General features: G+C 75.7%; 53 protein-coding genes (2 of these 53 running past the window's edge). 22 read left to right on the plus strand and 31 right to left on the minus strand.

Annotated features, from left to right (window positions below):
* The 6 genes in view from OOT42_RS18930 to OOT42_RS18955 are tightly spaced (at most 9 nt apart) and all read right to left on the minus strand, a layout consistent with a single transcriptional unit that may run on beyond the window.
* On the minus strand, positions 1-343 hold the 5' portion of the coding sequence (locus tag OOT42_RS18930; RefSeq protein WP_273652703.1) for a phage tail protein. 194 nt of this gene lie to the left of the window's left edge; 343 of the gene's 537 nt are visible here — the first part of the coding sequence; the start codon lies at positions 341-343; its stop codon lies beyond the left edge, outside the window.
* A 3-nt stretch (positions 344-346) separates the two neighbouring features.
* Positions 347-841, minus strand: a complete 495-nt coding sequence (locus OOT42_RS18935) for a phage tail protein (RefSeq protein WP_273652704.1) — start codon at positions 839-841, stop codon at positions 347-349.
* 9 nt (positions 842-850) lie between these two features.
* On the minus strand, positions 851-1369 hold the full coding sequence (locus tag OOT42_RS18940) for a phage tail protein (protein ID WP_273652705.1): 519 nt from the start codon (positions 1367-1369) through the stop codon (positions 851-853).
* 3 nt (positions 1370-1372) lie between these two features.
* Positions 1373-1765: a DUF6916 family protein gene (locus tag OOT42_RS18945; RefSeq protein ID WP_273652706.1), complete on the minus strand. Its 393-nt coding sequence runs from the start codon at positions 1763-1765 to the stop codon at positions 1373-1375.
* Positions 1762-2259: a GNAT family N-acetyltransferase gene (locus tag OOT42_RS18950; RefSeq protein ID WP_273652707.1), complete on the minus strand. Its 498-nt coding sequence runs from the start codon at positions 2257-2259 to the stop codon at positions 1762-1764. Before OOT42_RS18950 ends, OOT42_RS18945 begins: the two co-directional genes overlap by 4 nt.
* Positions 2259-2654: a DUF6916 family protein gene (locus tag OOT42_RS18955; protein ID WP_273652708.1), complete on the minus strand. Its 396-nt coding sequence runs from the start codon at positions 2652-2654 to the stop codon at positions 2259-2261. Before OOT42_RS18955 ends, OOT42_RS18950 begins: the two co-directional genes overlap by 1 nt.
* A 245-nt stretch (positions 2655-2899) precedes the next feature.
* On the opposite strand from OOT42_RS18955, the gene OOT42_RS18960 reads away from it, so the two are divergent.
* A complete protein-coding gene (locus tag OOT42_RS18960) occupies positions 2900-6484 on the plus strand; it encodes a hypothetical protein (RefSeq protein ID WP_273652709.1) in 3585 nt (1194 codons plus the stop codon).
* 142 nt (positions 6485-6626) lie between these two features.
* Here OOT42_RS18960 and OOT42_RS18965 read toward each other — a convergent pair whose 3' ends face one another.
* The gene (locus tag OOT42_RS18965; protein WP_273652710.1) at positions 6627-7487 is read right to left on the minus strand and encodes a helix-turn-helix transcriptional regulator; all 861 of its coding nucleotides are present in this window, start codon (positions 7485-7487) and stop codon (positions 6627-6629) included.
* An 89-nt stretch (positions 7488-7576) separates the two neighbouring features.
* Here OOT42_RS18965 and OOT42_RS18970 point away from each other — a divergent pair, with 89 nt between their 5' ends.
* Positions 7577-8293, plus strand: coding sequence for an alpha/beta fold hydrolase (locus OOT42_RS18970; RefSeq protein WP_273652711.1), 717 nt, complete (start codon positions 7577-7579; stop codon positions 8291-8293).
* 313 nt (positions 8294-8606) lie between these two features.
* Here OOT42_RS18970 and OOT42_RS18975 read toward each other — a convergent pair whose 3' ends face one another.
* From OOT42_RS18975 to OOT42_RS19010, 8 genes are all read right to left on the minus strand, one after another.
* Complete coding sequence (locus OOT42_RS18975) at positions 8607-8939, minus strand: DUF6458 family protein (RefSeq protein ID WP_273652712.1); 333 nt, start codon at positions 8937-8939, stop codon at positions 8607-8609.
* 135 nt (positions 8940-9074) lie between these two features.
* The gene (locus tag OOT42_RS18980; RefSeq protein ID WP_273654884.1) at positions 9075-11114 is read right to left on the minus strand and encodes a S9 family peptidase; all 2040 of its coding nucleotides are present in this window, start codon (positions 11112-11114) and stop codon (positions 9075-9077) included.
* A gap of 248 nt (positions 11115-11362) precedes the next feature.
* Entirely contained in the window at positions 11363-12406 is a 1044-nt protein-coding gene (locus OOT42_RS18985) for a type IV toxin-antitoxin system AbiEi family antitoxin domain-containing protein (RefSeq protein WP_273652713.1), read from the minus strand.
* Positions 12407-12698: 292 nt separating this feature from the next.
* Positions 12699-14789 carry a PhoX family protein gene (locus tag OOT42_RS18990; protein WP_273652714.1) on the minus strand — a complete coding sequence of 697 codons (2091 nt, stop codon included), beginning with the start codon at positions 14787-14789 and terminating at the stop codon, positions 12699-12701.
* Between the two features lie 238 nt (positions 14790-15027).
* Positions 15028-17295: a cytochrome c oxidase assembly protein gene (locus OOT42_RS18995; protein ID WP_273652715.1), complete on the minus strand. Its 2268-nt coding sequence runs from the start codon at positions 17293-17295 to the stop codon at positions 15028-15030.
* A gap of 23 nt (positions 17296-17318) precedes the next feature.
* On the minus strand, positions 17319-18065 hold the full coding sequence (locus OOT42_RS19000) for a copper resistance CopC family protein (RefSeq protein WP_273652716.1): 747 nt from the start codon (positions 18063-18065) through the stop codon (positions 17319-17321).
* Positions 18066-18085: 20 nt separating this feature from the next.
* The gene (locus tag OOT42_RS19005) at positions 18086-19021 is read right to left on the minus strand and encodes a YcnI family protein (RefSeq protein ID WP_273652717.1); all 936 of its coding nucleotides are present in this window, start codon (positions 19019-19021) and stop codon (positions 18086-18088) included.
* A 162-nt stretch (positions 19022-19183) separates the two neighbouring features.
* A complete protein-coding gene (locus OOT42_RS19010; protein WP_273652718.1) occupies positions 19184-19906 on the minus strand; it encodes a hypothetical protein in 723 nt (240 codons plus the stop codon).
* 224 nt (positions 19907-20130) lie between these two features.
* On the opposite strand from OOT42_RS19010, the gene OOT42_RS19015 reads away from it, so the two are divergent.
* From OOT42_RS19015 to OOT42_RS19025, 3 genes are all read left to right on the plus strand, one after another.
* On the plus strand, positions 20131-21960 hold the full coding sequence (locus tag OOT42_RS19015) for an MDR family MFS transporter (protein WP_273652719.1): 1830 nt from the start codon (positions 20131-20133) through the stop codon (positions 21958-21960).
* A 63-nt stretch (positions 21961-22023) separates the two neighbouring features.
* Positions 22024-22548: a ubiquinol-cytochrome c reductase iron-sulfur subunit gene (locus tag OOT42_RS19020; RefSeq protein WP_273652720.1), complete on the plus strand. Its 525-nt coding sequence runs from the start codon at positions 22024-22026 to the stop codon at positions 22546-22548.
* A 3-nt stretch (positions 22549-22551) separates the two neighbouring features.
* Positions 22552-22986 (plus strand): hypothetical protein, encoded by a 435-nt coding sequence (locus tag OOT42_RS19025; RefSeq protein ID WP_273652721.1) that lies wholly within the window; start codon positions 22552-22554, stop codon positions 22984-22986.
* Positions 22987-23073: 87 nt separating this feature from the next.
* On the opposite strand, the gene OOT42_RS19030 is transcribed toward OOT42_RS19025, so the two are convergent.
* From OOT42_RS19030 to pdhA, 3 genes are all read right to left on the minus strand, one after another.
* Positions 23074-24792, minus strand: a complete 1719-nt coding sequence (locus OOT42_RS19030; protein WP_273652722.1) for a dihydrolipoamide acetyltransferase family protein — start codon at positions 24790-24792, stop codon at positions 23074-23076.
* Positions 24793-24891: 99 nt separating this feature from the next.
* Positions 24892-25923 (minus strand): alpha-ketoacid dehydrogenase subunit beta, encoded by a 1032-nt coding sequence (locus OOT42_RS19035; protein WP_273652723.1) that lies wholly within the window; start codon positions 25921-25923, stop codon positions 24892-24894.
* Positions 25920-27080, minus strand: coding sequence for a pyruvate dehydrogenase (acetyl-transferring) E1 component subunit alpha (gene pdhA / locus OOT42_RS19040; protein ID WP_423775937.1), 1161 nt, complete (start codon positions 27078-27080; stop codon positions 25920-25922). The genes OOT42_RS19035 and pdhA overlap by 4 nt, the downstream gene beginning before the upstream one ends.
* A gap of 212 nt (positions 27081-27292) precedes the next feature.
* Between pdhA and OOT42_RS19045 the strand changes: the two genes are divergently transcribed.
* Both OOT42_RS19045 and hisC read left to right on the plus strand, forming a co-directional pair.
* A complete protein-coding gene (locus tag OOT42_RS19045) occupies positions 27293-28000 on the plus strand; it encodes a hypothetical protein (RefSeq protein ID WP_273652725.1) in 708 nt (235 codons plus the stop codon).
* 133 nt (positions 28001-28133) lie between these two features.
* On the plus strand, positions 28134-29201 hold the full coding sequence (gene hisC / locus OOT42_RS19050; protein ID WP_273652726.1) for a histidinol-phosphate transaminase: 1068 nt from the start codon (positions 28134-28136) through the stop codon (positions 29199-29201).
* Positions 29202-29218: 17 nt separating this feature from the next.
* Here the strand turns inward: hisC and OOT42_RS19055 are convergent, their stop codons facing one another.
* On the minus strand, positions 29219-29842 hold the full coding sequence (locus tag OOT42_RS19055) for a DUF6318 family protein (protein WP_273652727.1): 624 nt from the start codon (positions 29840-29842) through the stop codon (positions 29219-29221).
* On the opposite strand from OOT42_RS19055, the gene OOT42_RS19060 reads away from it, so the two are divergent.
* Positions 29841-30221 carry a phage holin family protein gene (locus tag OOT42_RS19060; RefSeq protein ID WP_273652728.1) on the plus strand — a complete coding sequence of 127 codons (381 nt, stop codon included), beginning with the start codon at positions 29841-29843 and terminating at the stop codon, positions 30219-30221. The two genes, OOT42_RS19055 and OOT42_RS19060, sit on opposite strands and share 2 nt — an antisense overlap.
* 7 nt (positions 30222-30228) lie before the next feature.
* Here OOT42_RS19060 and OOT42_RS19065 read toward each other — a convergent pair whose 3' ends face one another.
* Entirely contained in the window at positions 30229-31776 is a 1548-nt protein-coding gene (locus tag OOT42_RS19065) for a hypothetical protein (protein ID WP_273652729.1), read from the minus strand.
* A complete protein-coding gene (locus OOT42_RS19070) occupies positions 31773-32027 on the minus strand; it encodes a hypothetical protein (protein ID WP_273652730.1) in 255 nt (84 codons plus the stop codon). Before OOT42_RS19070 ends, OOT42_RS19065 begins: the two co-directional genes overlap by 4 nt.
* Before the next feature lie 193 nt (positions 32028-32220).
* On the opposite strand from OOT42_RS19070, the gene OOT42_RS19075 reads away from it, so the two are divergent.
* Complete coding sequence (locus OOT42_RS19075; protein ID WP_273652731.1) at positions 32221-33186, plus strand: EamA family transporter; 966 nt, start codon at positions 32221-32223, stop codon at positions 33184-33186.
* 69 nt (positions 33187-33255) lie between these two features.
* On the opposite strand, the gene OOT42_RS19080 is transcribed toward OOT42_RS19075, so the two are convergent.
* Positions 33256-34134 carry a phosphotransferase family protein gene (locus tag OOT42_RS19080; protein WP_273652732.1) on the minus strand — a complete coding sequence of 293 codons (879 nt, stop codon included), beginning with the start codon at positions 34132-34134 and terminating at the stop codon, positions 33256-33258.
* Positions 34135-34198: 64 nt separating this feature from the next.
* Between OOT42_RS19080 and purB the strand changes: the two genes are divergently transcribed.
* Together purB and OOT42_RS19090 are read left to right on the plus strand one after the other, a co-directional pair.
* Positions 34199-35656 (plus strand): adenylosuccinate lyase, encoded by a 1458-nt coding sequence (gene purB / locus OOT42_RS19085; RefSeq protein WP_273652733.1) that lies wholly within the window; start codon positions 34199-34201, stop codon positions 35654-35656.
* A gap of 452 nt (positions 35657-36108) precedes the next feature.
* Positions 36109-36960, plus strand: a complete 852-nt coding sequence (locus OOT42_RS19090; protein WP_273654885.1) for a hypothetical protein — start codon at positions 36109-36111, stop codon at positions 36958-36960.
* Between the two features lie 176 nt (positions 36961-37136).
* On the opposite strand, the gene OOT42_RS19095 is transcribed toward OOT42_RS19090, so the two are convergent.
* Positions 37137-38417, minus strand: coding sequence for a glutamyl-tRNA reductase (locus tag OOT42_RS19095; RefSeq protein ID WP_273652734.1), 1281 nt, complete (start codon positions 38415-38417; stop codon positions 37137-37139).
* 45 nt (positions 38418-38462) lie between these two features.
* On the opposite strand from OOT42_RS19095, the gene hemE reads away from it, so the two are divergent.
* From hemE to hemL, 6 genes are all read left to right on the plus strand, one after another.
* The gene (hemE, locus tag OOT42_RS19100) at positions 38463-39527 is read left to right on the plus strand and encodes a uroporphyrinogen decarboxylase (RefSeq protein WP_273652735.1); all 1065 of its coding nucleotides are present in this window, start codon (positions 38463-38465) and stop codon (positions 39525-39527) included.
* The gene (hemG, locus tag OOT42_RS19105) at positions 39524-40948 is read left to right on the plus strand and encodes a protoporphyrinogen oxidase (protein ID WP_273652736.1); all 1425 of its coding nucleotides are present in this window, start codon (positions 39524-39526) and stop codon (positions 40946-40948) included. The genes hemE and hemG overlap by 4 nt, the downstream gene beginning before the upstream one ends.
* 275 nt (positions 40949-41223) lie before the next feature.
* Positions 41224-42201 carry a hydroxymethylbilane synthase gene (hemC, locus tag OOT42_RS19110; RefSeq protein ID WP_273652737.1) on the plus strand — a complete coding sequence of 326 codons (978 nt, stop codon included), beginning with the start codon at positions 41224-41226 and terminating at the stop codon, positions 42199-42201.
* Positions 42198-43202: a uroporphyrinogen-III synthase gene (locus tag OOT42_RS19115; protein ID WP_273652738.1), complete on the plus strand. Its 1005-nt coding sequence runs from the start codon at positions 42198-42200 to the stop codon at positions 43200-43202. Before hemC ends, OOT42_RS19115 begins: the two co-directional genes overlap by 4 nt.
* On the plus strand, positions 43199-44200 hold the full coding sequence (gene hemB, locus OOT42_RS19120) for a porphobilinogen synthase (RefSeq protein ID WP_273652739.1): 1002 nt from the start codon (positions 43199-43201) through the stop codon (positions 44198-44200). The genes OOT42_RS19115 and hemB overlap by 4 nt, the downstream gene beginning before the upstream one ends.
* Positions 44197-45552: a glutamate-1-semialdehyde 2,1-aminomutase gene (gene hemL, locus OOT42_RS19125; RefSeq protein ID WP_273652740.1), complete on the plus strand. Its 1356-nt coding sequence runs from the start codon at positions 44197-44199 to the stop codon at positions 45550-45552. Before hemB ends, hemL begins: the two co-directional genes overlap by 4 nt.
* Before the next feature lie 137 nt (positions 45553-45689).
* Here hemL and OOT42_RS19130 read toward each other — a convergent pair whose 3' ends face one another.
* The gene (locus OOT42_RS19130; RefSeq protein ID WP_273652741.1) at positions 45690-47303 is read right to left on the minus strand and encodes a methyl-accepting chemotaxis protein; all 1614 of its coding nucleotides are present in this window, start codon (positions 47301-47303) and stop codon (positions 45690-45692) included.
* Between the two features lie 317 nt (positions 47304-47620).
* On the opposite strand from OOT42_RS19130, the gene OOT42_RS19135 reads away from it, so the two are divergent.
* Positions 47621-48415, plus strand: coding sequence for a hypothetical protein (locus OOT42_RS19135; protein WP_273652742.1), 795 nt, complete (start codon positions 47621-47623; stop codon positions 48413-48415).
* A gap of 121 nt (positions 48416-48536) precedes the next feature.
* On the opposite strand, the gene OOT42_RS19140 is transcribed toward OOT42_RS19135, so the two are convergent.
* The 3 genes from OOT42_RS19140 to OOT42_RS19150 form a co-directional block, all read right to left on the minus strand.
* Positions 48537-48935, minus strand: coding sequence for a hypothetical protein (locus OOT42_RS19140; protein ID WP_273652743.1), 399 nt, complete (start codon positions 48933-48935; stop codon positions 48537-48539).
* A 175-nt stretch (positions 48936-49110) separates the two neighbouring features.
* Entirely contained in the window at positions 49111-50046 is a 936-nt protein-coding gene (locus OOT42_RS19145; protein ID WP_273652744.1) for a sulfite exporter TauE/SafE family protein, read from the minus strand.
* Between the two features lie 159 nt (positions 50047-50205).
* The gene (locus tag OOT42_RS19150) at positions 50206-50664 is read right to left on the minus strand and encodes an RrF2 family transcriptional regulator (RefSeq protein WP_273652745.1); all 459 of its coding nucleotides are present in this window, start codon (positions 50662-50664) and stop codon (positions 50206-50208) included.
* 105 nt (positions 50665-50769) lie between these two features.
* Here OOT42_RS19150 and OOT42_RS19155 point away from each other — a divergent pair, with 105 nt between their 5' ends.
* Genes OOT42_RS19155 through OOT42_RS19165 form a run of 3 tightly spaced genes read left to right on the plus strand, consistent with a single transcriptional unit; the run spans position 50770 to position 53894 of the window.
* A complete protein-coding gene (locus OOT42_RS19155; protein ID WP_124341050.1) occupies positions 50770-51051 on the plus strand; it encodes a metal-sensitive transcriptional regulator in 282 nt (93 codons plus the stop codon).
* Positions 51052-51084: 33 nt separating this feature from the next.
* Complete coding sequence (locus tag OOT42_RS19160) at positions 51085-51318, plus strand: heavy-metal-associated domain-containing protein (RefSeq protein WP_162353705.1); 234 nt, start codon at positions 51085-51087, stop codon at positions 51316-51318.
* Positions 51315-53894 (plus strand): heavy metal translocating P-type ATPase, encoded by a 2580-nt coding sequence (locus OOT42_RS19165; RefSeq protein WP_273652746.1) that lies wholly within the window; start codon positions 51315-51317, stop codon positions 53892-53894. The genes OOT42_RS19160 and OOT42_RS19165 overlap by 4 nt, the downstream gene beginning before the upstream one ends.
* A 61-nt stretch (positions 53895-53955) precedes the next feature.
* Here OOT42_RS19165 and OOT42_RS19170 read toward each other — a convergent pair whose 3' ends face one another.
* Genes OOT42_RS19170 through OOT42_RS19185 form a run of 4 tightly spaced genes read right to left on the minus strand, consistent with a single transcriptional unit; the run spans position 53956 to position 56693 of the window.
* On the minus strand, positions 53956-54747 hold the full coding sequence (locus tag OOT42_RS19170) for an ABC transporter permease (protein ID WP_273652747.1): 792 nt from the start codon (positions 54745-54747) through the stop codon (positions 53956-53958).
* Complete coding sequence (locus OOT42_RS19175; RefSeq protein WP_273652748.1) at positions 54744-55715, minus strand: ABC transporter ATP-binding protein; 972 nt, start codon at positions 55713-55715, stop codon at positions 54744-54746. The genes OOT42_RS19170 and OOT42_RS19175 overlap by 4 nt, the downstream gene beginning before the upstream one ends.
* Positions 55712-56014: a transcriptional regulator gene (locus tag OOT42_RS19180; protein WP_162353701.1), complete on the minus strand. Its 303-nt coding sequence runs from the start codon at positions 56012-56014 to the stop codon at positions 55712-55714. Before OOT42_RS19180 ends, OOT42_RS19175 begins: the two co-directional genes overlap by 4 nt.
* Positions 56007-56693 (minus strand): hypothetical protein, encoded by a 687-nt coding sequence (locus tag OOT42_RS19185; RefSeq protein ID WP_273652749.1) that lies wholly within the window; start codon positions 56691-56693, stop codon positions 56007-56009. The genes OOT42_RS19180 and OOT42_RS19185 overlap by 8 nt, the downstream gene beginning before the upstream one ends.
* A 232-nt stretch (positions 56694-56925) precedes the next feature.
* On the opposite strand from OOT42_RS19185, the gene OOT42_RS19190 reads away from it, so the two are divergent.
* Positions 56926-57156, plus strand: the 5' portion of a protein-coding gene (locus OOT42_RS19190; protein ID WP_273652750.1) for a hypothetical protein. 123 nt of this gene lie beyond the right edge of the window; 231 of the gene's 354 nt are visible here — the first part of the coding sequence; its start codon is at positions 56926-56928; its stop codon lies beyond the right edge, outside the window.

The raw sequence follows: 57156 nt of genomic DNA on the forward strand, positions 1-57156 counted from the left end.
ACGGGTTGCCCGTCGTGCCGCGGGTGCCGTCAGGCACGCTCCCGACGGTGTGGCCGTGCACGGGGAGCTCGGACTCGAGGAGCGTCACCGTCTGCGAGCCCAGGACCTCGCCCGGCGCGACCGGCTGCAGCCCCGGCCCCTGACCGTGCTGCAACGGGCTGCGTCCCCGCAGGTCGGGCAGCGCGAACGTGCTCTTCCCGTCACCGCCGTAGGTGGTGCCGAGGAGGGAGAACAGCGCGGTGTTCTGCGAGATGGGCATGAGCTGCCCGTCGCACAGCGCCCACCCCGTCGGGGCGAAGTTGCCGGCGAACATGCGGATCTCGGCGACGAACTGGTCGGACATGGCTCAATTCCTGCTGGGGAAGATGCCCACCAGCGCGATCACGGCCTGGAGGGCGGCGTACGGGGGCATGTTGGCGTGCGGCTGCGAGCCGCCGGTGTTCCCGACGAGCCCGTCGGCCATGACGGCCTGCGGGGTCGCGCCGTAGTGCGGCGCGTCGGTCACGGCCCAGCGGCCCGCACCCGGCGCGGTGCGGTCGGCGGTCGCGGCGGCGCGGACCGGGTGCGTGTGCGCCGGCATCTCGGCGACGGTCAGGGTGTGGTGCTCCGCGCCCGCCGCCTGGCCGAGCGAGAAGCCGTCGCCGACGTGCACCGGGACCCGCCCGCGCAGGTCGGGCAGCGCGAAGGTGACGCGACCGTCGCCGCCGTACGTCGTGCCGAGGAGGGAGAACAGCGCCTGGTTCTGGTTGATGGGCAGGAGCTGCCCGTTGCACGCGGCCCAGCCCTTCGGAGGGAAGCCGAACGCCGTGAGGCGGATCTCGGCGAGGAACGGTTCCGACATGACGTGTCCTCAGTTCTGCTGGGGGTAGACGCCGAAGAGCGAGATGATGAACGACACCGCGAGGACCGGGTGCCGGTTCTCGTGCGGCTGCGAGCCACCCGTCGGGCCCACCGCGTCCGCCGCGAGCGCGTCGCCCGGGAGCGTCGGCGACGGGACGAACGCCGGCGCCGTCGACGCGGCCCACACCGCCCCGGCCGGGGACGTGCCCGTCGCGGCCGCGACCGCCGCCTGCGGGCGGTGGGTGTGCTGCGGGACCTGCTGCGTCGACAGCGTCACCGACTCGACGCCCCCCGTCTCACCCAGCAGGTACGACCGCGAGATGCGCGGCCCCTGGCCGACGTGCAGCGGTGAGCGTCCCCGCAGGTCCGGGAGCGCGAACGTCTCCTGGCCGTCGCCGCCGTACGTCGTGCCGATCAGGGTGAAGAGTGCGTCGTTCTCGGAGATCGGCACGAGGCGGCCGTCGCAGAACGCCCAGCCGGCCGGCTCGAAGCTCCCGGCGAACATGCGGATCTCGCCGATGTACGGCATGGGTCAGGCCTCCGTCCCGGCGCCGGCCGCGGGGCCGGTCGTGCCGTCGGTCGTCGGGTGGGTCGGGTCGGCGGAGGCGTCGGCGGGCCCGGTGAGGGCGTCGTCCGGCCCACGGGGGGCGTCGTCGGGCACGACGAACGTCGCGACGAGGAGCGTGCCGTCGGGCTCCGCCGCGCTCGGGACGGCGAGCAGCGCCTGCGGGCCGACGCCGGGCAGGTCGAGCACGACCGTCGCCTGGCCCGTGCCGACCGGTGCGCGGAACGTGACGTCCCACGTCGCCCAGCCAGACGACGTCCGCCGGTCGGAGCACGAGCGGACGGTCCACGCGCCGCGCTGCTCGACGGCGACGTCGGTGCCGACGGCGGCGCGCCAGTCGGACCAGGTGGCGACGGTCACGGGCGGGCCTCCAGCAGCACGTCGAGCACCGTCCCGGCGGTCTGCTCGGCGGTCGCGGCGTCGTCGACCGGGACGAACCCGAGCCTCGCGTAGAGGGCGGCGGCGCGCACGTTCGTGGCCCGCACGTGGAGGCGGACCGGCGCGCCCGCGGCGTGCGCGTCGGCGAGGACGCCGCGCAGCACCGCGGTGCCGGTCCCCCGGCCCTGGTGGTCGGGGTGGACGGCGACGTCGAGCACGTGCACGACACCGGCCGAGCGGGCGAGGACGAGGCGGCCGACCGGCGCGCCGTCGACCTCGACGACCACGTCGTCGGTCGCCGTCCCCGCGAACGCCGCCTCGCGCGCCGCGTGCTGCCCGCGCAGGAACGTCGCGGTCGTCGCGGTGTCCCACCCGGCGGCGGCCACGTCCGTCGCGCGCGACGCCGCGTACAGGCCGGCGACGAACGCGGCGTCGGCGGGCGTCGTCGGGCGCAGCGCGAGCACGGCGAGGCCCACTAGACGGTCCGGTCGACGACGGCCTCGAGCTCCGTGCCGTCCGGGCCGACGGGCCCGACGAACACGACGAGGTCGCCGTCGTCGTGGGTGAGCGTGCGGATCGCGCCCGGCAGGTCCCGGGTCGACGCGGCACGGAACGTGAGGGCGAACGCGTCGGCCGTCGGTGCGGCACCGTGCGGGCCCGTGACGGAGGCGAGCGTCAGGACGTGCGTCGACCCGTCCACGACGGTCCGGAACCGGCTGCCGACGAGCCCCCGGACCGACGCGAGCTCGAGGGGGAGGGTGCGGCGCGCGAGCGGGACGCCGACGGCGACCGCGACGGCACCCACGGCGACCGCTCCCGCACCGCCCGCGAGGACGGTGCGGCGCGACACCACGGTGCGGGGCGAGGGCACGGCGTCCTCCTGTCAGAGCGTCGGCCGGGTGCGGTACGGGCACGTCGGCACGAGGGGGCACGGGTGCGCGACGGGGGGGTGCGGGGGTCGCGCGGCGTCGTGAGCCTACGAGGTTTCACCCCCACCGCCAGGCCCTCCCAGCGGGTGAATCCTCCTACGCTGACCCGGTGCCGCACCGCGCTGACCTGCGATTTCACCGATTCGTCGCCCTTGCGGCGGTCCTGGCGGGCGGTTTGTCGGGATCGGTGGCCGCCGCCCCCGCGGCCGTCGCCGCACCGACGCCGCTCGTCGTGACCACGACCGTCGACGCGCCCGTCGACGGCGCGTGCGCCGACGCGACCCCGGCGACCCTCTCGCTGCGCGAGGCGCTGTGCCAGGCGCAGTCGCTGACCGACGCCGCGGTGACCGTCCCAGCGGGCACGATCAGCCTCACGGCAGGCGCGCTCGTGTACGCGCCGACGTCCGGCGGCCGGACGCTGACCGTCACCGGCGCGGGCCGCGACGCGACGCGCGTCGACGCGCACGGTGCGTCGCGCGTGCTCGACCTCGACCGGCTCGGCGTCGGCCACCTCGACGTGACCGTGACCGGCCTGACCCTCGCGGGCGGCCGTCCGCTCGTCAGCGACCCGTGGTGGGGCGGCGGCGCGGTCGTCGCCGGGTCGGCCCTTCCGGGCGCCCCCGACGCGCTGACCCTCAGCTCCTGCCGCGTCACCGGCAGCGCGAACGCGCCCGCCGGCCAGTCCGACCAGGGCGCCGTCGGCGGTGGCGTGCAGATGAGCGGCGGCTCGCTCACCGTCCGCGACTGCCTGCTCGACGGCAGCACCGCGACGGAAGCCGCGGGCGGCGCGCTCGCCTTCGTCGGGGTCGACCCCGGCGACGCGGTCGTCGTCGAGCGGTCGACGTTCACCGGCAACGCGTCCGTGGGAACGCTCGGCGCCGGTGTCACCGGCGGCGGCGCGCTGTTCGTCACGGGCGACGTCGACGTGACCGTCAGCGCGTCGACGTTCACCGGCAACAGCGCGGCGACCACGTCGGGCGCGTCGACGCAGGGCTCGGCGGTCCTCGTCGAGACCGGCACCGCGACCGTCTCCGGCTCGACCGTCACCGGCAACACCGTGACCGCCACCGCGGGCACCCCCACGTCGCACGGCGCGCTCGTCCTCGCACACGGCCAGGTCACGACGTCGCGGCTCGCCGGGAACACGACCACCGTCGGCGGCACCGTCACGCGGGACGCCGTGCGCGGCGGCGCGACGGTCCCCGCGAACTGGTGGGGCTGCGTCGACCCCGCCGCCGGGACCGGGTGCGACACCGCGCCCGACGCGGCGACCCGCGAACCCTTCGCACGGCTCGCGCTGACCGCGTCGCCGACGATCGACCTGCCCGGCCGGACGTCCGCGATCGGCGCCGCCGTCACGATGTCCGACGGCTCGGCCGTGCCCGCCGCGCTCGCCGCGGTCCTCGCGGACGTGCCGCTCACCTGGGCGACGACCGCGGGCACGGTGAGCGGCGCCGAGACGACCCTCGGGGCCGACTCCGCCGCCGGTGCGACACTCACCATCGCCCCGGGCGACCCGCGCGTGTCCGTCACCGTCGACGGCTCGACCGCCGGCACCACGGTGACGACCGCCGTCCCCGCGAGCGTCACCGGGCAGCCGTCCGACGCCTCGGTCGTCGAGGGCGCGACCGCCGCGTTCGCCGTCGTCGCGTCCGGCACGCCCACGCCGACCGTGCAGTGGCGCACCTCGCCCCCCGGCTCCTCGACCTGGACGGACGTCCCCGGCGCGACCGGGACGACCCTCAGCGTGCCGGGCACGACGCGCGCGGCCGACGGCACCCGGTACGCCGCCGTCGTGCAGAACGCCTTCGGCGCGCCCGTCACGTCCGCGCCCGCGACGCTCGGCGTCCGGTGGGGCGCCGAGACCACGCGCGACCCCGCCGACGTCACCGTCGTCGCCGGGCAGGACGCCGTCTTCACGAGCGAGGCCGCCGGGAAGCCGGCCCCCACGACGACCTGGGAGCGGTCGACCGACGGCACGACGTGGGCACCGGTCGCGTCCGCGACGGGCACCACGCTCACCCTGCCCGCGGTCGCCGCGGCCGACGACGGCCTGCGCGTCCGCGCCGTGCACGCCGGCGAGACCGTCGTGACCTCCGCCGCCGCGCGCCTGACCGTGCAGACCCGCCCGACGCTGTCCCCCGTCGCGGGCGTCGTCGTGGCCGACGGCGGCACCGCGCAGCTCACCACGACCGTCGGCGGCTCACCCGCGCCGTCGGTCCGCTGGCAGCGCCTCGTCGGCGGCACGTGGACCGACGTGCCCGGCGCGACCGGTGCGACGCTGTCCGTCGTCGTCGACCCCACGTTCGACGGAGCCCGCTACCGCGCCGTCGCGACGTCCGTCCTCGTCGACGGCACCGCGACCGTCACGAGCAACGAGGCCGTGCTCGACGTGCGGTACGGACCCGTGGTCGACGTGCACCCGCAGCCCGTGACGGGCCTCGTCGGCGGGAGCGCGCTGTTCACCGCGGCCGCGCACGGCAACCCCGCACCGACCGTCCAGTGGCAGACGTCCCCCGACGGCACGACGTGGACCGACGTGCCCGGCGCGACCGGCGTGCTCTGGACCCGCCTGCTGACCGCCGCCGACGACGGCCTCCAGGTCCGCGCGCGGTTCACCGGCCACGGCGTCACCGCCACCACCGCCGCGACGCTCACCGTGCAGGACGCACCCACCGTGACCGACCCGGCCCCCGCCACGGCCGACGCCGGCGGCACCGCGACCTTCACCGTCGCCGCCACCGGCCTGCCGGCCCCGACGGTCCGCTGGCAGACGCTCGTCGACGGCACCTGGACCGACGTCCCCGGCGCGACCGGCACGACCTACGCCGTCACGGCGACCGACGCCCTGCACGGCGCGTCCTACCGCGCGGTCGCGACCAACGTGCGCGGCTCGGCGACGTCGGCCGCCGCCACGCTCGCCGTCCGCACACCCCCGACGGTCGCCGACCCCGTCGACGTCGTCACGCGCCCCGGCGAGGACGCGACCTTCACCGTCACCACGACCGGCCGCCCCGTGCCCGACGTGACGTGGGAGTCGTCCACCGACGGCACCACGTGGACGCCCGTCGCCGGCGCGACCGGCCGCACGCTCACCGTGACGGCGGACGCCGCCGACGACGGGCTGCGCGTCCGCGCCGTCGCCACGTCGACCCTCGTCGCGGGCACCGCCACCACGCGCAGCGCCGCCGCGACGCTCACCGTCGTGCCCGACCCCGTCGAGGTGTCCGGACCCGACGCGAGCGCACCGGTCGCGGCCGTCGCCGGCCGGTCCACCACCGTGACGTTCGTCGTCCTCGGCTCCGACCTGCAGGGCCGGTGGGAGCAGTCCCGCGACGGCGGCACCACGTGGGCGCCCGTCGGGCCGTCCGTCACGACCAACACCATCACGGGCGTCTCCGCCGTCCGGTCGCTGCGGTCCGCCGCCGCGCCCGCCACGCGCACCGCGTTCACCGCGACGTTCACCCCCACGCACGCCGACGACGGGATGCTGCTGCGCCTCGTCGTCGTCGACGCCGCGGGCGAGACCGCGCTGCGAGCCGTGACCCTCGACGTCCCCGCGGCGCCCACGCCGTCCGTCAGCCCGACGCCGGGCGGTTCCGGCGCGGGCACCGGTGCGACCGGGGGCTCGCGCGGGTCCGGCAGCTCGGCGGCTCACGGCGGGCGCCTGTCCAGTACGGGCAGCACGGTCGCGCCGGTCGCCGCCGTCGCCGGGCTCCTCGTCGTCATCGGTGCGGCCGGGGCGCTGATCGGTCGCCGCCGCCGGGCCTGACCGGCCGGTGGCCGACCGTCGGCCTCAGCAGGTCGCGCTCGCGGGCGGCTCGTCGAGGTCGGTGCCGGCCGCCGGCGGCGGGTCGCCGGCAGCGGCGGGTCGCCGGCAGCGGCGGGTCGCCGGCTCGTGCCCGCCCGGACCGTCAGAGGTCGTGCTCCCGGCGGCCCACCGGCCGGGCGTCGTCGGGCGGCTCGCCCACCACGGCGACCGGGCGGGCGTCGTACGGCTCCGCGGTCACGTCGGCGCGGCGGATGCGGTCGAGCCGGAACCACCGCACGTCGTCGCGCGTGCGGCACCACGCCGCGAGATACCAGCGTCCGTGCGAGCGGGTGAGGACGATCGGCTCGACGCGTCGCTGCGACGGCGCACCCGTGACCGGCGCGTACTCGATCGCGAGCACCCGCTGCCGGGACAACGCGTCCTCGACGGCCCGCAGGACGCCCGACGACGCGACCGGCGGGCCGCTCCGGGGGGCACGCGGAGGATCGCCGGGAGTCCCACGCGCCGCCAGGGCCGTCCCGTCCCCAGGCGGCGCGGTGCTCGTGGAGGCACCGTCGGACGGCGCCGGGCTCGTGGGGGCGCTCGCGCGCCCCACCCCGCTCGCGGGTGCGCTGTCGGGCCGCGTCCACACCCGCTCGGAGAGGGCGAGGGCCCGCGCGCGGTCGGGCGCGGGCATCGCGTCGAGCACCTTGTCGCGGGCCGTCCGCGCGTCGACGCCGAACGGGCTGCCGGCCGGCAGCGCGTCGACCGCGAGGGCCAGCGCGACCGCCTGCGCAGGCGTGAGCGCGACGGGCGGCAGCGTCGCGCCCACGAGGACGTAGCCGCCGCCCGCACCGGCCTGCGCGACGACCGGCAGACCGGCCTGCTGCAACGCGCTCACGTCGCGCTTCACGGTGCGCGTTGTGACCTCGAAGAGCCGCGCGAGCCGCGCGCTCGTGGTGCCGCGCGGGCCGACGCGACGCAGCTCCTCGGCCATCGCGTACAGGCGGTCGGTGCGGTTCACGGTCGCGCTCCACGGTCGTCGTCGGGACTCCATGATGGTGACACGAAGGTGACAGACGGGTGTCACCGACCTCGCGCGACGCTGGTCCCATGACCACGACACACCTGATCCTCGTCCCCGGCTTCTGGCTCGGCGCATGGGCGTGGGACGACGTCCTGCCCGGGCTGCGCGCCGCCGGCCTCGAGCCCCACCCCGTCACGCTGCCCGGGCTCGACCCGGCCGACGGCACCGACGGCGTCACGCGCGCCGACCACGTCCGGACGGTCGTCGAGCTCGTCGACCGGGTCACCGCGGACGGCGGCGACGTCGTCCTCGTCGGGCACTCCGGCGGCGGCGCGGTCGTCGGGGAGGTCGTCGACCGGCGGCCCGACCGCGTGCGCCGCGCCGTGTACGTCGACAGCGGCCCGCTCGAGGACGGGTCCGCGCTCGCGCTCGACCTGCCCACCGACCAGGCCGACCTGCCGCTGCCGTCGTGGGAGGAGCTCGCCGACCAGGGATCGAGTCTCGACGGGCTCGACGACGCGGCGCTCGACCGGTTCCGGGAGCGGGCCGTCCCGCACCCCGGGGCCGTCGCGCGCGGCGCGGTGCGCGTCGGCGACGACCGCCGCTTCGCGGTGCCGGTGACCGCGGTCTGCACGAGCCTGCCGTCCGGGGTGCTGCGGACCATGGTCGACGGCGGACCGCCGCTGCACACCGAGCTCGGCCGGTACGACGTCACCTACGTCGACCTGCCGACCGGTCACTGGCCGATGTTCAGCCGTCCCGACGACCTCGCCGCGGTCCTCGTCGAGGCCGCCCGCGCCTGACGCCGCCGACCGCCGGAGCCCGCTGCCCGCGAGAGCCCCACCGGGTCGCGCACCCCAGCCCGCCGCCCGCGTGAGCGCCGCCGAGTCGCGCGCCGAGCCCGCCGCCCACGAGAGGCCCCGCCGAGTCGCGCGCCGGAGCCCGCCGCCCACGAGACGCCCCGCCGAGTCGGCCGGCGGAGCCCGCCGCCCGCGTGAGCCCCGCCCCGTCGGGCGCCGGTCCACCGTCGCGGACCCCGCCCGCGCAACGCGACGCCCCGGCGACCAGGTCAGGTCGCCGGGGCGTCGTGGTCCTGCGGGCGGGTGCCCGCGACGGTCAGGCGCCCGCGGGAGGCGCGGGCGGGGCCTGCGGGGGCTGCTGCTGCTGGACCGGCTGCACCGGGGTCTGCTGCACCGGCTGGACCGGCTGCTGGACCACGGGCTGCGCGACCGGCTGCGCCGTGCCCACCGCGCGGTGGTCGACGACCTCGCGGTGCGACGTGTTGCTGCGCTGCGCGTTGATGACCAGCGCCAGGATCAGCGCGAGCACTCCCGCACCGATGCAGATGTAGCCGATCATCGTCAGGTCGATGGCGTCGATGCTGTCCCGGACGCCGAACGCGAGGATCGCGCCGATGACGATCAGGGCGATGCCGCCTCCGATACCCATGCGTGGCTCCTTCCGTCCCGTCGAACACCCAGGGACGCCCCTCGATCTGGGTCGAAGTGGGCGGCGCTCGACTATTGACAGAGGAGTTTGGCGCGGGTATTGGCACTCCGCATCCGGAGGCGGCATCTCACCCGATCAGCCGAGCACCTCCGGGTACCGGACGTCGGCCTCGCCGAGCACGTGCTGCGCGAGGAACGCCTGCACCACCTGGTACCAGACGACCGCGTGCTGCGGGCTGAGGATCCAGTGGTTCTCGTCCGGGAAGTAGAGGAACCGGTGCGGCGTGCGCCCCTCGTCGTCGGCCGGCAGCCCGGACCGCGACACCAGCTCGTACCAGAGCCGCAGGCCCTCCCCGATCGGCACCCGGTAGTCCTTGTCGCCGTGCACCACGAGCATCGGCGTGACGATCTTCTCGACGAACCGGTGCGGCGAGTTCTCGAGCGCCATCTCGGCGGTCATCTCGCGCTCCCAGTAGTACGCCGCGTCCGTCGTCGGGCCGAACTGGTCCAGCGCCCACAGGCTCGCGTGCGTGACGATCGCCTTGAACCGGTCCGTGTGCCCCGCGACCCAGTTGGCCATGTAGCCGCCGAACGAGCCACCCATCGCCGCCGTGCGGGACGCGTCGACGTCGTCGCGCGCCTCCGCGACGTCCGTGACCGCCATGAGGTCCGTGAACGGCGCCTCGCCCCACGAGCCCCATCCGGCCTGGACGAAGTCCTGCCCGTAGCCGGTCGACAGCGCCGGGTCCGGCAGCAGCACCGCGTACCCCTGCGCGACCAGCAGCCACGGGTTCCACCGCCACGACCACGTGTTCCACGACCCGAGCGGGCCACCGTGGATCCACAGCAGCAGCGGCGCGGGGCGGTCGGCGCTCGCACCGTCGGGCAGCGCGAGCCACGCGCGCACGCGTCGGCCGTCCGTGACGGTCGTCTCGACCTCCGTCAGCCGACCCGGGACGGTCGGCGTCGCCACCGGCCCGACGAGTGCCGTCGCCGGGACCGGCGCGCCCGACGCGATCGCCTCCGCCAGGTCGATCCGCACCGGGTGCGCGGGCGCCTCGTACGACGAGCGCAGCGCGTACGCGGTCCGCCCGTCGGGGCTGACCTGCAGGTCCGTGAACACCGCATCGTCCGCCGTCACCCGCGTCACCGTGTCCGACGCGAGGTCGACCCGGAACACCGGCCCGCGCCCGTCGTCGTCGGCCAGCACGAGCAGCCCGTCCGACCCCGGCAGCCACACCGGGTCGTGCGGCCAGCGGTCCCAGCCCTCGGCGAGCGTGCGCGCCTCACCGCCCGCGAGCGGCACGACCTGCAACGTCACCTGCGGCGCGCGGTGCGGCGTCGAGATCGACTCGCGCGTGAAGACGACCCATCGGCCGTCCGGCGACACGACCGGCCCGTACAGGTCGGCGCCCTCGTCCGCGACGAGCGTCCGCCGCTCCCCGCTCGCGACGTCGACCGCTACGAGCTCGCTGCGCTGGTCCCCGCGCGCCAGGTAGGACGTCCAGCCCGTCACGACCGTGCGGCCGTCGGGCGCGATCGCCGCCGACTGCTCGACGAGCGCCGCGCGCGCGTCCGGCGTCGCGTCCCGCAGCGTGAGGCGCGGGTCCCGGTCACCCGCGAGCGGCGTCACCACGTCCGCCGACAGGTCCGCCGTGAACAGGTGCGGCGCGTCCGGGCCCAGGTCGTGGTCCCAGTACCGGACCGGGTACGCGTCGTGCAGGATCGCCGCGATCTTCTTGTCCTTGCGGGCCTTGCGGAGCTTCTCGTCGGTCTCCGCGTCCGGCGCCGACGGCAGCACGTCGCTGCTCACCAGCACGACCGACGCGTCCTTCGCCGTCCGCACCCCGCCGACACCCGCCGCACGGTCCGCGACCACGCGCGCCTCGGCGTAGTCCGCCGGCAGCAGCCACAGCGCGGGGACCGGGTCGTCGTCGCCGTCCTTCGCGTCGGGGTCGGGGCGCGCGCTCGTGAACAGCAGGTCGCCGCCCGACGTGAACGCCGCGCTCGCCTCACCCTTCGCGCTGCGCGTCAGCCGGCGGGCCGGCTTCTCACCGGTCGGGTCGACCTCCCACAACGCCGTCACGTACTTCGTGCGCTTGGCGTCGAGCGTCGACACGGCCGTCACCAACCGCGTGCCGTCGGGCGACAGCACCAACCCCGACACCCGAGGGATCCCGACGTACGCGTCGAGGTCGTGGAACGGGGTCGCGGGTGCCGGCCGGACGTCGGCGTCGGCGTCGGCGTCACCGCCGCCACCCGCCTGCCCGGCGCCGCCCCCGGTCGTTCCGGCGCTGCTGCCGCCGCTCGTCGTCGTCGACGTGCCGTCGGAGGTCGTGGTGCCGTCGCCACCGTGCGTGGTCGGTCCGGTCGTCGAGGGGGTCGTGTCGTCCGGGCCGCCGTCGGCCCCGAGGTTCGCGAGAGTCACCGCCCCGTCCTATCACGCCCACCCGGACCGCCTCCCCCGCCGACCCGGGTCTGGTGACCGGAAACGCCGCGGGAGCGGTCACCACACCCGGGTCGACGATGGGGCGGGAGGGCGGCGGTGATCGTGCGGACCAACGGTCCCGACGCGCCGAGGTCGGCGGCGGTGAAGCGGAGGAGGGTCACGCGGCCCGTGGCGAGCAGCGCGTTCTGACGTCGTCGGTCGCGGAGCACGGCGTCGGGCGTCTCGTGCACCTCGCGCCCGTCCATCTCGGCCAGCAACCACCGGTGGCCGTCGAGCCGCCACCCCAGGTCCGCCCGGCCGAGGAACGCCCCATCCGCCGACCGGACGACGACCTGCAGGTCGTCCGGCGCCACGCCCGCGGCGACGCAGTCCACGCGCGCGAACGACTCGAGCGGCGACTCCGCCCGCGGGTCGACAAGACCCCAGACGTCGCGCGCGGCGGCTGCACCGCGGCGACCCGCGACCAGCCGACGGACGTCCCCGAGCGCCTGGGCCGGGAGCAGCCCGCGGCGCAGCACGTCGTCGAGCACCGCGACGGCGTGGCGCGTGCCCAGACCGGGCAGTGCCTGAGCGAGCGCCCACGGCAGCTGCGCGACGCGCCCTGCGCCGTACCGGCGGACCGGGAACGGTGTCGGGTCGCCGAAGCACCGCACGGTGATGCCGTCGCGGTCCCGGAGATGACGGCCGCCCGGGAGCGCGACCTCCGGTCGGACGTCCGCCGGGAGCCCGGCGACCCCGTGCAGCACGAGCGCCGCGGCACCGACCGCGACCGCGTCCGGGCCGAACGCGAGCAGCCCGAGCCACGCGGCGGTCTGCCGCCGCTCGTCGACCGTCCGCGCCCGGCCGGGCATGACCTCGTACACCGACCTGGTGCGTCGGACCCACCGCCCCGACGACACGAGCCGCGTCCGTCTGCTGCCTCCGACGCCTGCGAGCGAGGCCTGCGCGGCGGACACGAGCCCGCCCTGGCGTCGAGCGAGCGTGAGCAGAGGCAACGGGACGTCGGACCGGCCAGGCATGGCCCGACCTCACCGCCTCGCCCCGCCGCCCGGCAGACGGCCCGACCGCTCCTGTGGAGCCAGCCCCACCCAAGCCCGCCTGTGGACGCCTCACCACGCCCGCCCCCCACCGACCCGCCTACCTCCCCCCGCACCGTGGGGCGACCCGGGCCTGGTGACCGGAACGACGCCCTGAGCGGTCACAAGACCCGGGTCGCCCCCGTGTTCGACGGTGGGGAGGGCGAGGCGCGCGATAGGTCGCCCCGGGGCGGCGCGGGCCGGCGGGTGTCAGGGTGCCAGCCGGCCCGGGCGGTCAGGAGCGGTAGACCTGGACGACCGAGGGGCGGGGGCCGCCCCAGCGGCCGGCCGACAGGGAGCCCGGGGTGACGTAGTCCGGGAAGTAGGACTGCTGCGCCGCCCACGTGCCGTCCTCGCCGGGGTGCTGGACGGCGACGTAGACCATCTCGTCGCGGTCGCGCACGACCGGGCCGCACGTCTCGGCGCCGCGCGGCACGGCCAGGAACTGCTGGACGTGCCCCCGCTCACGACCCGCGAGCGGCACCTTGAACAGGCCGTCGCAGTACCCGATCGTGCCGGGCTGGCCGTCGGTCGAGATCCACAGGTTGCCCGACGAGTCGAACGCGACGTTGTCGGGGCACGAGATCGGCGACACCTTCTCGGGCGGGAAGCCCGCGAAGTACGTGCCGGTCGTCGTCGCGGGGTCGCCGCAGAGCAGCAGGATGCTCCAGCCGAACGTGAGCGACCGGGGGTCGTTCGACGCCTCGGTGAGCTCGACGACGTGCCCGTGCCGGTTCGTGACACGCGGGTTCGACTCGGTCGCGCCCTCCTTGCCGGCGGCACCGCGGTCGGTGTTGTTGGTGCACGCGACGTACACACGACCGGTCACGGGGTTGGGCTCGACGTCCTCGGGGCGGTCCATCTTCGTGGCGCCGACGGCGTCGGCCGCGAGCCGCGTGAAGACGAGCACCTCCTCGGTCGTGAAGCCCGGCACCTGCGAGACGCCGTCGAGCACGAGCGGGATCCACTCGCCGGTCCCGTCGAACGCCCCGTCGGACGGCAGCGCGCCCGTCCCGGTGATCTCGGAGACGGGCGAGTCGCCGAGGAACCGCGCGACGTACAGGTTGCCGGCTGTCAGGAGGCGCTTGTTCGCGTCGCGATGCCGCCGGCCCTCGCGGTAGCGGTCCTTCGCCACGAACTTGTAGAGGTAGTCGAACCGCTCGTCGTCACCCATGTACGCGGCGACGTGGCCCGACCGCCCGACGATGACGTTCGCGCCCTCGTGCTTGAACCGGCCCAGCGCGGTGTGCTTCACGGGCGGAGCGGTCGGGTCCTCGGGGTCGACCTCGACGATCCAGCCGAAGCGGTGCGGCTCGTTCTCGTACCCGGGGTTGCGGGCGTCGAAGCGCGGGTCGACGTTCTCCCAACCGCGCGTCGTCGCCTTGTCGGCGAAGCCGTACCGCTTGTCGGCCGCCGACGTCCCGGCGGTGCGGAAGTACTGGTTGACGTTCTCCTCGCCCGACAGGACGGTGCCCCACGGCGTCGTGCCGCCCGCGCAGTTGTTGAGCGTGCCGCGCGCTGTCGTGCCCGCGGGGTCGGCGACGGTCCGCAGCAGCGCCGAGCCGGCCGCCGGGCCGGAGAACGTGAACGGCGTCGACGCGGTGATCCGCCGGTTCGCGCGCGCGCCGACCTTGTAGGTCCACGGCTTGCCCTTGCGCTCGCGGTACAGGCCGACGACGGACAGGCCGTGCGACGCCATCGCGACGCGACGCTGCCGGTCGAGCTCCTCGGGCGTCGTCGCGGGCGGGAACATGATGTTCTCGTTCGTGTACTCGTGGTTCACCACGAGCACCCCCGAGCGGCCGTCGCGGTCCTCGAGGACGTCGACGTAGTCGCAGTTGTAGCCGAACAGCCGCTCCGCGACCTCGGGCGTGACCGTCGTGGGGTCGAACCGGTCACGCGACGACAGCAGCGGGTCGCCCCAGCGCACGAGCGGCCGCCACTGGTACCCGGCGGGCACGGTGAACGCGTCGGTCGCGGCGGGGACGGGTGCGATCGGGGTGAAGCCGAGACGACCGCGCGGGCCGCCGCCCGGACCGTGCGCGGCGGCGGGCGTCGCGTCCCCGATCACGGGCGCGATCGCGACGGCCGCGCCGGCCACGACGGCACCCGCGAGGACGGCGCGACGGCTCAGTGCGGCGTCGACGACGTCACGGAAGTACGGGTTGTCGGTCGTGTTCGGGACGGGCTGCGCGCACGCGTCGCCGCACTTGAGGTGGCACGTCACGGGCGACCGCTTGCCCGACGTGTGCCCCGCCATCGGCAGGAACGGCAGGAGCGCGCGGCGGGAGGGGGTGGGTCCGGGACGGTCGTCGGTGGTCGTCATGCGCGGGCCTCTCGGAGGGCGGCGGGCGGGGGCGACGACAGCCAACAACCCGGAGGATCCCGACGAACCGCCGCCCGGTGAGCGACCGGTGAACACCCGACGAACGTTCCCCACCACCCGCTGGGCCGGCCGGTGGGACGGTGGGCGACCCGGTGCTGGGTACCGCGTCCGACGCCCGGGCGGTCACCGGACCCGGGTCGAGGCCAGCACGGCGTTCCCGGCAGCGTCGCGGCGGCGGTCAGCCTCGGGGCGGCTCGGCGTCCTTCGTGGCCTGGTGGGCGTCGCGCTCGGCGAGGCCGGCGAGCATCGCGTTGTACTCGTCGAGCTCGACGTCGCCCTCGCGGTCGACCTTGCGGTCGCGTCGCCGCGCGGTGCGCTCGTCGTCGCGCGCCCACGCGAACCCGACGCCGATCGCGAGCGCGAGCGTCGGGATCTCGCCGATGCCCCAGGTGATGGCGCCGCCGATCTGCTGGTCCGCGAGCGCGCTCGGCCCCCAGGGGCGGCCCATGAGCCCGAACCAGTCGGCGACGAGCAGCGTCTCCCCGGACACGAGCGCGACGCCGAAGAAGGCGTGGAACGCCATGGTCGCGAACAGCAGCAGGAGCCGCTGCGGGTACGGCAGGCGGCGCGGGCCGGGGTCGATCCCGACGAGGGCGTTGACGAACAGGTACCCGGCGAGCGTGAAGTGCACGACCATCGCGAGGTGCCCGACGGGCGACCGCAGCGACCACTCGAACAGCCCGGTGTAGTAGAAGGCGATCATCGAGCCGACGAAGTTGACGGCGGCGACGACGGGGTGCGCGAGGAACGACCCGACGCGGCTGTGCACCAGCACGAGGATCCACTCGCGCGGGCCGCGGGAGTCGTCGTCGCGCAGGCGCGTCGAGCGGACCGGCAGCGCGCGCAGCGCGAGCGTCACGGGCGCGGACAGCGCGAGGAAGATCGGCACGACCATCGCGAGCACCATGTGCTGGACCATGTGCGCGCTGAACAGCACGTGCCCGTACAGGGCCGGCCCACCGGACGTCGTCCAGCCGAACAGCAGCATCCCGGCGGTCCACGACGCGGTGCGCGCCCACGGCCAGGTGTCGCCGCGCCGGCGCAGCCGGAGCGCCCAGCGCCAGTAGACGACGAGCCCGGCGACGGCCGCCGACGCGAGGAGCAGGTCCCAGCGCCACTCGGTGAGCCAGCGCAGCGCGGTCGGCTCGGGCGGCAGCGGGTGGCCGGTGAGGCGGTAGGCGGGCGACGGGTCGGCGGGCGGCTCCTCGGGGACGGGCGGGGCCGTCGACCCGAGCGCGACGGCGACGCCGGAGACGGCACCCATGACGGCGAGCTCGACGAGCACGAGCCGCCAGAACAGCGCAGTGCCGGCGCGTCGCGCGGCGTCGACCGTGGCGCTCGGGACTCCCCTGGTGCTGCCGGTGGCAGGCGTGTCCGGAGCTGCTGTGGGCTGCGCGCGGGGTGTGACCGCCGCACCACCGGTAAGGCGCGGGATGACGGCCCGCCGGTGGGCGAGGCCGAGCAGCCCGAGCAGCCCGAACAGCGCGACCTTGGCGAGCAGCAGGACACCGTAGGCCGACGTGAGGTCGGACCACCCGCCGGTGCGCAGCAGGCCGTTGACGAGCCCCGAGACGGCGACGGCGACGAAGCACCACCCCGCGATGACGGAGTACCGCGCGACGGACGCGGACAGGTCGGTGCCCACCCACCGGACGACGACGGCGAGCGCGGCGAGCGCACCGATCCACACGGCGGCCCCGACGAGGTGCACGACCATCGACGACGTCGCGAGGTCGTGCCCGGACGCGCCGGCGGCGTGGCCGAGCTGCGCCTGCTGGTAGAGCGCGACGAGCACGACGACGGCCGTCCACGCGGCACCGGTCGGTGTCGCGACGACGAGCGACAGCGCGGTGACCACGGCCGCGGCGGTCGTGACGAGCAGCAGCGTGCGGCCGAGGTCGATCTGCGTGACGAAGACGCCGAGCTCCTGGCCGAACTGCGCGGACTCGACGGGCCGCCCCGCGACGTTCGCGTAGGTGAGCACGAGGTGCACGAGCGACGCGACCGTCCAGACGCCCGCGGCCCACGCGGCGACGAGGAGGCTGCGCGGGTACGACCGGCCGTCGGCCCGGCCCGGGGTCACGCGCGCATCGGCGGCGAGGGCGGTCCGGCGCCGCGGCAGGACGCCGATCGCGAGGACCAGCGCACCGAGCGCGACCGCCCCGGCGAGCTCGGTGAGCGTCTTCGCGACGGGCAGCCCCCAGCGGACCGCTGACCCCGGGTCGGCCATGAGGCGCGGGGCGACCGCACCGGAGAACGCGACGCCCGCGACGACCGCCGCGACGGCGGCGACGACGAGCAGCGCGACCCGCACGACGGGCGGCGACCCGGGCCGCGGCGCGCCGCCCTCGGGACGGGACGCGGGCCCGGCGCCCGGGCGCGACGACGCGTCGGACCCGCCGGTCTGGCCGGGGGTCCGCGCGCCGCCGCGCACCGGGGTGGTCATCACTCCAGCCTAGGTCGCGTCGCTCAGGCGTCCGGCCCGACGGGCTCGCCGTCGCCGGCGACGTCGTCCGGGCGCCGACGCAGCAGGTACCACGCGGCGACGCCGCCCGCGACGACGAGGACGCCGCCGATGCCGGCGAGCAGCGGCCCGGCGACGGCGGGCTCGTCGTCGGCGGTCCCGCCGGCCGCTCCGTCGTCGGCCGGCGCCGTCGCGTCGTCGGTCCCGGCGGGTGCCGTCGCGTCGTCGGTCGTCTCGGTGGTCGAGGTCGCAACGTCCGACGGCGTGGGCTCGGGCGCCGGGACGGGGGCGCCGCCGGTCCCGGCGACGGTCGCCGCCGTGGCCGTGAAGCCGAGCGTGCCCTCGATGGGGTGCCCGTCGGCGGAGGTCACGCGCCAGCTCACGGTGTACGCGCCTGCGGGCAGCTCGCCCGCGAGCGGCTGCGCGACGGTCGCGTCGACGAGCTCGGCGGGACCGGCGCTCACCACGCGCCCGTCGGCCGTGGTCACGACGACCTCCGTCCCGATCGCGGTGGCGGCCATGTCGAACGTGAGCGTCACACGGTCCGGGGCGAACGCGACCGTCGCCCCGTCGGCGGGGTCGCTCGCGCGCAGCGTGTTGTGCGCCTGCGCGGCCGGTGCACCCGCGAGGGCGAGCGCGCCGACGACCGCGACGAGTGCGAGCAGTCGCGCGGCCGCGCGCTCGACAGGGCGTGGCTCGGCGACGGACGGGGTGCGCGCCGGGGTGGCCCGTCGGGCGGACGTGGGGAGCATGTCGTCCAGCATCGCCCACCTCATGCCGTGGTCCGGCGCCGGCGGGACGTGACGACGGCCACGGCGAGCGCACCGAGCCCCAGGAGCAGCCCGGCGCCGCCGAGGGCGCGAGCGACGACGTCGGTCGGCTCGCCGTCGCTGGTGACCGGGTCGTCGGACGCGCTGACGTCGGCGCCGGGCGCAGCGGTCCCGGCATCCCCGGCGTCGTCGTCCGCGTCCGGGTCGGGCGCGGCCGTGGTGGTGAGGACCGGCGCGGGGTGCGCAGGCTCGCTGCCGTCGGCGGCCACCTCGTCCCAGTCGACGACGGTGCCGTCGCTGTACGACTGGTGCGCGGGCAGCACGACGTCGAGACCGACCTCGTCCGGGAGCGGCCCGGCGGAGATCTCGAACTCCTGGAACTGCCCGTCGCCGATCTCGGCCCCGGGCGCCGCGGTCCAGGTCACGCGCGCGGGGGCTTCGGTGATCGTCGTGCCGTGGCTGTCGACGGGCTCGGCCAGCGGCGCCGTCTCGACGGTCGCGGTCCACCCGGGGACGGGCCGCGTCGACACGAACAGGAACGGGGTGTCGGTCGGCAGGTCGACGACGACCTGCGTCGTGACGGCCGTCGCCGACTCGTTCGGCACGCGGAACGTCAACGCGCTCCAGCCGCCCGCGACGGTGCTCTCGGGGATGACGCGGACATGCGCGTCGGCGGCGGTGGGGAGCACCGCGACGGCCAGGCCGAGCGCCACGACGACCGCAGCCCGGTGACGCGCGGACCGCCCGACGCGGGTTCGGGCGGCTGGACGGGCCGACGACGCGAGGGCACGTGCGCTCAGAGAGGCCGCGCTCGACGCGGGTGCGGCGAGGGAGGCGGCCGCGGGGGCCGACGGCGTGACGGCGGCGCGGGCGGTCGCACGTGCCGCGGCGCGCGCGGGTGCGGGGACGGGGACGGGGACGGCGACGTGCAGGGGCATGAGGGTCCTTCGGGCGTCGCGGACCGAGGTCCGCGGGGTGGTCGTGGAAGGGCGCGGCCCGACGCCCGGCCTCGACGACGAGGGTCGGCGGTCCGGGCGAGGCGCGCGGCTCCCGCGCGACGACCACCGATCGCCCCTCCTGGAGCGGGCCCGGCGGTCGCGTCAGCGCGCGGGGGGTGCGGGCGGGGCCGCGGGTGGGCCGCGGCGGGGGTGGGCGCGCGCCCAGGGCGCTCGGTGCGGCGACGCGTCGACGACGGGACCGACGAGCGGCGCACCGGCGGGCACGACGAGGGGCGCGGGCACGACGACGCGGGGCCGCAGCCAGGCGAGCAGCCAGTGCAGCGCCCGGTCGCCGCCGGCGACGACGAGCGCGGTCAGGACGGTCGCGACGACGTGCAGCACGAGCATCGCGGACGCCCCGAGCAGCGGGGCGGCGACACCGTGGGGGTCGGCGCAGGCCACGGTCCCGACGGCCTGCCCGGTGTGCGCGGCGTGGTCCACGACCTGCCCGACGGCATGTCCGGCGTGACCCGCACCGGGTGCGGTCGCGAGCGCGGCGTGCTCGGCGGCGGTGTGTCCGGCGTGCGGGTCGCCGGCCGCGACGGAGGAGCCGGCGACGCAGGCGGTCGCGCCGAGGACGGTGAACGCGTGGTGCAGTACGAGCTGCCCGACGCCGAGGACGGCCGTGACCGCGACGACCCCGAGCCGGCGGCCCGCGAGCGCGACGCACACCGCGAGCACGAGCGAGGTCAGCGCGACCAGGACGACACCCGCGGGGAGCACCCCGCCGCCGAGGACGTGCGCGAGCCCGGCGAGCGCGACGACGACGGACGCGACGACGCCCGCGCGCACCAGGCGCCACGGTCCCGTCGTCGCGGAGGGCATCCGGTCACGGTAGCTGCGCAGGTGGGACGTCCCGATCCCGTGAAAAGTTTCGTGCGCCTGCGACCTGGCGGGACGCTCGCCGGGCTCGCGGGTGTGACGGGGAACACGCGGGTGCATGCTCGGTGTTGGGCTCAGTCGGACGCGAGCCCGCGCGTCCCGCGGACCCCGGCCCGCACCGCATCGCCGCTCCACCGTCCCCCGCACCTCGCCGTCGAGAAGGACCGATGCCCGCAGACGCCGCCACGGCCACCCCCGCACCTCCCGTGTTCCACCCGCCCACGCACCGGGAGATCCGCACGATCCTCGGCGGGCTCATGCTCGGCATGTTCCTCGCGGCGCTCGACCAGACGATCGTCGCGACGTCGATCCGCACGATCGGGGACGACCTGCACGGACTGTCGTTGCAGGCGTGGGTGACGACGGCGTACCTGCTGACGGCGACGATCTCGACGCCCCTGTACGGCAAGCTCTCCGACATCTACGGCCGCAAGCCGTTCTACCTGCTGGCGATCGCACTGTTCGTGACGGGGTCGCTGCTGTCCGGGACGGCCGGCTCGATGTACGAGCTCGCGCTGTTCCGCGGCCTGCAGGGCCTGGGGGCGGGCGGTCTGATGGCGCTCGCGATCACGATCCTCGGCGACCTGGTCGCGCCCCGGGAACGTGCGCGGTACCAGGGGTACTTCCTCGCGGTGTTCGGCACGTCGTCGGTGCTCGGGCCGGTGATCGGCGGGTTCTTCGCGGGGGCCGACGAGATCCTGGGGATCACCGGGTGGCGCTGGGTGTTCCTCGTGAACGTGCCGATCGGCATCCTCGCGTTCGTCGTCATCCAGCGCGTGCTGCACCTGCCGCCGCTGCGGCGGGTCGAGCACCGCATCGACTGGCCGGGCGCGCTGGCCCTCGTCATGGCGCTCGTCCCGCTGCTGATCGTCGCGGAGCAGGGCCGCGAGTGGGGCTGGTCGTCGGGCCGCTCCGTCGCCGCGTACGCGACCGGCGCCGTCGGCCTGCTGCTGTTCTGGCTCGCCGAGCGGCGGGCCGAGCAGGACGCGATCCTGCCGCTCTACCTGTTCCGCAACCGGACGTTCGGGGTGGGCGCGGCCGCGAACGTCGTCATCGGCCTCGGGATGTTCGGCGGGCTCGCGACGCTGCCGCTGTACCTGCAGATCGTCCGCGGGCAGACGCCGACGGAGGCGGGCCTGACGCTGATCCCGTTCACCGTCGGCATCATGTCCGGGTCCGTCATCGCGGGCCAGACGACCGCGCGCACCGGCCGGTACAAGGTGTTCCCCGTCATCGGCACGATGCTCATGGTCGTCGGCGCGCTGCTGTTCTCGCGGCTCGCGGTCGAGACGCCGTTCTGGCAGATCTTCGCGTCGTCGGTCGTGTTCGGCCTGGGCCTCGGCCTCACGATGCAGCCGCTCGTGCTCGCGGTGCAGAACGCGGTGGCGATCCGCGACATGGGCGTCGCGACGTCGTCGTCGCTGTTCTTCCGGCAGATGGGCGGCACGCTGGGCACGGCCGTCTTCCTGTCGATCCTGTTCTCGACGGTCGGCGGCAACATCCGCGACGCGTTCGCACGGCTCCTGCCGACACCCGACCTCCAGGCCGCCCTCACGGACCGGGCCGTGCTCGCCGACCCCGCGAACGCCGCCGTGGCCGAGGCGATCCGGGGCGGCGGGTCCCTGCCCTCGCTCGACGACTCCTCGTTCATCGGCGCGCTCGACCCGCGGCTCGCGCAGCCGTTCCTCGAGGGGTTCGCGCAGTCCGTCGACCTCGTGCTGCTCATCGCGGCCTGCATCATGGTCGTCGGCGTCGTGCTCACGATCCTGCTGCCCGAGCTGCCGCTGCGGACCGTCTCCGGCATCGAGGGGCGCCTCGCCGAGGGTGCCGACGCCGACGCGCCGCCGGCCGCGGACCCGGCCGTCGAGACGCCGCGCACCGCAGGCGGGCCCGTGACCGCGATCGGGGGCGTCACCGCGACCGTCGCCGACGCCGACGCCGCACGTCGGGAGGCCGCCGCCGCACCCGGCCCGCCCGCGGATCTGCCGGATCGCTGAACCATCCGAGCCGCGGGACCGTGTGAACCGTTGACACGACGGAGCCCAGCACCGGAGGCCGCGATGCCGCAGATCCAGGAGTCCCCCGCCCGTTCCACCGACACCCCCGCCGCCGCGCACGCGTGCGACGGGTGCGTCGACCGCCGGCAGGTGCTGCAGCGCGCCGGCCTGGTGACCATGGGCGTCGCCGCCGCCGGGGTGCTCGCCGCGTGCTCCGCGAGCGGGTCGGGCGACGGCGGTTCGGGCGGGTCCGGGGGCGGCGGGGGCGACGGCGCCTCGCAGCCCGCGGCCGACGGCTCGCTCGCCCAGGTGTCCGACATCCCCGTCGGCGGCGCGATCTCCGCGACCGACGCCGACGGCAACAAGATCCTGCTCGTGCAGCCCGAGGCCGGGACGGTCGTCGCCCTGTCCGCGGTCTGCACCCACCAGGGCTGCACCGTCGTCCCCGACGGCGACGAGCTGCACTGCCCGTGCCACGGCTCGGTGTTCGACCTGACCGGCAAGAACGTGTCCGGCCCCGCACCCGAGCCGCTGCCCCCTGTCGACGTGCACGTCGCCGACGGCGCCGTGCTCCCCGGGAAGGCCTGAGCCATGACCGCCCCCACCGCGGGTGCCGCGCGCACGGTCGCGCGTCGCCCGATCGCCCTCGGCCTGCGCGTCGTGATCGCGGTCTGCGTGGTCACGTCCGCCGTCGTCCACCTCATCCTGTGGAACGACGGCATGAAGAGCGTCGACGTCGTCGGCCCCGCGTTCCTCCTCAACGGGATCGGCGGGCTCGTGCTCGGGGTCCTGCTGCTCGTGTGGCGGTCGGTCTGGCCGCTGCTCGGCGCGATCGGGTTCGGTGCGGCGACGCTCGGCGCGTTCGTCATAGCGACGACCGTCGGGCTGTTCGGTGTGCAGTCCCGCTGGGAGGGCACGAACGAGTGGATCTCCGCGATCACCGAGGCGCTGGCGATCGTCCTCGGGATCGTCGCGATCGTCGTCGAGCGGCGCATGGTCGCCGCTGCTCGCCCGACGGCCGTCTGACGAGACGACCGGCCGGGTCAGGACCCGAGGTCCGCCCGGCCGGTCCACGTCGGGACCGGGAGACGCCGCGACGCCTCGATGCCCGGGTCAGCCCCAGACGAGGCCCTGCGCGGGGTCCGCCAGCACCGACGCGACGTCCGCGAGCACGCGCGCGCCGAGCTCGCCGTCGACGAGCCGGTGGTCGAACGACAGCGCGAGCTGCGTGACGTGCCGCGGCTTGACCTTGCCCTTGTGCACCCACGGCTGCAGCCGGATCGCGCCGAACGCGAGGATCGCCGCCTCGCCCGGGTTGAGGATCGGCGTGCCCGTGTCGATGCCGAACACGCCCACGTTGGTGATCGTGATCGTCCCGTCGGCCATGTCGGACGGTGACGTCCGCCCCGCGCGCGCGGTCGCCGTGAGATCGCCGAGCCCCTGCGCGAGCTCGAGCAGGCTCATGCGGTGCGCGTCCTTGACGTTCGGCACGACGAGCCCGCGCGGGGTCGCCGCCGCGATGCCCAGGTTGATGTAGTGCTTGTAGACGATCTCCTGCGCGACGTCGTCCCACGACGCGTTGATCTCCGGGTGGCGGCGCACCGCGAGCATGAGCGCCTTCGCCGCGATCAGCAGCGGCGTGACGCGCACGTCGGCGAACTCCTTGTCCGCCCGCAGCCGCTCGACGAGCCGCATGGTGCGCGTGACGTCGACCGTGTGGAAGACGGTGACGTGCGGCGCGGTGAACGCGCTGGTCACCATCGCCTCCGCGGTCCGCTTGCGCACCGACTTCACCGGGACGCGCGTCTGGCGGCCGTCGGGGGACACGGTGCCCGTCGCGAGCCACGGCTTGTCGTCGCCGGGGTACGTCGCGAGCGTCCGCGCCTCGGCCTGCGCGGCGTGCGCGAGGACGTCCTCGCGCGTGACGATCCCGCCGGGTCCGGTCGGCGTGACGGAGTCGAGGTCGACCCCGAGCTCGCGCGCCAGCTTGCGGACGGGCGGCTTGGCGAGGGCGTGGCCGCCCGCACGGGGGGCGGCGGTCGCGGCTCCGGTCGACGTGCCGCCGCCGGCCGCGGCGCCCGTCACGGCCGCGACCGCGCCCGGCGCGCCACCGCGTGCGCGTCGGGTCGCGCTCGGGTCGGCCAGTCCGTAGCCCACGAGCACCGCCTGACGGCCCTCACCGCCGGACGCGGCGTCACCACCACCCGACGTGCCGGGGTGACCGCCCGCGGCGGTCGTGGTCGCACCGCCGTCCCCGGCGGTCGTGGTCGTGCCACCGGCGGCGACGGCCGTCGTCGTGAGCCCTGCCGCCGTCCGGGCCGCGGGCGTGCCACCGAGACCGGCCGCCGCGCGGGGTGCGGTCGCGTCGCGGCCCCCTGCGGCCGCGGAGCCCGCGTCGAGGCCCGCGGCGTGCTCGTCGTGCGCGCGCACCTCCGACGCGCGTCGCGCGGCCTCGGCCTGCTCGCGCACCGCCGCGACCTCGTCCGCACCGCCGGGCTCGACACCCGCGTGCCGGTCGCCGCCGCCACGGTGGCCGTGCTCGATCGCCCCGCCGTGCGCCGGCGCCGGGGCGGGCGCCTCGCCCGTCGGGTCGGTGTCGATCTCGATGATCGGCGTGCCGACGTCGACCGTCTGCCCCGGCTCGACGAGGATCGCCGAGACGACGCCTGTCCACGGGGACGGCAGGTCGACGAGCGACTTCGCCGTCTCGATCTCGACGATCGTCTGGTTGACCTCGACGGCGTCCCCGACCGCCACGTGCCACGCGACGATCTCGGCCTCGGTCAGGCCCTCGCCCGCGTCGGGCAGCGGGAACTGCTGGTAGGTCGGCACGTGCGGGTCCTCCTCGGACGGGGGGTAGGTCGACGAGCGGGTCGGGTGGGCCCGCGCCGCCGCGTCAGGGGTGGCGACGCAGCGGCGCGGGCGAAGCCGTCAGAACGCGAGTGCGCGCTCGACGGCGTCCAGGACCCGGTCGAGACCGGGCAGGTAGTCGTGCTCGACCTTCGCGACCGGGTAGGGCGCGTGGAACCCGCCGACGCGCAGCACCGGCGCCTGCAGGTGGTAGAAGCACTCCTCGGTGATGCGGGCCGCGACCTCGCCGCCCGTCCCGTACAGCACGGGCGCCTCGTGCACGACGACGCAGCGGCCGGTGCGGCGGACCGACTCGGCGACGGTCGCGGTGTCGAGCGGGGACAGCGCGCGCAGGTCGACGACCTCGATGCTCGTGCCCTCCGCCGCGGCGGCCTCGGCGGCCTTGAGCGCGGTCTGCACGGTGGGCCCGTACGCCACGAGCGTGACGTCGGTGCCCGCGCGCACGACGCGCGCCTTGTCGAGCAGCGGCCCGCTCGGGTCGGCGTCCAGGTCGACGTCGCCCTTCTCCCAGTACCGGCCCTTCGGCTCGAAGAACAGGACGGGGTCGGGCGACGTGATCGCCTGCTGGATCATCCCGTACGCCTCGACGGGGCTCGACGGGCTGACGACGCGCAGGCCCGCGGTGTGCGCGAACAGCACCTCGGGCGACTCCGAGTGGTGCTCGACCGCGCCGATGCCGCCGCCGTAGGGGATGCGGATGACGACGGGCAGCGTGAGGCGGCCCTTCGACCGGTAGTGCATCTTCGACAGCTGCGTGGTGATCTGGTCGAAGGCCGGGAAGACGAAGCCGTCGAACTGGATCTCGCAGACCGGACGGTAGCCGCGCAGCGCGAGACCGATCGCGGTGCCGACGATCCCCGACTCCGCGAGCGGCGTGTCGACCACGCGGTCGTCGCCGAAGTCCTTCTGCAGGCCGTCCGTCACACGGAAGACGCCGCCGAGCTTGCCGATGTCCTCGCCCATGAGCAGCACGCGCGGGTCGTTCTCGAGCGCGCGTCGCAGGCCCAGGTTGATCGCCTTCGCGAACGTCAGCTTCTGCGTGCCGCGGGTGCCGGCGTCCGCCGCGCGCACCTCGGTCGTGGTCGTGCTCACCGGTGGCTCCCTTCCCGCGACTGGCCGGCGTCCGTGAACGACGCCTCGTACCGCTCGAACCAGGCACGCTCGCCCTCGACGACGGCGTGCGGCGTGGCGTAGACGTGCTCGAACATCGACGCCGACGACGGGCGGCCCATCGCGCGCACCTCGGTGCGGATGCGCTCACCCAGCGCGTCGGCCTCGTCGGCGACCTGCTCGACGAACTCCGCCGACAGCTCGCCGAGCTGCTCGAGGTGCAGCCGGAGGCGGTCGATCGGGTCGCGGCGGCGCCAGTACTCCTCCTCCGCGCTCGTGCGGTAGCGCGACGGGTCGTCCGACGTGGTGTGCGCGCCCATGCGGTACGTGAACGCCTCGACGAACGTCGGGCCGCCGCCGGTCCGCGCGCGTTCGAGCGCCTGGTGCGTCACCGCGTAGGTGGCGAGGACGTCGTTGCCGTCGACCCGCACCGAGGGGACGCCGAACCCGGGCCCGCGGTCGGCCAGCGGCACCCTGGCCTGCTTCGACGTCGGCTCGGAGATCGCCCACTGGTTGTTCTGGCAGAAGAACACGACGGGCGCGTTGTTCACCGCGGCGAACACGAGCGCCTCGTTGACGTCGCCCTGGGACGTCGCGCCGTCGCCGAAGTAGACGACGACCGCCGCGTCCCGCTCGGGGTCGCCCGTGCCGACCAGGCCGTCGCGCTGGAGCCCCATCGCGTAGCCCGTCGCGTGCAGCGTGTGCGAGCCGATGACGAGCGTGTACAGGTGGAAGCCGTGCGCGACCGGGTCCCAGCCGCCGTGGTCGACGCCGCGGAACAGCCGCAGGACCTGCGCGAGGTCGACGCCGCGGACGTGCGCGACGCCGTGCTCGCGGTAGCTCGGGAAGACGTGGTCGCGCGGGCTCATCGCGTGGGCGGAGCCGATCTGCGCGGCCTCCTGGCCGAGCCCCTGCGCGAACAACGCGAGCTCGCCCTGGCGCTGCAGCGACGTCGCCTCGGTGTCGAACCGGCGCACGAGCACCATGTCGCGGTACAGCGCGCGCAGGCCGTCGGCGTCGAGGTGCGCGACGCGGGGGTCGAGGTCGGGGTGCGGGACGCGCTCACCCGTGGGAGTCAGCAGCTGGACGAGACCGTCGTCGGTCGGCGGGCTGGTCTGGCTCACGCGGTTCTCCTTCACGCCGGCGGCGGTGGCCGCTCGTGGTCGGGCAGTCCGGGTCGTTGGCTCGAACCTACGTCAGCGTAGGCTACGCATGCGTAGGTTGCCCGCGAACCCGACGAACAAGGCTCGTCCGGACGCGTTGTGGAACCCCTACAGGACCCCGCCCGAGCTTTTCAGCCGCTCGCATCCCCCAGAACCCGTCGCCACCGGCCGATGACAAGGACAGGGCGGTGAGCGCCACCGCGGGAAGGGGCCCGACGATGCGCGACGACGAGACCGGAACGAGCGGGACGACCGGCACGGCCGGGAGCACGACCGCGCCACCCGAGCCCTCCCGCGCGGTCGCGACCGGCCCGCACGCCGCCGACGCGGGGGCCGCCGATCCAAGCGCTGCCGCCCCGGAGCACTCGCACGTCGTCACCGAGCACGACGTGCGGCTGGCGCTGAGCAGCCTCGGGCTCGAGGACCGGGCGCTGACCGTCCACCGCGCGACGGCGTTCCTCACCGCGCTCGGCGTCACCGTCACGCACGCGCCCCTCCCCGCGACGCCGTGGTCGGCGGACACCGAGGACGCGCCCGTCACGGTTGTGGACGCCGCCGCCGCCGCCTCGCTGAGCGCCGCCTCGCTGGCCACGGTCCCGGTCGCCGTCGACGACGTCGCGCCGACCGAGCCGGGCGCGCGGGACCTCGTCCGTCCCGAGCGCAGCGCCGCGCCGACCGCGCGCGTGACCGTGCGCATCCCGGCCGGCGACCGCGACGACGACACGTCCGTCGAGGGCGACATCGCAAACCTCCTGGAGGTGCTCGCACACTTGCAGGACCACCCGCCGGCACCGACCCCCGACGAGCTGCGCACCCGCCCGCGCGTCGCCCTCCCGCACGTCCACCCGGCACGCCCGACCGTCCGCGCCGCGGTCCGCCGCCGCTCCATCGCCTGACCCGGGTCCATCGCCCGACCCGCGCCCGCGCCCGGACGCGGCCCCAGCCCCGGACCCGGCCCCACCACGCGACGCGCACGACCGATCGCCCGTCGCCGCCAGGCGGCGCGTGCGCCGATGGCATGCTGGGGCGGTGAGCCGAGTTCCCCTGCGCAAGGCCCTCGCCGACCTGCCGCCGTACGTCCCGGGGGCTCGGGCTCCCGTCGGCGCGGCGGCGTACAAGCTGTCGTCGAACGAGAACCCGTACCCGCCGCTGCCGTCGGTGGTCGCGGCGATCGCGGACGCGGCGGTCGACGTCAACCGCTACCCCGACATGTACGCGACGGAGCTCGTCGAGGCGATCGCGTCCTCGCTCGGCGTGGCACCGGAGAACGTCGTCACGGGCTGCGGCTCGGTCGCCGCGCTCGGGCACGTGCTCACCGCGGTGTGCGAGGCGGGCGACGAGGTCGTCTTCCCGTGGCGGTCGTTCGAGGCCTACCCGATCGCCGTCTCGCTGGCCGGGGCGGAGGGCGTGCGCGTGCCGGTGGGCGCCGACGGGCGGCTGGATCTGGAGGCGATGGCCAAGGCCGTCACCGCCCGCACGAAGGCGGTGCTCGTGTGCACGCCGAACAACCCGACCGGACCGGCCGTGCACGCGGACGAGCTCGCGGGCTTCCTGGCCGCCGTCCCCTCGCACGTGCTCGTGGTCGTCGACGAGGCGTACGTCGAGTTCGTGCGGGACGAGCGCGCCGCCGACGGGCTCGCGGTGTTCGCCGAGCACCCCAACGTCGTGCTGCTGCGCACGTTCTCGAAGGCCTACGGCCTCGCGGGCCTCCGTGTCGGCTACGCGGTGGCGCGTCCGCGCCTCGCGGCGGGCATCCGCGCGGCGTCGACCCCGTTCGGGGTGTCGCACGTCGCTCAGCTCGCCGCGCTCGCGTCGCTGCGTGCCCGGGACGAGCTGCTCCACCGCGTCGACGCGATCGTCGCCGAGCGCGGCCGGATGCTCGCGGGCCTGCACGCCCAGGGCTGGACGGTGCCGGACTCGCAGGCGAACTTCGTGTGGCTGCCGCTCGGCGACCACGCGTCGTCGTTCGCGGAGCGCTGCACGCGCGCCGGTGTGCTCGTCCGCCCGTTCGCCGGGGACGGCGTGCGGGTGAGCGTCGGCGAGCCGGAGGCGACCGACCTGTTCCTCGAGGTCGCCGCGGACGCCCACCGCCGCTAGTCGCCCCGGCGGCGCCGTCACGGCGTCGGGGGTTCGAGGTCCAGCGACTCGACCCGCCACACCCCCTCGTACCAGGTGAGCGTCATGAGGACGCCGTACCGGCCGCTGTCGACCGTGCCGGTCGTCACGCCCTCGGCGTCCACCAGCCGCGCCGGCCCCTCGACGAGCACGCCCGTGACGGCGAACCAGGATCCGGGCACGATCTCGGTCGGCGTCGGGTCGAGGAGGTCCAGGTCACCGTCGGCCTCCGTGACGCCGATCGCTGCGAGCTCGACGACACGGTCGGTGACGTCGCGGCAGATGCCGCACGTGTCGGCGTACGTCCCGGTCAGAGCCGCGACCGAGCCCGTGGTGCGCGCGTGCGTCCAGAGCGCGAAGAGGTGGTCCGCGGCGGCGACGGCTCCTGCTCCGTCGCCGACCGCCATGGCGGCGGGAGGTTCCGGGGCCGGCGTGACGGCAGCGGTCGGGCTGCCCGGTACGACGCCGGCGGCCACGGCGCTGGACGCCACGGGGTCGACCTCCGACGGCGCGGTCCCGACGCACGCGGACAGCGTCCACGTCCCCGCCAGCACCGCCGTGATGCCGGCGACGCGCGCGAAGCGGACGCGCGGACGCGGACGCCGGTGGCAGGATCGACGCATGTCGTTCGTGGTGAGGGTGCTGATCAACGGCGTCGCGATCTGGTTCGCGACCCTCGTCCTGTCGGGCCTGACGATCGTGGGCGCCGACACCAACCTGGAGCAGGCGGGCATCATCCTGCTCATCGCGCTCGTCTTCGGGATCGTCAACGCGGTGGTCAAGCCGATCGTCGCGTTCCTGTCGATCCCCCTGTACATCCTGACGCTCGGCCTGTTCACCCTGGTGGTGAACGCGCTCATGCTCATGCTCACCGCGTGGATCACGGAGCAGACGAGCTGGGGCCTGCGGATCGACAACTTCGGGACGGCTGTGCTCGGGGCGCTGATCATCTCGGTCGTGTCCTTCGTCCTCTCGGTGATCATCCCGGGCGACCGGGACTGAGCCGCCGTCATCGGGTCCTCCCGGGCGGTGCGGTGAGCGGGCCGCCGGGCGCGAGCCGGTCCGGCCGCGGCAGTCCTGTGAGCGGGTCGGTGGTCACGACCGCCGGGTCGCGGGTCGCGACGAACTGCAGGGTGGTCACGGTGGTCCCCTCGGGTCCGAGCACGCTGCCGACCGCACGTGCGAGGTCCCGCAGCTGGGGGTCGTCGAGCTCGCCGTCGACGGCCTCGCCGAGCCGCACGTACCGCGCGGCGCTGTGCGCCTCGACGGGATTCCTGACCGGCGGCGCCCCGGCCTCCGTTGCGTCGCCCGTCACGACGCGGACGTTCGGCGACCCGCGGTCGGGACGGCCGTCGCTCTGCGGCGCGATGTCCGCGCGGTCGCGCACGTGGAGGACCTGCACCTCGGGCGGCATCGGGCCGCGCGGGATGTCGGGCGAGCCGGCCGTGACGACGGCGGCGATCCGGTAGGTGCCGGCGAGCGTGGTCGCGACGCTGGTCGCGACCATGCCGCCCTGGCTGTGCCCGGCGAGCAGCACGGGCTCGTCCTCCCGGATCCCCGCGAGCCGCATCGCCTCGATGACGGCCGGTGTCATCGAGTCCGGCAGGTCGCCGACGAGCCGGCCGTTCGTCCCGGCGTCCATCGGGTTGACCCCGTTCAGGGACGGCGACTGTGTCCCCGGGATCGCGACGACCCACGAGACCGCCCCGTCGGGATGCGCGAACCGCTGGATCGAGATGGTGCCCTCCGGGGTGCCCGGCACGGCGGCGACCGCGCCCTCGTCGTAGGAGCGGGCGACGTTCGCGAGGACCTGGGCGATGCTCCGGGGCGCCGGCAGCTGGGTCGCACCCACGCGCGGGACGACGACGGTGGGGCCGGGCTCGGGGAGCAGCCCCGAGAGGAGCCGGGCGAGCATCGGGACGCGCAGGTCCGGCGGCACGTGGCCCGCGGTCGGTCCGAGGAACGTCGTCGCGAGGCCGAGCGTGAGCAGCTCGGCCCGCCCGTCCGCCACGAGCACCGCGGCGAGCCGGTTCAGGGCGCGCATCCGGTCCCGCACGACGTCGTCGGCGCGGCCCGACGGCAGGGCCCACCCGGCGCGCAGGAGCGTGTCGAGGGCGACGGCACGGAGCGCGACCGACGCCGCACCGAGGGTCGTGACGCCCAGCAGCGGCCGGACCAGCGGGAGCGCCGGGAACGCCACGTCGAGCATCGGCTCTCCCCCGACGACGGCGCGCAGGATCCGGTGCACGCCGGACTCGGCGCTGTCGTAGGTGACGACGGCCGCGCGGACCGTGCGACCGAGCGCCCGGGCCTCCTGGGCGCACCGGGCGGGTGAGGCGCTCCCCTCGCGTGCGGCGTGCACCGCGGCGGACGCAGCCCTGCCCTCGGGCGTCAGCAGCCCCGGTCGCGCCGCCTCGACCGCGACCGCGAGCGCGCGGTCGGCGACGTCGAGGTGGTCGGCGACGCGGTCGAGCGTCGTCACGGCCCGCTGCATCTCGGCGGTGTCGACGAGGTCCGGCCGCCCGCCGCCGACGATCGTCAGCCCGCCGTCGCTCACCAGGGACCGCCCACCAGGCCACCGACGGGCGCGGCCGACGCCGCTCGGTCGGCCGTGGCTGCGGCACGTGCGGCGACCTCGACGGCGTCGGCCGTGGTGCGTAGCCGTGCGTCGAGGTCCTCCAGCGCGCGCAGGTACCGCGCGACGGTCGGCGAGCGCCACTCGACGCGTCGCGCGGCGGCGACCAGGCTCCGCGCCTCGTCGACGTTCGTGCCGGCGGTGCGGACGTGGGGGGCGATGGCGCTGACCATGCGCGGGACGCTAGGTGCGCGGTGGGGGACGGGGGTGCGCGCCCGTCGGTACCGGTGGACGGGCTCGCGCGGGACCGGGCTGTGGACGGCTCGACGGGCCTCGCCGGAGCCCGCGACGACGACCGCGGCCACCCGCTCCCGCGCCCGCGAGCCGACGCCGGTCACCGCCGCACCCCCGGGTTACCGTGCGCACGTGCCCCGCCGCCTCCCGCCGCCGATCGGCGTGCTCGCCGTCGTCGTCGGGTCCCTGCTGTTCGCGGTCAACGGCACCGTGGCGAAGCTCGCGATGCAGGCGGGGCTCAGCCCGACGCGCCTCGTCGAGATCCGCTGCGTCGGCTCGGCCGTCGTGCTCGTCGCGGCAGTCCTCGTCGTCGGCGCGAGGCGGCTGCGCCTGCGCGACCGCCGCGAGCTCGTGTCCCTCGCCGTCCTCGGCGTCGTCGGCGTCGCGCTCGTGCAGTGGCTCTACCTCACCGCGATCTCACGGCTGCCCGTCGGCGTCGCGCTGCTCGTCGAGTACACCGCTCCCCTGCTGGTCGCGCTGTGGGCGCGGTTCGTGCTCAAGGAGGCCGTGCACCGCCGCGTCTGGTGGGCGCTCGTCGCGTGCCTCGGCGGGCTCGCGCTCGTCGCGCAGGTCGGCGAGGGCGTCGTCCTCGACGTCCTCGGGCTGCTCGCCGCGACCGGCGCGGCCGTGTCGCTGGCCGCGTACTACCTGCTCGGGGACCGCATGCTCTCCACGCGCGACCCGCTGTCGACGCACGCGTGGACGATGACGTTCGCCGCCCTGTTCTGGGTCGTCCTGCAGCCGGTATGGACGTACCCGTACGACACGCTGGGCGTCGCGGTCGACGTGCCCGGCACGCTCACGCCGCCGCTGTGGGTGCTCGTCGCGTGGATCGTCGTCCTGGGCACCGTCGTCCCGTACCTGCTGTTCCTCGTCGGCATCCGCTCGCTCGGCCCCGCGCGCGCCGGCCTGCTGGGGATGGTCGAGCCCGTCGCCGCGTCGGCCTCCGCGTGGGTGTTCCTCGGTGAGGCGATGACGGCCGTGCAGCTCGTCGGCGGGGGCATCGTCCTCGGCGGCGTCGTCCTCGCCGAGACCGCCCGCCAGCGCCGTCCCGACGCCGAGCCGGCGGCCGTCCTCCCGGACACCGTCGCCCCCTGACACCGGCGCGGAGGACGGGCGGGCCACGCCGCGTCCGCCGACCCGTGCGGCGACCGACCGCGGTGCCTCCTACCGCACGCGCGCGGCGTCGTCCCGCAGCCGCTCCTGCGCCCGTGTGACGGCTCGTGCCACCTCGTCGGCCGGGCGACCGTTCAGCACGGCGAACGCGACGAGCTGCAGCGGGAAGCTCCGCCGGAAGACGTCCGCGCGCGCGGCGGTCGCGCCGTCGGTGACCGCGGGGAGGAGCGCCCAGCCGTGCCACGACACGAGCGCCGCGACGTCCTCCGCGGGGTCGTCCCACGCCGCGAGGTCCCAGTCGAGGACGCCGCTGACCCGCCCGTCCGCCCACAGGACGTTGCTGCCCGCGAGGTCGCCGTGGTTGACGGCGCGCTCGTCGGCGGGCAGGGCCGCGAGCGCGTCGACGCGCGCGACCGCCTCGCCGCGCACGTCCGCGTCCAGCCGCGGGACGACCTCCTCGCGCAGCACCGTCTCCCACGCCGCGCCGCCCGCGAACTCGCGTGCCGGCGCGAGGTGGTCGCGCAGCGGGGCGACGTCGACGCCGTGCACCGCGTCGAGCAGCCGGCGCAGCGCGGCGGGGTCTCCCGAGCCGGCGGGGTGCGGAGCGCCGTGCACGCGCCGGACGGGCACCGCGACGTGGCCGTCGGCCTCGACCGGGTCGCCGACCGACCGCGGCACGTCGAACGGGAGCTCCGGCAGCGCGTCGACCAGCGCCTGGGCACGACGCATGCCGGCGACGTGCGCGGGTTGCCGCGCGACGCGCACGACGACGTCCGGAGTCACGAGCACGACCGCGCTCGACCCGGACTCGACCCATGTGCCGGTGCCGCGACGGGCACCCGCGGACCGCAGCGCCCCGGCGACGAGCGCATCGAGGAGGTCGTCGGGCGGCCGGACGAAGCCCGTCTCGACCCGCACCTCGCCCGTCACGTGGGCACCCTACGACGGGCGGACAGGACGACCGCGACGTGCACGGCTCTGGGATGATGACGGCATGTCCTCCCCCGACGTCACCGCCCCGTCCGCGCGCGTCCGTCTGGCCGACGCGTCCCCCGCGATCGCGCTCGGCCCGCTCGACGGCCGGTACCGCGCGGCGGTCGCCCCGCTGGTGGACCACCTGTCGGAGGCGGCGCTCAACCGCGAGCGCGTGCACGTCGAGGTCGAGTGGCTGATCCACCTGACGCGGCACGGCGTGGTGCCGGGCGCGCCGACGCTGTCGCCCGCGGAGGAGCAGTACCTGCGGGACGTCGTGACGACGTTCGGCGCGGCGGAGGTCGCGGAGCTCGCGGAGATCGAGCGCGTGACGGTGCACGACGTGAAGGCGGTCGAGTACTTCCTCAAGAAGCGCCTGGCCGACGCCCCGGCCGCCCTCGGCGACGACACGGTCCTGCCGGGCGTGAGCGAGCTGGTGCACTTCGCGTGCACCAGCGAGGACGTCAACAACCTGTCGTACGCGCTCATGGTGCGGGGTGCGGTGCAGGACGTGTGGCTCCCGGCGGCGACGGCGCTGACGGACGAGGTCGCGGCGCTCGCGCACGAGCACAAGGACCAGCCGCTCCTCGCGCTGACGCACGGCCAGCCGGCGACGCCGACGACGCTGGGCAAGGAGCTCGCGGTGCTCGCGCACCGGCTGCGCCGGCAGCTGCGGCGGATCGCGGGCGACGAGTTCCTCGGCAAGATCAACGGCGCGACGGGCACGTACGGCGCGCACGTCGTCGCGGTGCCGGGCGCGGACTGGCCAGTGGTGAGCCGGACGTTCGTCGAGCACCTGGGCCTGACGTGGAACCCGCTGACGACGCAGATCGAGTCGCACGACTGGCAGGCGGAGCTGTACGCGGACGTCGCGCGGTTCAACCGGGTGCTGCACAACCTGGCGACGGACGTCTGGACGTACATCTCGCGCGGGGTGTTCATCCAGATCCCGGTGGCGGGCGCGACGGGCTCGTCGACCATGCCGCACAAGGTCAACCCGATCCGGTTCGAGAACGCCGAGGCGAACCTGGAGATCTCGTCGGCGCTGCTGGACACGCTCGCGTCGACGCTGGTCACGAGCCGCTTGCAGCGCGACCTCACGGACTCGACGACGCAGCGCAACATCGGCCCCGCCTTCGGGCACTCGCTGCTCGCGATCGACAACGTGCGCCGTGGCCTGCGCGCGCTCGACGTCGACGCGGCCCTGCTGGCGCGCGAGCTCGACGAGAACTGGGAGGTCCTCGGCGAGCCTGTCCAGTCGGCGATGCGGGCGGCGTCCGTCGCGGGCGTGACGGGGATGGAGAACCCGTACGAGCGCCTCAAGGAGCTCACGCGCGGCCGCCGGCTGACGGCCGACGACATGCGCGAGTTCATCGGCGGGCTGGGACTGCCGGCGGACGTGGCGGCGCGGCTGCAGGCGCTGTCGCCGGCGTCGTACACCGGCCTCGCGGCGGAGCTGGTCACCTACCTCGACCGCTGACCGCCCGGGTCGCGGGGCCCGCGACGGGTAGCCGCCCGGCGGAACCGGGACCAAGGTCCCGGCGGGCAGGGGCGGTCGGACCGAGGATCGTCCGTGACGGCGCGAGGACGTCCTGCCGAGCCGAACGAGTGAATCGGACAGATCGGATAAATCGTAACCGACCGCCCGTTCGCGCTAGCGTTCGACACGACATCGGCGAGAGCGCTTCCAGCAAAGCCGCAGGTTCCATGCGTTCGTAACGATTCGACCGGTTCTCACCGTTCTCTCATCTGGTCGAACCGCTTCGACCGGGAACGCTCCCAGACGCCCTGACCTGCAGAAGTACACCCGTGACACACGGACGGGTGACGCGACCTGGACAGGTGCCCGTGAAGGGCTGCACAATCGTGCACCGATCCGTCCTGTTCCTGTCGGTTCCTCCCTTCTCGGCAAGGATGCCCACCGTGACCCTCATGCAGAAGGCGATCACACCAGCGCTCACCCGCGCGATCCTGACCGCGGGACACGACCGTGTGGCCGGCTACGTCGTGCGAGCGGAGGACGTCGGCTTCGCGACCACCCCGGCGCAGCTCTTCGAGGTGCACGGCCTGGGCTACGACGGCTCGCCCTTCAGCCCGTGGGACCGGTCGATCGACATCCTGCGGTTCGAGTCCTCGCCGCAGCTCCAGTACCGCGACGTCCCCGGCTACATCCTCCCGCTGTGGTGGCTCCGCCACTCCCGCATCCCCCCGGGCGCCGAGCTCGTCCGCGTCTACGACGACGGCACCGCGACGCTGCTCGCGCGGTACGGCGACGTCGGCACCGGGTGGACCGTCACGCAGCTCGGGGCTCGACGTCCGGCGCTGGCATCGCTCTCACGGTGCGTCGGGCCGGTCGCCAAGTGGCACGGCGCCTACCTCGAGGCGGACGTCGTCGACGGCGGCCACACCGTCGTCCTCGCGCTCGCCAACCCGCCGCTCGCCGAGACCGGCTTCCACCAGGCGCCGTCGGGCCGCTGGTACCGCCGGGTCGCCCGTGAGGACGTCACCGAGCTGTTCGAGCTCGACCTGACAGCCCGCTGGAACGGCCTCTCCGTCCGCGTCGTCGACCAGTGGCAGGACGCCCAGCGGTACGTCGTCGCACGCATCTCGCACCTGGGCGACGACATCGAGCGTGCCGAGCGCCTGCACCTCGAGCGCGTCGAGGCCGGCGTGTACGAGGGCATCGTCTACGCCGCCGAGCTCACCGACATCCAGACCAACCAGGTCGTCCCCCACACGTGGGCCCCCGGCCCCGCCGCGCAGCGGCACACGGTGGCCTACTGACGACCGCATGGACCGAGGGAGCGGCGATCCCCCCGCTGTGATCCCTCTCGAACGCGTGCCGGGCCTGGCCCTCCCCCCCGTCCAGGCCCGGCACGCACCATGTCCGGGGCGCGCCCGGCGCTGACACGTGTGAGCGACCGGCACCGCGACGCGGACCGAGCCGGGCGCCGGCGCGGTCAGCGGGCGGAGACCGCCGGGGCCACGAGCCCGGGGACCGTCGGCACCTCGATCGCCGCGAGCTCGGCGAGCGCCGCGGCGTAGGCCACGGCGTCACCGGCGCGCGCCGCCTCGCGGGCCCGGACCGTCGGCCCGTGCAGCGTCGAGCGGGTGCGCCGACGCAGGGACCGCTCCGCGCGCTCGTCGCGGGCGTCCTCGGGGAGCGCGGCCAGCGCCGTCTCGAGCCCACCGAGCACGCGGGTGCGCTGCGCGACGACGGCGGGGTTCCACTCGCGCACGCGCTGGTCGGCCTCGTAGGCGTCGGCGGCGGACACGACGATCCGTCGCGCGGACTCCACGGCCGCGTGCTCGGCGGGGGCGTGCTCGGCGACCGTGTGCAGGCTCACGAGTCGCACGCCGGGCAGGTGCCGGACGCCGGGGTCGACGTCGTGGCGCAGGGCGAGGTCGACGACGGTGAGGGGACGCGCGTCGCGGTGCGCGCGGGCGTCGGCCAGCGCGTCGACCTGCAGCACGGCCCCGGCGGCACCGCTGCACGCGACGACGAGGTCGACGCCGCCCAGCTCGGCCGCGAGGTCGGCGCCGGCCGGGAGGGCACGCACGCCACGCGCGGACGCGAACTGGTTGGCACGACCGCTCGGCGAGTAGACGCGGACGTCGGTGCAGCCGCGGGCCTTGAGGGCCGCGAGCGACGCCCCCGCGTACGAGCCGGTGCCGACGAGCACGCACGACACCTCGGGCCACGGCACGAGGCCACGCTCGGCGATGTCGAGGGCGACGCCGACGACGGACCGCCCGGCCGCGCCGAGCCCGGTCTCGGACTCGACGGCCCGCGACACGCGCGACGCGGCCTGGAACAGCGACTCGAGCGCGGAGGTCGTGGTGCCGTCGCGGCGGGCCGTGGTGAGGGCGCGGCGGACCTGGCCCGCGATCTCCCGCTCGCCGACGACCATCGACTCGAGCCCGCTGGCGACGGCGAACAGGTGCTCGCCGGCCGCTGTGCCGGTCAACGGGCGCAGGTGCGTCAGGACCTCGTCGGGGGCGTACCCGGAGCGGGCCGCGACGGCCTGCGACGCGGCGGCCAGGGCGGCGGGCGTCTGGTCGACGTCGCCGACCTCCAGGTACAGCTCGAACCGGTTGCACGTCGCGAGAACGACGGCACCGGTGACGGGGGTGGACGCGCGCACGAGCTCGCGACCCACGGCGTGCACGTCCGACGAGAGACGCTCCAGCACGGCGAGGTCGAGGTCGTGGTGACTGGCGACCAGGGACAGCAGCACCACGCCCCCGATTGAATCATCCCGACATTTGTCGGGCACAATCGACGGGTGCCTCTTCCCGTCACACATCCCCTCGCCGACGGCCGCACCGCGAATTCTCCGCTGGTGCGCGCGTATTCCGGCGAGCGCCCCTCCCGCCGGCCCGTGTGGTTCATGCGGCAGGCCGGGCGGTCGCTGCCCGAGTACCGGGCCCTGCGCGCCGGGACGGCCATGCTCGACGCGTGCCTCGACCCGGAGATGGCGAGCGAGATCACGCTCCAGCCGGTCCGGCGGCACGACGTGGACGCGGCGATCTTCTTCTCCGACATCGTGGTGCCGCTGCGGCTCGCGGGCGTCGACGTCGAGATCAAGCCGGGCGTCGGGCCCGTCATGGGTGCACCCGTGCGGACCGCCGCGGACGTCGCGGCGCTGCACGACCTGGGCCCGCTGACCCCGGAGCGCCTGGCGCCGGTGAGCGAGGGCGTCGCGCGGACCGTCGCGGCCCTGGGCAGCACGCCGCTGATCGGCTTCGCGGGCGCGCCGTTCACGCTGGCCGCGTACCTCGTCGAGGGCGGGCCGTCGCGCGACCACCTGGCCGCGCGCACGCTCATGCACGCCGACCCGGAGACGTGGACGGCGCTGACGACGTGGGCCGCCGACGTCACGGGCGCGTTCCTGCGGGCCCAGGTGCTCGCGGGCGCCAGCGCCACGCAGCTCTTCGACTCGTGGGCGGGCTCGCTGGGCCTCGCGGACTACACCGCGCACGTCGCGCCCGCGTCGGCGCGCGCGCTGTCGGCGGTCGCCGACCTCGACGTCCGCAAGGTGCACTTCGGCACGGGCACGAGCGAGCTGCTCGTCGCGATGCGCGACGTCGGCGCGGACGTCGTGGGCGTCGACTACCGGCTCCCCCTCGACGAGGCGAACCGCCGCCTCGGCGGCCGGACCCCGCTCCAGGGCAACATCGACCCCGCACTCCTCGGAGCGCCGTGGCCGGTGCTCGAGGCACACGCCCGTGACGTCGTCGCGCGCGGCGAGCAGGCCCCCGGCCACGTCGTGAACCTGGGGCACGGCGTCCCGCCGGACACCGATCCCGACGTCCTGACGCGCCTGGTCGCGCTGATCCACTCGCTGTGACCGCGAGCGGCCCGACCTGGGACGCCGTCGTCGTCGGCGGCGGCGTCGCCGGGCTGGTCGCGGCGCGCGACCTGGCCGCGGCCGGCCTGCGGGTGGCGGTCCTCGACGCCGACGACGAGCCGGGCGGGGCGGTCCGCGGGCACACCGTGGCCGGCCTGCGCCTCGACGCGGGCGCCGAGTCGTTCGCGACGCGCGGCGGGACCGTCGCGGCGTACCTCGACGACCTCGACCTGACGGACCGCGTCTGCCTGCCCGCCGCGCACGGGTCGTGGGTGCACCTGCCGTCGGGCGACGGGCCTCTGCCGCGGACCGGCCTGCTCGGCATCCCGTCGGAGCCGTTCGCGGCGGACGTCCGTCGCACGATCGGCCTGGTCGGCGTGCTGCGCGCGTCGCTCGACCTCGTCCTGCCCGGGCGGGTCGGCGCGGGCGCCACGTCGCTCGGCGCCCTGGTCCGCGCGCGGCTGGGGGCCCGCGTCCTGGACCGCCTGGTGCGGCCCGTCGTCGCGGGCGTGCACGCGTCCGACCCGGACGACCTCGACGTCGGCGCGGTGTCGCCGGGGCTGCCCGCCGCGCTGCGGGAGGCGCGGTCCCTGACCCGGGCCGTGCGGACGCTACGCGCGTCGGCACCTGCCGGGTCGGCCGTGCAGGGCATCGAGGGCGGTCTGCACGTGCTCGTCGACACGCTCGTGGCGGACCTGCGTGAGCGCGGCGTGGACGTGCGCGCCGACGCGCGCGCGTGCCGGCTGCGGGCGGTGCCGGCACCGGGCGGCGACGCCGCGGGGGGCGAGGGCGTGACGTACGACGTCGAGCTCGGGGACGGCACCGTGCTCCGCGCACCCCGCGTCGTGCTCGCGTCGCCGTCCGCCGCGGACCTGCTCGCCGACCACGCACCCGGTGGCACGCTCCCGACGCTCGACGCCGGTGCCGTGGTCACGCTGGTCACGCTCGTCGTCGACGCGCCCGCGCTCGACGGCGCGCCGCGCGGCACGGGCGTCCTCGTGGCGCGCGAGGCGTCCGACGTCACCGCGAAGGCGCTCACGCACGCGACGGCGAAGTGGCCCTGGCTCGCCCGGACGGCCCCGGCCGGCCGGCACGTGGTGCGGCTGTCGTACGGGCGCGCGGGCGACGACGGCCGCGACGTCCCCGCCGCCGACGACGCGCTCGTCGACCTGGGCCTGCGCGACGCGTCGGTGCTGCTCGGCGTCCCGCTCGACCGGGCGGCGCTCGCGGGCAGCGCGGTGGTGCGCTGGAGGCAGGCGCTCCCCCGCCCGAGCGCGGCGCACCGGGAGGCCGTCGCGGAGGTCCGGGCGACGGCCGCGGCCCTCCCCGGGGTCGCGGTGTGCGGCGCGTGGACCGCGGGCAACGGCCTGGCGTCGGTCATCCCCGACGCCCGGCGGGCCGCGGCGACGCTCGTCGGCTGAGCCCCGGCCGGCGCGACCGACCTCGACCCCGCCGCCCCACGCTGCCCCGACCGCTCCGATGAGGATTGCCTCACATTTCCGCGAGCGCTTTTCTGACAACTCGTCGTGACGCGCGGGAAATCGTGAGCCGCGTCATTCTCGAGCACCCGCACAACCGCTTCGACGACTATTTTCTGACAGCCTGTCAGTTCCATGTCACACGGTTCGCGTGAGCATTACCACGAACCTCTCGCAGGTTTCGACACCGGCCGCCCGCGGGAGGGACACTGGGCGGCATGCCCCAGCACGTCCGCATCGGCACGCGCGCGAGCACGCTCGCGCTCACCCAGACGGGACACGTCGCCGACGCCCTCGCCGCGCACGGCGACCTCGACGTCGAGACCGTGCGCGTCCGCACCGACGGTGACCGCCTCACCGGCTCGCTCGCCACGCTCGGCGGCACCGGCGTCTTCGTCACCGCGCTGCGCGACGCGCTCCTCGACGGCCGGTGCGACGTCGCGGTCCACTCGCTCAAGGACCTGCCGACCGGCGACGCCGACGGGCTCGTCGTCGCGGCCGTGCCGCCGCGCGAGGACCCGCGCGACGCCCTGTGCGCCCGCGACGGCCTCACGCTCGCCGAGCTCCCCCAGGGCGCGCGCGTCGGCACGGGCTCGCCGCGCCGCGCGGCCCAGCTGCTGCGTGCGCGCCCGGACCTCGACGTCGTCGACATCCGCGGCAACGTCGACACCCGTCTCGGTCGCGTCGCCGGCTCGCCGACCGGCCCGGGCGACCTCGACGCGGTCGTGCTCGCACGTGCGGGCCTCGCGCGCATCGGCCGGCTCGCGGCCGTGACCGAGCTGTTCGACGCCGACGTCATGCTGCCCGCCCCGGGCCAGGGCGCGCTCGCCGTGGAGACCCGAGCGACCGGCCTGACGACCGACCTCGCGACGCCGCTCGCCGCCGCGCTCGCCTCGCTCGACCACCGGCCCACACGCGTCGCCGTGCTCGCCGAGCGCGCGCTGCTCGCCCGGCTCGAGGCGGGCTGCGCCGCTCCCGTCGGCGCGCTCGCGACGCTCGACGGCGACACGCTCACGCTCGACGCCGTGGTGGTCCGCACCGACGGCAGCGCCGCCCTGAGCGGGCGCCGCGGCACGACCCTCGGCGGCACGCCCGCCGAGGACGCCGTCGCCGCCCGTGCGCTCGGTGCCGCCCTGGCCGACGACCTGCTCGCCCGGGGCGCCGCCGACCTCGCCGACCTGGGACGTGCCCGATGACCGCCCCGGCCGGGCCGCTGGCGGGGTGGCGCGTGCTGGTGCCCCGACCGGCGGCGGGGGTGAGCCCGGCCGCGGTCGCGCTGGCCGCCGCCGGCGCGGAGGCCGTCGTCGTGCCGCTCGTCGAGACCGTGCCACCCGAGGACCCGACGCCGCTCGACGACGTGCTGCTCGCGCTCGGGGCCGGCTGGTACGGGTGGCTCGTCGTCACGAGCCAGGCGGCGGTCCCCGTGCTCGGGCAGCGCGCCGCGCTCGCGGGACGCACGCTCGCCGGGATCGTCACGGACGCGGGCGTGCACGTCGCCGCCGTCGGCCCCGGCACGGCGCGTGCCCTGCGGGAGGCGGGCGTGACGCCCGCGCTGGTCCCGGCGGGCGAGTCGACGGCGCGCGCGCTCGTCGCCACCTGGCCCGCCCTCCCGGCCCCGGGGGTCGACGGCGCGACAGGTCCGGCGCAGCGCGTGCTGTTCCCCCGCGGCGACCTCGCCGCCCCGACGCTCGCGGACGGCCTGCGTGCGCGCGGCTGGCAGGTCGACGACGTCGTCGCGTACCGCACGGTGCCCGCCGCGCCGCCGTCGGCCGAGGTCCGGGCCGCGTGGGCGGACGGGTCGATCGGTGCGGCGCTGCTCACGTCGGCCAGCACCGTCCGCGAGCTCGTCGCCCAGCTCGGCGCACCGCCCGCGGGCACCGCGCTCGTCGCGATCGGCCCGACGACGGCGGCGGAGGTCGAGAGGCTGGGCCTGCCGCTCGCGGGCGTCGCGCGCGAGCAGACGATGACGGGCCTCGTCGCCGCGCTGGCGTCCGCCGTCGGCGCGAGCCCCACCACGACCGCCGCCGAGGGCGCACCCACCGCCACGACCGCCGCCGAGGGCGCAGCCACCGCCGCGGTCCCCGCGGCCGGGAGCCCGGCCGTCACCCGTTCGTCCGCCACCCCCGACGGTGAACCTGCGTCCGCCGCGACCGCGGCGCCCGCGCCCCCCACCCCCCGCTCCGAGGAGCACGCGTGACCACCTCCCTCCCCCGCCCCGGCCGGGTCCGCCCGCGCCGCCTGCGCGCGACGGCGGCGATGCGCCGCCTGACGTCCGAGACCCGCCTGCACCCCGCGGAGCTCGTGCTGCCGCTGTTCGTCCGCGAGGGCCTGGCGGAGGCGCGCCCGATCGCGTCGATGCCGGGCGTCCTGCAGCACACGCGCGACTCGCTCAAGGGCGCGGTCGCGGACGCCGCCCGCGCGGGCCTGGGCGGCGTCATGCTGTTCGCGGTCCCCGAGGTGCGGGACGCGGTCGGCTCGCAGGCCACGGCCCCCGACGGCATCCTCAACCTCGCGATCGCGGACGCCGTCGCCGAGGCGGGTGACGCGCTCGTCGTGCAGGCCGACCTGTGCCTCGACGAGTTCACCGACCACGGCCACTGCGGCGTCCTGACGCCCGCGGGCGCGGTCGACAACGACGCGACGCTCGTCCGGTACGCCGAGATGGCGCTCGCGCAGGCCGCCGCCGGGGCACACCTCGTCGGGCTCAGCGGGATGATGGACGGCCAGGTCGGCGTGGTCCGGGACGCGCTCGACGACGCCGGCCACGACCAGGTCGCGGTGCTCGCGTACGCGGCGAAGTACGCGTCGGCGTTCTACGGCCCGTTCCGCGACGCGGTCGAGTCGCAGCTCGTGGGCGACCGCCGGACCTACCAGATGGACCCCGCGAACCGTCGCGAGGCGGCGCGCGAGGTCGCGATCGACATCGCGGAGGGCGCCGACGTCGTCATGGTCAAGCCGGCGATGTCGTACCTGGACGTGCTCGCCGACGTGGCCGCGGTGTCCACGGTTCCCGTCAGCGCCTACCAGGTGTCGGGCGAATACGCCATGATCGAGGCCGCCGCCGCGCACGGCTGGATCGAGCGCGAACGGGCGATCCTGGAGTCCGTGCTCAGCATCCGTCGTGCGGGTGCCGATCACGTGCTCACCTACTTCGCGACGGAGCTGGCCGCGTGGCTGGCGGAGGAGAAGTCATGAGCCGGTACGGCAGCAGCGAGGCGGCGGTCGCCGGCCGCACGAGCGCGGAGACGTTCGCGCACGCCCAGGCCGTGATCCCCGGCGGTGTGAACTCCCCCGTGCGGGCCTTCGGCGCGGTCGGGGGGACCCCGCCGTTCATCGCGTCGGGCAGCGGCCCCTACGTCACAGACGTGGACGGGCACGAGTACGTCGACCTGGTCGGCTCGTGGGGCCCGGCGCTGCTGGGCCACGCGCACCCCGAGGTCGTCGAGGCCGTGCAGGCCGCCGCGGCCCGCGGTCTCGGGTTCGGCGCCCCGACGGTCACCGAGGTCGACCTGGTCGACGAGATCCGCTCGCGCGTCCCCGCCGCGGAGATGGTGCGGCTCGTCTCGACCGGCACCGAGGCCACGATGACCGCGCTGCGCCTCGCGCGCGCCCACACGGGCCGCGACCTCGTCGTGAAGTTCGCGGGCTGCTACCACGGGCACGTCGACGCGCTGCTGGCGTCGGCGGGCTCGGGTGTCGCGACGCTCGCGCTGCCCGACTCGGCCGGCGTCTCGACGGCCGTCGCGGCCGAGACGATCGTGCTCCCCTACAACGACGTCGACGCGGTCGCGGAGGCGTTCGCGACGCACGGCGACCGGATCGCCGCGGTCATCACCGAGGCCGCGCCCGCCAACATGGGCGTCGTCCCGCCGGGGCCGGGCTTCAACGGCGAGCTGCGCCGGCTGACGGCCGAGCACGGTGCGCTGCTCATCCAGGACGAGGTGCTCACCGGCTTCCGGGTCGGGTACTCGGGCTGGTGGGGGCTCGAGGGCCTGCGGGAGGGCTGGGCCGCGGACCTGTTCACGTTCGGCAAGGTCATCGGCGGCGGTCTGCCCGTCGCGGCCGTGGGCGGTCGGCGCGACGTGATGCGGAACCTCGCGCCGGTCGGGCCGGTCTACCAGGCGGGCACGCTGTCGGGGAACCCGGTCGCGACCGCCGCCGGCCTGGCGACGCTCCGGCTCGCCGACGCGCCGGTGTACGCCCGGATCGACCAGACCGCGGCGACGCTGCGCACCGAGGTGTCGCGCGTGCTCGCGGAGGAGTCCGTCCCGCACAGCGTGCAGTGGGCGGGCAGCCTGTTCAGCACGATGTTCGGCCCCGAGGCCGCGACCCACGGCGTCCGCGACTACGCGGCGGTGCAGGCGACGGAGGCGTGGCGGTACGCGCCCTTCCACCGCGCGCTGCTGGAGGCGGGCGTGTACGCGCCGCCGTCGCCGTTCGAGGCGTGGTTCGTCTCGGCCGCGCACGACGACGCCGCCGTCGAGCGGGTCCTGTCGGCGCTCCCGGCCGCCGCGCGCGCCGCCGCCGCGGCCGCCCCGCCTGCCTGACGGCACGCACCGCACGACCACGAAGGCCCGCCACCGTCCAGCACGGTGGCGGGCCTTCTCGTCCGGGCCGCCCGACGAGGAGAGGGCGGCGTCCGGACGGCGCCCGGCGGCCGGGCACGGCCGGCCGGGCGCAGGTCCTAGTACGTGAACGCGGCGACCCGCGACCTCAGGTCGGCGGACATCCGGGCGAGCTCCTCGACGTTGCTGCCCATCTGCGCCAGGACGTCGGAGCTGGTCGCGGCCGACGTGGCGACGCCCGTGATGTTCGTGGCGATGTCCCCCGTGCCGGCCGCGGCGTCGGCGACCCCGCGCGACATCTCGGTCGTGGTCGCGGTCTGCTCCTCGATCGCGGAGGCGATGGTGAGCTGGTGGTCGTTGATCGCCTCGATGATCGAGGAGATCTCGCCGATCGCCGACACGGCACCGGTGGTGTCGGACTGGATCGCCTCGACACGGCGCGCGATGTCCTCGGTCGCCTTGGCGGTCTCCGACGCGAGCTCCTTGACCTCGCCCGCGACGACCGCGAAACCCTTGCCTGCCTCGCCGGCCCGCGCGGCCTCGATCGTGGCGTTGAGCGCGAGCAGGTTCGTCTGCTCCGCGATCGACGTGATGACCTTGACGACGTTCCCGATCTCCAGGCTGGACTCGCCGAGCTTCGCGACGCGCTCGTTCGTCACGGTCGCCATCTGCGTCGCCTCGTGCGCGACCTTCGCGGCCTCGGACGCGCTCTGCGCGATCTCCCGGATCGACGCGCCCATCTGCTCGGACCCGGCGGCGACGGACTGCACGTAGCGGGACACCTGGTCGGCGGTGGTGGCGACGACACCGGCCTGGGCACTGGTCTCCTCCTGCGCGGCGCCGACCTGCTGCGACGCGGCGGACAGCTCCTCGGCGGCGGCGGCGACGGTCTCGGCCGCCTCGACGACCCCCGCGAGGGTGGACCGCACGGACCGCTGCGCGACGCCGAGCGCCTCGGCGGTCTGGCCGACCTCGTCGCCGTTGCGCACCGTCGCCTCGACGGTGAAGTCGCCGCGCGCCATGGCCTGCAGGCTGCGACGGACGTCGTCGACGGCGCGCCGCACGTTGCGCACGACGAGCCACGTGAGGACGGACGCGAGGGCGAAGGCGACTGCCAGGTTGGTGACGAGCACGATCATGGCGTTCTCGGCGCGGGCCTGGGACTGGCCGGCGAGGCTCGTGATGAAGGCGGTGTTCTCGGCCGCGACCCGGTCGAGGTCCGCGACGTAGACCTCGATGGCGGGCTGCCCGACCTCCTCGCGGATGCGCGCGTACTCGTGCAGGTCCTCCTCGAGCGCGGCCGGGACGAGCTGCTCGTCACGGATCTCCCGCCAGGTGGCGTAGTGCTCGAGGAACGCCTGCCAGGACTGCTCGCCGCCCGCCGCGGACGCGGTGTACGCCTCGATCTGGCCGTCGAGCTCGGTGTCGTTGGAGTCCAGCGCGCGGCGCCAGTCGCTCTTCGCCGTCGGCTCGTCCGAGGCGGCGATCTGGGCGACGATCATGCGCGCCTTGAGCTGGTTCTGGTGCACGAGGTCGCGGACGTCGCTGATCTGGCTCTGCCCGTCGGCCATGGTCTTCATGTCGGTCCGCGTCTGCTGGAGGACGAGGACCGCGTACCCGGACGACAGCAGCACGATCGTGCCGGCGACGGCGAGGGTGGCGAGGATCTTCGTCTGGATGCCGCGGTCCGCGAACCACTGGAGGCGGCGGCGGGACGACGTGGGCTGGGACATGCGGGCCTCTCGCTTCGGACGGCGAGGGGGTGGACGTGTGCGCGACCGGCGGGCTTGCCGGTGCGTCGTCACCCCCTGCGACGGCGCGGGGTCCGGCGTCGTCGCCCTTTTCGTTCGGCCGCGCTGTGGGCCGTGTGAGCGTTTCCTGTGCGCCGGTTCGGCCGGGTTCGACCCGGACCGTCCTGGACGTACGTCCGGGTAACACCCCGGTGCGTGGCGAGATGTGGTCATGATCTGCGCGCGGACCTGCGACCATGTGCGCACCCATCCGTCTCCGCCGCGCGACCTGCCGCGGCGACCCGAGCACGAGGAGTACCGTGCGACGCCGTCCTCTCATCGCCGTGACCACGGCGGTGGCCCTGACCACCCTGCTCGCCGCCTGTGGTGGCGACCCCGCCGCGAGCGAGCAGCCCGTCCCCACGAAGGCGGCCGCGACCGCGACGCCGACCCCGACGGTCGAGCCTCTCTCGGCGGAGAACGTCGTCACGCGGCTCGAGGCCGCTGCGGCCGCGCAGGCCTCGTACGACGTGACGATGGACGTGACGGGCCCGACGACGATGTCGGCCACCGGCTCGTTCCAGGCCGTCGACGGCCAGGAGAACTTCGCGATGCGCATGAACATCCCCGGCATGGGGGACATCGAGACGGTCTTCGTCGGCGGCCTGCTCTACCTCAAGATCCCCGCCCTGCTCGGCGACCAGTACCTCCAGATCGACCCGAACGACGCGAGCAACCCGCTCGCGGCCGAGTTCGCGGGCATCGGCGACGAGGTCGGCGGCAGCGCGGTCGAGGGCCTCGAGGACGCCGTCACGAGCGTCGAGAAGGCGGGCGCGCCCGAGCAGCTCGACGGCGTCGAGGTGCAGCCGTACACCGTCGTGGTCGACACCACGAAGCTCCCGGCCGACAAGGTGGCCGAGCTCATGCCGGAGGGCGCGCCGAGCCTGCCGCCCACGATCACGTACTCCTACTGGGTCGACGCCGACGACCTGCTCCGCAAGGTGCAGTACGAGCTCATGGGCATGTCGACCACGCTCACGATGACGAACTTCGGCACCGCGGCCCCTGTCACCGCGCCCCCGGCGGACCAGGTGACGACGGAGATGCCGTTCTGACCTGCTGAGCGCGCACGCTCCCGACGCCCCGTCGCCCGGTTCGCGGACGGCGGGGCGTCGGCATGCCCGCGGCCGTGACGCGTGCGGCGGGGACGCGCCGACGGCGGTGGGCGTCCGGGCGTCAGGCCCAGGTGGGCGGGTCGAGCTCGGTCGGCGGGGCCGGCCGCGGGAAGGGGACGCTCGGGGTGGGGCGCCACAGCGCGTTCGGGGTCCACGCGGTGCGTCGCTCGTCCGTCCCGTCGGCAGGCTCGTCGGCGTGGGGCCACAGCGACGGGACGGCGTGCTCGTGCGCCCGGTCGGTCGCGGGGTCGTGCGGCTGCTCGTGGAGGGCGTGCGCGGCGCCGGCCGCGTGACCGTGGCGGCTGGCCTCGTGCCCGAGGGCGGCGAAGGGGTCGTACCGCAGCAGCGGGACGGCGGCGACGGGCCGCACCCGGGTGTTCCACGTGCCGGCGTGCGGTCGGTAGGTCGGTGGCACCGGCCCGGGTCCCGCGTCCTCGCGGTGGCTGGGCTCGTCGTGCATCGTCACGTGGGTGTCGCCTCTCGTCGCTCGCTCGGCGACGAGTATCCCCCGAGAACCGGGGCCCATGCGACATATCGGGCGCGCTCGATCGGATGAGGTGACGACGGTGCGCGACGCACGGGACCCCCGCCACCACATCGGGTGACGGGGGTCCTGGTGACCTGCTGAGGTCGGGTCAGACGGCCGGCGCGGCGGCCTTCTCCTCGCCCTCGACGACGGGCACGGCCTCGGCGCGGGCGGCGGCCTGGTCGGCGCGGTAGGCCCGGACCGACCAGACGATCGCGGCGACCCAGACGATCGCGATCACGCCGAGGACGAGGCCCTCCTGCGGCGTGTTCTTCCAGCCCACCCAGTCGCTGCGGACCAGGGTGCGGACGTTGGTGAGGACGATGATGCCGCCGACGGCGGAGCCCAGGATGCGCGGCGGGATGTGCCGGACGAGCCACGCGGCGAACGGCGCGGCGATGACGCCGCCGATGAGCAGCGCGAGCACCCACGTGAAGTCGATGCCCTGCGAGCCGATCGCCCAGAGGAAGCCGAGGGACGCGGCGAGCGAGACGAGGAACTCAGAGGTGTCGATCGAGCCGATGACCTTGCGGGGCTCGAGACGGCCGCTCGCGAGCAGCGCGGGCGTGCCGACCGGACCCCAGCCGCCGCCGCCGGTCGCGTCGATGAAGCCGGCGAAGACGCCGAGCGGCGCGAGGAACCGCTTGCGCAGCGGGAGGTGCTGGCGGTCGGTGCGCAGGCCGAAGAGCGTGAAGCGGACCAGCAGGTAGACGCCGAGGGCCAGCAGGATGAGGGCCATGACCGGGGTGCCGGCCTCGGTCGAGAGGTTGGAGAGGACCGTCGCACCGAGGAACGCGCCGACCGCACCGGGGACGCCGATCCGCAGGACGACCTTCCAGTCGACGTTGCCGAACCGCCAGTGCGAGACGCCCGACGCGAGCGTCGTGCCGATCTCGGCGAGGTGGACGGTCGCGGACGCGGCGGCCGGGTTGGTGCCGATGGCGAGCAGCAGCGTCGACGAGGTGACCCCGTACGCCATGCCGAGGCTGCCGTCGACGAGCTGGGCGGCGAGGCCGACGAGGGCCAGGAGGATCAGGGAGCGCACGGGGGACCACCTCGGGGGACGCGGGTGCTGACGGCTGCGGTTGCTGCGGTGCTTTCGCAGATAATTCCGACCGTCTTGGTGGCGAAACAACCACCATCCGCATCCTGGACGGCGGCTCTCGCGATGCGGGCAGCCGTCCAGCAGCGTCTCAGTGCGCCGTCAGGGGTTGTCCCACGCGCCGTCGGTGTCGGCGAGCGCCTGCACCTGCGGCGGCAGCCGCCGGCCCACGAGGTCGGCGAGCGTCACCTCGTCGAGCACCTGGCGCACGCTCGTGCGCAGCGCGACCCAGACGTCGAGCAGCGCGGCGGCCGACCCCTCGTACGTGAGGCTCGGCGGCCGCTCGTCGCGGACGGTCACGAGCGGGCCGTCGACCGCGCGGATCACCTCCGCGAGCGTCACCTGGTCCGCGGGACGGGCCAGCCGGTAGCCGCCGGACCGACCACGGACCGACGCGACGATGCCCGCCCGGCGCAGGTCGCCGAGGATCCGCTCGAGGAAGCTCACCGGGATGTCCTGCCCGCCGGCCAGCACGTCCGAGGACACCGGGTCACCGTGCGGGCTCGCCGCCAGCTCCGCGCACGCCCGCACCGCATAGTCCGCCTTCGCCGAGACCCGCATGCCCCGATTCTCCCCCGGCCCGGCGTCGGGAATACCCCAGGGGGGTATGGTGTTCGGGTGAGCGTCGACGACACCCCTCGTCCCACCGACCCGCAGGAGGCCACCGTGCACGGCTACACCGACGCCAAGGACGACTACCTCAAGCGGCTGCGGCGCATCGAGGGACAGGTCCGCGGCATCGCCCGCATGGTCGACGAGGACGTCTACTGCATCGACGTCCTCACCCAGATCTCCGCCGTCACCAAGGCGCTCCAGGCCGTGAGCATCGGCCTGGTCGAGGACCACCTCGGCCACTGCGTCGTCGACGCGGCCCGCAAGTCCCCCGAGGAGGGCGCCGCGAAGGTCCGCGAGGCCTCCGACGCCATCGCCCGGCTCGTCCGCAGCTGACCGCTGCTCCCCCACCCGACAGAGGAGAAGACCATGTCCCAGACCACCACCTTCGGCGTCGACGGCATGACCTGCGGGCACTGCGTGCACGCCGTGACCACCGAGCTGTCCGCCCTCCCCGGCGTCACCGACGTCGCCGTCGACCTCGTCGTCGGCGGGTCGTCCACCGTCCGCGTCACGTCCGACGCCCCGCTCGCCGACGACGCGGTCTCCGAGGCCGTCGTCGAGGCCGGCTACGCCGTCACCCCCCGGAGGTCCCTGCTGTGAGCACACCGGACGAGCGCCCCACGGCGGGCGCACCCGTCGCCCTCGTCGACCTCGACGTCCAGGGCATGACGTGCGCGTCGTGCGTCGCGCGCGTCGAGCGGCGCCTCAACCAGGTGCCGGGCGCGTCGGCGACCGTGAACCTCGCGCTCGAGACCGCGCACGTCGAGCTCCGGGCCTCCGACGACGGCAGCGTCGCGGACGACTCCGCGCTGCTCGCCGCCGTCCGGCGCGCCGGGTACGACGGGCGCGTCACCGCGCGTCGCGGCGAGAAGGTCGCCGCGGGCGCGGAGGTCGTCGACCCGCAGGCGACGGTGGACCACGCCGGCCACGGCGCGGCGACCGTCCCCGCGGCACGGCACGCGGCCGGGCACGCCGGAGGGCCCGACGCGGGGCACGGTGCGGGTCACGGGCACGACATGGACCCGTTCGAGCACGCGCTCTCGGGCCACTCGATGGCGCCCGGTCACGAGATGGACGCCGACGAGGACACCTCGGCCCCGACCGACGCGCGCGGCACCGACCTGCGCCGCCGGCTGCGGGTCGCGACCGTCCTCACGGTCCCCGTCCTGCTCCTGTCGATGATCCCCGCGCTCCAGTTCACGGGCTGGCAGTGGGTCGTCGCCGCGCTGGCCCTGCCGGTGTCGACGTGGGCGGCCTGGCCGTTCCACAAGGCGGCGGCGCGCGCGGCACGGCACGGCGCGTCGACGATGGACACGCTCGTGTCGATCGGCATCGTCGCGGCGACCGGCTGGTCGCTGTGGGCGCTGCTGCTGGGCGGCGCGGGCGAGCTCGGCATGACCATGACGCCCACGCTGTGGCCCGCGGCCGACCCCGGCCACGGCGAGATGGCCGTCCCCGAGCTGTACTTCGAGGTCGCGGCCGTCGTCACGACGTTCCTGCTGGCCGGGCGCTACGCCGAGCACAGGTCCCGCCGCCGCGCGGGCGACGCGCTGCGCGCGCTGCTCGACCTCGGCGCGAAGGACGTCGCACTGCTGGTCACGGGCCCGGACGGGCGTCGCGTCGAGCAGCGCGTCCCGGTCGGCCGGCTGGCCGTCGGCGACGAGTTCACCGTGCGCCCGGGCGAGAAGGTCGCGACGGACGGCGTCGTGGTGTCCGGCACGAGCGCGCTCGACACGTCGCTCCTCACGGGTGAGCCCGTCCCGGTGGACGTCGGACCGGGCGACGAGGTGACCGGCGCGACCGTGAACACCTCCGGTGCGCTCGTCGTGCGCGCGACGCGCGTCGGCGAGGAGACGCGGCTGGCCCAGATCGGCCGGCTCGTCGCCGCGGCGCAGACGGGCAAGGCGCCCGTGCAGCGGCTCGCGGACCGCATCTCGGCGGTGTTCGTGCCGGTCGTGCTCGTGCTCGCCGCGGGCACGCTCGTCACCTGGCTGCTCGTGGGCGGCTCGGTGCAGGCCGCGTTCACGGCCGCCGTCGCGGTGCTGATCATCGCGTGCCCCTGCGCCCTCGGGCTCGCGACGCCGACCGCGCTCCTGGTCGGCACCGGCCGCGGCGCGCAGCTCGGCATCCTCATCAAGGGTCCCGAGATCCTCGAGAACACCCGCACCGTCGACACCGTGGTGCTCGACAAGACCGGCACGGTGACCGAGGGCCGCATGGCGCTCGTCGACGTGCTGCCCGTCGAGGGGACGTCGCGCGACGAGGCCCTGCGCTTCGCAGCGGCCGTCGAGCAGCTCGCGGAGCACCCGGTCGCCCGCGCGATCGCGACCGCCTCGCACGAGCCGTCGGACGCGTCCGGCCGCGCCGTCGAGGTGGGCGCGGACGGTGTCGCCATCGGCGCCGACCAGGTGCACGACTTCCGCGCGCACGCCGGGCACGGGGTGTCGGGCGTCGTCCGCACCGCGCACTCGGGTGTCGGGCTGGCGCGTCGCGTGCTGGTCGGGCGCACCGGCTGGCTGCGCGACGAGGGCGTCGACACGACCCCCGTCGACGACGCCGTGCGCCGCGCGGAGGACGACGGCGCGACCGCGGTCGTCGTCGCGTGGGACGGCGCCGCGCGCGGCGTGCTCGTCCTGCGCGACCCGGTGAAGCCGACGTCCGCGCAGGCGGTCGCCGAGCTGCGGGCCCTCGGCCTGCGGCCCGTGCTGCTCACCGGTGACAACCTCGGCGCCGCGCGCGCCGCGGCCCGCTCGGTCGGGATCGCGGAGGACGACGTCATCGCGCAGGTCCTGCCGGCCGACAAGGTCGCGCAGGTCCAGCGGCTCCAGGCCGAGGGGCGTCGCGTCGCGATGGTCGGCGACGGCGTGAACGACGCCGCGGCGCTCGCCACGGCGGACCTGGGCCTCGCGATGGGCACGGGCACCGACGTCGCGATCGAGGCGGCCGACCTCACGCTGGTCCGCGGCGACCTGCGCACGGCCGGTCAGGCGGTGCGGCTGTCCCGCAAGACGCTGTCGGTGATCCGGCAGAACCTCTTCTGGGCGTTCGCGTACAACGTCGCGGCGATCCCGCTCGCGGCGCTCGGGCTGCTGAACCCGATGATCGCGGGCGCCGCGATGGCGTTCTCGTCGGTCCTGGTCGTCGGCAACTCGCTGCGCCTGCGCACGTTCGCCTGACGGCGACAGCACGACGGCCCGGCTCCCCCCGTGGGGCCGGGCCGTCGTCGTGTCGCGAGGGTCAGCGGAAGCGGCGGCCCTCGTCGCTGCGGTACGCCAGCGCCGCGAGGACGGCGAACAGCACGGTCCAGCCGACCAGCACCGGCACCGCCCACGCGTACGCGTCGTAACCCGTGGTCGCCTGGACCGCGAGGTCGCGGGCGGCGCGCGACGGGAGCGCCTTCGAGATCGCGTCGAGCCACGTCGGGAACGCCTCGGGCGGCAGGAACAGCCCGCCCGCGAAGGCCAGCGGGAACAGCGTGGCCTGCACGACCGCGATCGCGGCCTTCGACGACAGCCGGTACCCGATCGCGACGCCCAGCAGCAGGAACGGCACCGCGACGAGCGGCACGACGACCACGGCCGCGAGGGCCCGCCCGACGGGCAGGACCGCCTCGGTCAGCAGCGCGCCGATGAGCACGAGCGGCACGAGCGCCAGGTAGGCCCACAGCACGCCGTTGAGGACGCGGCCCGCGAGCCGCGGGCCGGCACCGGCGGGCAGCGTCCGCAGGTACGGGTCGAACGGGAGCGCCCGGTCCTCCGCGACGCCGACGCCGAACGTGAACAGGCACGTCGACATCACCGCGAACGTGCCGAGCTGCGCGACGGCGGCCGTCGCGACCAGCGGGTCCTCCGCGACGGCCCGCTGCGGGACGACGAAGAACAGCAGCGCGAGCGCGGGGAACAGCAGGTTGCCGAGCACCGCGATCGGGATGCGCACGGTCTCGATGAAGTTGAGCCGGGCGTGCAGCAGCGCGAGCGGCCAGAACGGCCGCACGTGCGCGACCGGCCGGGCGGCGGTGGTCGTGGTCATCGGACGGCCTCCTCGACGTCGTCGTCGCGGCGGGACCGGTCGATCGCCGCCGGGTCGGGGTCGGCGAGCGTCGCGCCCCACTCGGTGAGCGCGAGGAACGCCTCCTCGAGGGACGCGCCGCGCAGCTCCAGGTCGGTGAACGGCGCGTCCGTGCGGACCAGCGCCCGGACGAACGCATCGGCGTCCTCCGCGAGCACGGTCCAGCGTCGGCCGCCCGCGTGGTCCTCGGCGTGCGCGGTGTGCGCGCCCGGCAGCGTGCCCGGGTCGAGCACGGACCCCGCCGGCAGCGTGAGCATGACGCGCCGCAGGCCGACGAGACCGATCACGGCCTGCAGGGTGTCGTCGGCGAGGATCCGCCCGCCGCCGACCACGACGACGCGCTCGGCGAGCGCCTCGACCTCCTCGAGGTAGTGGCTCGTGAGGACGACCGTCGCGCCGTCGGCGTGGTAGTCGCGCAGCGCCTGCCACAGGACGTGCCGCGCCTCGACGTCGAGACCGGTCGTGGGCTCGTCGAGCAGCACCAGACGCGGGCGCCCGACGAGCGCGAGCGCGACCGCGAGCCTTCGCTTCTGCCCGCCCGACAGGCCGCCCGTCTGGCGCTTGACCAGGTCCTCCATGCCGAACCGGCCGAGGACCTCCGCGCGCGACATCGGGTCGGGGTAGTGGCCGCCGACGAGGTCGACGACCTCGCCGACCGTGAGCGTCGCGGGCAGGCCGGTCTCCTGCGGCGTGGTGCCGAGACCGATGCGGGACGCCGCGGCGCGCGGGTCGCCGCCGAACAGCCGGACGGTGCCGCTGTCGGGCTTGCGCAGACCGCTGACGAGGCTGAGCAGCGTCGTCTTGCCGGCGCCGTTCGGGCCGAGCAGGCCGACGAGCTCGCCGTGCTCGACCGTGAGGCTCACGTCGTCGAGCGCGGTGACCGCGCCGAACCGGCGGGTCACGTGCCGGACGTCGAGGACGGCGCTCACAGCCGGCCCCCGAGCAGGTCGCGCAGCGCGCGCGTGTACCGGGCGAGCGCGGCGCGCCCGGTGTCGCTGAGCTCCACGTAGGTCACCGGTGTCCGGCCCTCGTGGGTCTTGGTGATGGTCACGTACTCCGCCTCCTCGAGTCGGCGCAGGTGGGTCGAGAGGTTGCCCGCGGTCATGTCGAGCAGCTGTTGCAGCCGCGGGAAGCTGATGCGGTCGCCGCGCGCGAGCGCGGAGAGCGCGGACACGACGCGCAGGCGCGCCTCGGTGTGGATGACGGGGTCGAGCGGGGCGTCAGGCACGGCGCCTCCGCCGCTCCCGGACCGCCACGTACGTGCCGGCGACGAGCATCCCGCCGCCGCCGGCGAGGGACATCGTGAGGTAGGTGCCGGGCAGGCCGACGTGCGCGCTCGCACCGCCGACGACGGCGATCCAGGCGCCGAGCAGGTACATCGGCAGGTCGTCCCAGAGCGCGCCGCCGGCCAGGTAGAGCAGTCCGACGACGAGCGCCGCGAGGGCGTTGCCCGCGAGCGCCGACACCTCCGGCGGCGCACCGGCGTCGGCGAGCGCGGTGACGATCAGCGCCTGGGTGACGAACCCGATCCCCCACGACCACCCGTACAGGGCGCCGGTCCGGGCGCTGGTCCCGACGAGCCCGCGGCTGCGGTGGAGCACGTGCCACAGCGTCCCGACCGTGCCGAGGACGCCGAGCGTGATCGCGACGCCCGCGGCGATGCCCGACGGCGTGCCGTCGTCGTTCGCGGAGAGCCACATCAGCCCGTACCCGACGAGCCAGACCGTGCCCCACAGCAGGAAGAGGAACGCGCCCGACGGGTACGCGGCGACGGCGGAGCGTCGTCCGGCGGCGATGACCGCGAGCGCCTGCGCGGGGTCGAACGGCTCGTCGTCCCGGCCGCGCTCGGCGTCGAGCGGCTCGTCGCCTGCCCGGTCGCCGACGGTGCCGTCCGTGTCGCGTGCCATCGTCGCCTCCTCGGTTCCGCCTTGTTCGTTCAACTTTGTCTCACAAAGTAGTTTGTCGGGCTGCCCAGCGCAAGGGTTCAGCCCCACGTACCGGGCGGCGGCGCGGTCGGGGCAGCACGCCGGGGTGGCCGTGCCGCCGTTCGGGTTGCACCGCGCGCACCACCGGTTGCCCCGCGCTACTGTCGCCCCCGCGTCCGCCCTGGGCGCATTCGCACCGTTCCGGAGGTTCGTCGTGAAGATCAGGAAGAGGTCGGCCGTCGCGGCCGCCGCCGTCGCGCTCGTCATGGTGGGGGTCGCCGCGCCGGCGCAGGCCGCCGACTTCACCGTCTACTCCACGACGTACAAGTCGAGCGTCTACTACAACGACGGGAACAACACGCTGCGGCTGTGCGACGTCGTCGACCGCGACGGGGACGGCGCCCACATCAGCACCTCGCTCGGGCACTGGACCTACGTCTACAAC

It is taken from the genome of Cellulomonas fimi (assembly GCF_028583725.1).
In the GTDB taxonomy this organism is placed as follows: Bacteria; Actinomycetota; Actinomycetes; order Actinomycetales; family Cellulomonadaceae; genus Cellulomonas; species Cellulomonas fimi_B.

What these genes read in the sequence shown, in the direction of transcription:
- OOT42_RS19060 (WP_273652728.1), top strand. Translation starts at nt 29,841, where the DNA reads ATGTCGTTCGTGGTGAGGGTGCTGATCAACGGCGTCGCGATCTGGTTC.
- OOT42_RS18975 (WP_273652712.1), bottom strand. Translation starts at nt 8,939, where the DNA reads ATGGGTATCGGAGGCGGCATCGCCCTGATCGTCATCGGCGCGATCCTC.
- OOT42_RS19000 (WP_273652716.1), bottom strand. Translation starts at nt 18,065, where the DNA reads ATGCTCCCCACGTCCGCCCGACGGGCCACCCCGGCGCGCACCCCGTCC.
- OOT42_RS18970 (WP_273652711.1), top strand. Translation starts at nt 7,577, where the DNA reads ATGACCACGACACACCTGATCCTCGTCCCCGGCTTCTGGCTCGGCGCA.
- purB (WP_273652733.1), top strand. Translation starts at nt 34,199, where the DNA reads ATGTCCTCCCCCGACGTCACCGCCCCGTCCGCGCGCGTCCGTCTGGCC.
- OOT42_RS19005 (WP_273652717.1), bottom strand. Translation starts at nt 19,021, where the DNA reads ATGCCCCTGCACGTCGCCGTCCCCGTCCCCGTCCCCGCACCCGCGCGC.
- OOT42_RS19185 (WP_273652749.1), bottom strand. Translation starts at nt 56,693, where the DNA reads ATGGCACGCGACACGGACGGCACCGTCGGCGACCGGGCAGGCGACGAG.
- OOT42_RS19160 (WP_162353705.1), top strand. Translation starts at nt 51,085, where the DNA reads ATGTCCCAGACCACCACCTTCGGCGTCGACGGCATGACCTGCGGGCAC.
- OOT42_RS18940 (WP_273652705.1), bottom strand. Translation starts at nt 1,369, where the DNA reads ATGCCGTACATCGGCGAGATCCGCATGTTCGCCGGGAGCTTCGAGCCG.
- OOT42_RS19020 (WP_273652720.1), top strand. Translation starts at nt 22,024, where the DNA reads ATGCCGCAGATCCAGGAGTCCCCCGCCCGTTCCACCGACACCCCCGCC.
- hemC (WP_273652737.1), top strand. Translation starts at nt 41,224, where the DNA reads ATGCCCCAGCACGTCCGCATCGGCACGCGCGCGAGCACGCTCGCGCTC.
- OOT42_RS19070 (WP_273652730.1), bottom strand. Translation starts at nt 32,027, where the DNA reads ATGGTCAGCGCCATCGCCCCCCACGTCCGCACCGCCGGCACGAACGTC.
- OOT42_RS19025 (WP_273652721.1), top strand. Translation starts at nt 22,552, where the DNA reads ATGACCGCCCCCACCGCGGGTGCCGCGCGCACGGTCGCGCGTCGCCCG.
- OOT42_RS18935 (WP_273652704.1), bottom strand. Translation starts at nt 841, where the DNA reads ATGTCGGAACCGTTCCTCGCCGAGATCCGCCTCACGGCGTTCGGCTTC.
- OOT42_RS19140 (WP_273652743.1), bottom strand. Translation starts at nt 48,935, where the DNA reads ATGCACGACGAGCCCAGCCACCGCGAGGACGCGGGACCCGGGCCGGTG.
- OOT42_RS19115 (WP_273652738.1), top strand. Translation starts at nt 42,198, where the DNA reads ATGACCGCCCCGGCCGGGCCGCTGGCGGGGTGGCGCGTGCTGGTGCCC.
- hemL (WP_273652740.1), top strand. Translation starts at nt 44,197, where the DNA reads ATGAGCCGGTACGGCAGCAGCGAGGCGGCGGTCGCCGGCCGCACGAGC.
- OOT42_RS19130 (WP_273652741.1), bottom strand. Translation starts at nt 47,303, where the DNA reads ATGTCCCAGCCCACGTCGTCCCGCCGCCGCCTCCAGTGGTTCGCGGAC.
- OOT42_RS19170 (WP_273652747.1), bottom strand. Translation starts at nt 54,747, where the DNA reads ATGACCACGACCACCGCCGCCCGGCCGGTCGCGCACGTGCGGCCGTTC.
- OOT42_RS19055 (WP_273652727.1), bottom strand. Translation starts at nt 29,842, where the DNA reads ATGCGTCGATCCTGCCACCGGCGTCCGCGTCCGCGCGTCCGCTTCGCG.
- OOT42_RS19090 (WP_273654885.1), top strand. Translation starts at nt 36,109, where the DNA reads ATGCAGAAGGCGATCACACCAGCGCTCACCCGCGCGATCCTGACCGCG.
- OOT42_RS18990 (WP_273652714.1), bottom strand. Translation starts at nt 14,789, where the DNA reads ATGACGACCACCGACGACCGTCCCGGACCCACCCCCTCCCGCCGCGCG.
- OOT42_RS18985 (WP_273652713.1), bottom strand. Translation starts at nt 12,406, where the DNA reads ATGCCTGGCCGGTCCGACGTCCCGTTGCCTCTGCTCACGCTCGCTCGA.
- OOT42_RS19010 (WP_273652718.1), bottom strand. Translation starts at nt 19,906, where the DNA reads ATGCCCTCCGCGACGACGGGACCGTGGCGCCTGGTGCGCGCGGGCGTC.
- OOT42_RS18995 (WP_273652715.1), bottom strand. Translation starts at nt 17,295, where the DNA reads ATGACCACCCCGGTGCGCGGCGGCGCGCGGACCCCCGGCCAGACCGGC.
- OOT42_RS19150 (WP_273652745.1), bottom strand. Translation starts at nt 50,664, where the DNA reads ATGCGGGTCTCGGCGAAGGCGGACTATGCGGTGCGGGCGTGCGCGGAG.
- OOT42_RS19015 (WP_273652719.1), top strand. Translation starts at nt 20,131, where the DNA reads ATGCCCGCAGACGCCGCCACGGCCACCCCCGCACCTCCCGTGTTCCAC.